This window comes from Anoxybacillus sp. CHMUD, from assembly GCF_013096965.1.
GTDB classification, from domain to species: Bacteria; Bacillota; Bacilli; order Bacillales; family Anoxybacillaceae; genus Anoxybacillus; species Anoxybacillus kestanbolensis_A.
Window position 1 is genome coordinate 1 of the sequence record NZ_SDLG01000017.1, and the last position, 52,716, is coordinate 52,716.

Below are 52,716 nucleotides of genomic sequence, written 5' to 3' on the forward strand. Positions count from 1 at the left end.
TTCGTGCTGTGGTTATCAAAACAAAGACGTGAAACATCTTGCTTTGCGTGAATGGGAATGTCCTGTGTGCCATACTCATCACGATCGGGATGTGAACGCAAGTATCAATATCAAAAACGAAGCCATTGGGCTTCTTAACCGCAGGAACTGTGGGGATCGCCTACTAAATAACCGAAAAAACTTTCGGTGTTCGTAGGAATCCGTTATGGCTTTAGCCTAGCGGTAGTTCAAGGCAAAAATCAGTACAAAACGGTCATAGACATTATATCGTAAGTCTTCTATAATGAAACTGCGACTTTATTAATTTTTCGACAACATTCGATATAGCTAAGGAGGAGTTACATTGTTTCGGTCATTAACGATGAAATTAACGGGCTTAATGGCTTTATTATTAATTGTTGCACTTGTCGCTTCACAAACGGTCAACTACGTGCAAATGGCGTCTGTCATGAAAAAAGATGTAAAAATGCAGGCAGAGACGCTTGTGACAGGGCTCGTTGACGACATTGAACATAGCTTTGACAGTCAGGAAGATGCGCTAAAGCAATTTAGTGAAACGAAAGGTTTTAAGACGTTTACAAAAACGGAAGATGAACAACTTTGGCAAGACATCGACGGACAGCTCGCTACGTTTTTAAACATTCATAAAAAAGTGCAATTAGCTTATATCGGTACAGCAAACGGTAACATGTATACGACGCCGGCTGTCGATTTGCCGCCAGACTTTGACCCGACGACGCGTCCGTGGTATAAAGCGGCTGTCGCTTCACCAGATAAAGTCATTTGGACGGAATCTTATGTTGATACGGTAACGAACGACTACGTCGTCACGATCGCTAAAGCGATTGTTGAAAACGGTCAAGTGATCGGGGTCATCGGCCTAGACGTATCGTTAAATACGCTTGCTGAAACGGTGGAGCAATCTCGCGTCGGCTATAACGGCTATCCGGTGTTATTTGACCAAAACAAATTTGCGATCGTTCATCCACAATACCAAGGAAAAGATATGTCTGACCATCCGGTTGTAAAAACGATGTTTGCAAAAGAACAAGGAGCTTATGAATACGAGCAAGATGGCGAAAAACGATTGTTGTATTTTGCGACGATTCCAAAGTTGAATTGGAAAGTCGGTGCAGTATATAAAGAAAAAGACTTATTAGCGACGTTAACGACGATCGGAAAAGCATCGTGGACAGTTGTCGTCATTGCAACGATTCTTGCCTCGCTTCTTATTTATGCGGTGTCGCGTTCAATCGTCAAACCGATTATTCAACTGAATGAGCGTATACAACAAGTGGCGACAGGCGATTTAACGGTGCGCATTGAGCCGAAAGGAAACGACGAAATCGCCCAGCTCACAAGCCATTTTAACGAGATGGTGTCGCATATGCGCTCGCTCATTGGCGAAGTGGATCGTTCCGTTACGGAACTTGGCGCTGCGGCCGATCATTTAAGCGCGGTGTCTGAAGAAACGATGGCGACGAGTGAACAAGTGACGACGGCGGTGACCGATATCGCAAAAGGCGTATCAGAGCAAGCGAGCAATTTAGATGCGATGAACGATCGCATGAACGATTTATCCGAAAAAATGGGTACGGTCACGCAATCGGCAGAGCGGGTGAAGCAGCTTTCCGACGAAACGAAAGAAGCAAGCTATATGGGTATTGAAAAGTTAAATGTGCTTCAAGCGAAATCAGCGGAATCGCAAAACGAGTTGCGCTCTGTTGAAACGGTCATTACTGATTTAGGGGCAAAAATGAACCAAATCGGTGCGATTATTCAAACGATTACCGACATTTCTGCGCAAACGAACTTGTTGGCGTTAAATGCTTCGATTGAAGCCGCGCGCGCAGGCGAGCACGGAAAAGGATTTGCGGTCGTGGCGGAAGAAGTGCGGAAACTCGCGGAGCAGTCGGCACAAGCGACAGAACAAATTCGTCAAACGATCACGTCGATTCAACAACAAGCTGCTCTTGCGACCGAAGCGGTTGACCATACGAAACAAATGAACGACCAGCAACAAGTGGCGGTAAACGAAACAGCGGAATCGTTTATGCATATCGCAACGATGATGGAACAATTAACGTCAGCAATTGAGCATATTTTTACACAAATTCACGACGTCAACGGCAATAAAGAACAAATTGTTGCAGCGTTACAAAACTTAGCAGCAATTTCAGAACAATCGGCTGCAGCGGCAGAAGAAGTGTCCGCATCATCGGAAGAACAGTTAAAAGCGTTAAACACTGTCACAGAAGCAGCAGAGCGGTTAAACGACATGAGCCGCACGTTGCAGCAATTGATTCATCGCTTTCGTGTATAAAGCTAGGTATAATGCCTAGCTTTTTTTACATTTCAGTAACAATTTTTTCCTTGATTTTTGTTTATATAATCATTACGATAAATTCAGGATGAAAGACCTATACTACTTTGTGTTTGAATTACTTTTCCAAGCCCTTGCGAATCAGTTCGTAAACTGCACCTGCAAAAGTTGGACTGTAATTTTCTTTTTGATACTTTTCTATTTCTGCTACCAAATCAGCAGGAAACTTAATTAATTTTGCAATGCGTTCCATTTGTTCACTACCTCCAATATACTTGGAAGGAGGTGAAGTCAATGCTAGTCAACAAAGCATACAAATTTCGCATCTATACAAATAAAGAACAAGAAGTATTGATTACAAAAACATTCGGTTGCTCGCGTTTTGTATGCAACTATTTTTTAGCGGAATGTGAGGATGCTTACAAGCGAACAGGCAAAGGACTCACGTATAAAACTTGTTCTTCTCAATTGACGCAATTAAAAAAATTCACTTGTTTAAAAGAAGTGGATAGCATTGTACTTCAATCTCCACTCAAACATCTGGATGATGCGTACGATCGCTTTTTTAAAAAGCAAAACGAACAGGAAGGAATCGCGTCGTCGTTAGCGAATAGTATAGCGTGAGAGGAGGCGGATGAAATGAAAACAGCGATTGTTGTTGCATCAAGCAAAGGGCTCGGTAAAGCGATTGCGACAAAACTTGTTTCGCAAGGTGTAAACGTCATGCTTGCTAGCCGTGACGAACGAAAGCTACACGATGTTACCGAACAGTTAAATGCGCTCGGAAAAGGAAAAGCAGCATATACGGTAACAGACGTGACGGACAACGCAATGATCGAACGATTAGTCGAAAAAACAGTAGAAACATTTGGCGACATTCATCTATTAGTGAATAACGCTGGCGGTCCGCCGACGGGGACGTTTGCGACGCTAACAGACGATGATTGGCAACAGGCGTTTGAGTTAAATTTATTGAGCTACGTGCGAATGATTCGCGCAGCATTACCACATTTGAAAAAAACGAAAGGAAAAATCGTCAACATTGCCTCATCGTCCATTAAAGAGCCGATTCCAGGCTTGCTTCTTTCCAATACGTTTCGCCTCGGCATCGTCGGCTTAACGAAAACGCTCGCCCAAGAGCTTGCCCCATACGGTATTCTAATTAATACTGTTGCACCGGGGCGCATTGCGACGGAGCGTGTCGCCTATTTAGACGAACAAAATGCGAAAAAGCTCGGCATTCGCAAAGAAGAACTAGAAGCGCGCATGAAAGCGACTATTCCGCTCGGACGTTACGGCACGCCAGAAGAATTTGCGAACGTCGTCGCCTTTTTATTGTCCGATGAGAATACGTATATGACCGGTCAATCGCTTTTAGTCGATGGCGGCATGGTCAAAGCGATTTAGAATGGGGAGAGGAACGTGCAAACAATCGGTTTTATTGGGCTTGGTGTCATGGGCAAAAGCATGGCGCGAAACTTGCTTCGGGCAGGTTATCCGCTCGTCGTATATACGCGCACAAAAGAAAAAGCGGAAGATATATTAGCGGAAGGTGCCGTGTGGAAAGAAACGGTAAAAGACGTTGCCGAAGCGGCGGACGTCGTTATGACGATGGTTGGCGAACCGCAAGATGTGGAACACGTATACTTTGGCGATGACGGCATTTTAAAACATGCGAAACGTGGTGCGTATGTTATTGATTTTACAACATCTAAACCGTCGCTTGCGGTGCGCATTTATGAGGCGGCAAAAGAAAAGGGAATATTCGCTCTTGATGCGCCTGTCTCAGGTGGGGACATTGGGGCGCGCGATGGAACGTTGTCCATTATGGTTGGCGGCGATAAAGAAGCGTTTTCCGCATGCATGGCGCTTTTTTCGCATATCGGAAAAAATATCGTTTGGCAAGGAAAAGCAGGAGCAGGGCAACATACGAAAATGTGTAACCAAATTGCGATTGCGACAAATATGATTGGCGTATGTGAAGCGCTTGTGTATGCCGAAAAAGCAGGATTAGACCCCGAACGCGTCTTGCAAAGCATTTCGCAAGGTGCCGCATCGAGCTGGTCGCTGTCTCATCTTGCGCCGCGCATGCTTGCTGGCGACTTTGCTCCGGGCTTTTACGTAAAACATTTTATTAAAGATATGGGCATCGCGCTTGCTGAAGCAGAAACGCTCGGGTTGTCGCTTCCGGGCCTAAAGCTTGCGAAACGATTGTATGAATCGCTTGCGGCGCGCGGCGAGGAGCTTAGCGGCACACAAGCGTTATACAAATGGTATAAAGAATGGTAAAAAGGTGCTGTTAGCGAGCACCTTTTTTTATGTACGATTCCATGCGATCCAACCCTTTTTCTAGCTCTTCCATCGAACAGGCGTATGAGATGCGAACGTATCCTTCGCCGTATGTCGAAAACGCACTTCCGGGCACGACCGCGACTTTCGCTTCTTTTGCTAGCTGTAATGCAAAGTCAAAAGATGATTGATGAAACTGTGCAATGGAAGGAAAAATGTAAAACGCTCCGTTCGGTTTTTGGACGTCAAAGTCCATGGCACGAAGGCGATCATATACATATGTCATTCGTTCCGCGTATTGCTTTTTCATATCGTTCGCATCGTTTATTCCGACCGTTAACGCTTCTAACGCTGCTTTTTGTGCAATGGATGTGGCGCATGAAACGTTATATTGATGCACTTTTACTATATGTTCAATGATCCATTGTCGCGCAAATAAAAACCCGATGCGAAAACCGGTCATCGCATGCGATTTGCTTACGCCGTTAATGACGATCGTTTGATCAGGAAGCCATGTCGCAATCGACTCGTGTTTCCCTGTAAACACAAGTTCGCTATAAATTTCATCGGAAATGACCCAAATTGGTTTGTCTTTTACAAGTGCAGCGATTTGTTTCAGTTCATCGCTCGTTAACGTCATTCCTGTCGGATTGGACGGATACGGCAATACGATGCACCGCGTCCGCTCGGTGATGAGCGGTTCGATGTGCTCGGCTAACAGTTTAAAGCCAGTTTTTCTCGTATCGACATGTACAGGTGTTGCCCCACATAAACGAATAATCGGTTCATATCCTGGATACACAGGGGCAGGGAGAATGACTTCTGCGCCTTCCGTTAAAATGGTACGAAACGCAATATCGAGCGCTTGGCTTGCGCCGACGGTAACGATCACTTCATCGGTCGTATAGCGCAGTCCATATTTCGTTTCAACGAAGCGACAAGCGGCTTCACGTAACGGCAAATATCCCGCATTATGCGTATAAGAAGTAAACTGTTCATCAAGCGCTTGTTTTGTCGCTTCTTTAATATGATCGGGCGTCGGAAAATCAGGCTGTCCAATCGTTAATGAAATCATATCTTTTTCTTGGGCAACGAGATTAAAAAATTGCCGAATGCCAGATAGTTGAATATGTTGCACACGTTCATTCATCGGAAGCATCATCGTCTTTCACCTTTCTTCGTTTTTTTCTATTAAACAATAAAAGGTGAACGTTTCGCAATGTGTTTTGCTGAAAACGTTCACCTTATGTGCTGTCCTGTCGTTTCACAGTCGATCATGCCAAATCCTCCAAGTGACGATAGCGTTGAAGAAGCTCATTGTATTGGGCTGAGAGGGTAAGAAACAGTGCCTTATTCCGTTCCTCAAGCGCTTTGTCGATGTCGCGCATCAACCGATCTCTTTCAAATTGAAACAACGCCTGTTCGATTACGAATTGCGCAGCTTCCTTATAACCGTTAGCGAGATCGTGCGGCTGCGGTACGAGTGCCATGTCATTGTATTTTTCAAACATGTTTCATTCCCCCTTAGTGAGAAGAATACTCTCCTCCCTTTTCTACATTATAAAGGTTTTTTTGTAAATTGTAAATAAAATTCCGAAAAATAAAAACAGAAAAATAAAAGCTGACGAGCGCCAGCTTTCTAAACATAAGGATATATATAAAATTTCAGATTCATGTCTAGCTCCAAGCGCCATCGGCTCGAGTCGCTCCGTCCCACACTGCGGCGGCGACACATTGAGATACTTCAGTGATGTTACCCACGCAGAACCAAGCGACTGCTTGGTTCGAGCTCTCCTCGGTGGGACTTCTGCGCTCTTCGCCGATAGGCAGGCGCTTTTCGCTTTTCTTATATTAATAACCGTAATCCCAGTCGATTTCTTCATCATGCCAAAGAACAGCTTCAATTTGCTCATCTACTACTTCTTCTAATCGTTCTTTCTCCACATCTTCAACGATCGTCACCGTATGGTCTTCTTCAAAAAGAATGGCTAACCCTTTCATCATCTTTGGCGAGGAGACCCCGACTTCTAAGCGAGAGCGAAAGTCGGGGAGGAATCGCCCTTCCTCCTTTCTTTTGTATATGATAGAATAAGAATGTGGAGAAAACCGTTGAATCAAGGCACTCCAATCCCCGTTACTCGATGTAGGGAGTTGGTTGCAGGAAACGTTGCAACCGTAAAACATCGAGCGTACATCCGTCTGTTGTGCGTGGAAGTCAAGTACTGCCTACAGACATGCCGAGCCACTCGGTAGCGATATAGGCATGACCTATGTCGTTGGGTAGTCGTCAACCTGCCCCTGATGTAACCCCAAGTCAAGGAAGGAGGACGAAGTCCGTTCGCACTTCTGGGGAGTTGCAAGCCCCCGCTTCAAGCGTTAGCTAAGTGGGGGTAGTTGACGTCGACACCTTCTCTTTTCATGTTTTTCTTCACAATCATTGTAACGCGTCCCGCTTGTCCACGTCTATCATGTTCATAAAGCTGTCAACCTTTTTGTTTTTTCTGAAAATAAAAACGAGCACATCGCCTTTCTTTCTTGTGCTACAATACATATGGAACATAAGAGATGGAGGCATCGTATGCTTACTTCGGTCATTAAACCGCTCGTCGTCAATATTGCCATTTTATCAGAAGGGAAAAGCGATGTGCATGGCGATGAACATTATTTAAAACAAGCGCTATTAAACGTTATGAAAAACGGAATAGAAGCGATTGAATACGGCGGGCTTGTGACGATTCATAAAACAGTCGACGAAAAGGAAAAAGAAGTTATTATTACGATCCGTGATACTGGAAAAGGAATGACGGAAGAGCAGTTGAAAAAAATCGGGTTGCCGTATTATACGACAAAATCGAAAGGGACAGGGCTCGGCAGCATGATTACAGCCCGACTCATTCGCGAAATGGGAGGAACGATTACATACGAAAGCCGATTGAACGTCGGAACGACTGTCACGATCACGTTGCCATTGTATGAAGGGGATTAGTCCCCTTCTTTTTGCATATAGTCGATAAACATCGTAATCGTACCGATCGTAAACGTTGACAACGGCTCATGTAAGTGCGAAAACATCCATAATTTTAATGCTCCGAAATATAATTGAATCGTTATTAAAGCAAGAGCCGCGGAAGGTCGCCTCGTTCGAATGTCCCCACATCGTTTTCCTTTTTCAAATAGCTGTGTCAACATATCGCTCAATGAAGTGAGCGGAAGCGATTGCTTTTGTTTCATCGTATAAATACGTACGATCGATTTTGTTACTTCTTTTCCGAGTTGTTCGTGCATCGCGGTCAGTTCCCGAAACAGCAGCACGATTTGTTCACGCCAATGCCCATGTTCATTTTTCTTCATTTTTTCATACACGCGTTCTACATGTGAAAAAAATACGCTTTGCAATACGTCTTCTTTCGTGCGGAAATAATTAAAAAACGTTCCTTTTGCGACGCCCGCTTCGGTCGTAATTTGCAAAACGGTCGTTTGTTCATAACCTTGTTTTTGAAACAATTGTAGGGCAGTTTGTTGCAATAATAATCCCGTCTGTTTTTTTTGTCTCTCTCGTTTCATCATAAAAATCCCCCGTGATGATCGTCTACTTTTATTATAGTGAATTTTACCTAGGAATAAAGTAATATTTGAAATGATTTTAAAATTTTGTTTAGACATGTATCATTCGCATATATATGGAAAGAAACGAAAAAAGGGGGAATGGATGCATGTGGGGCGTTGATTCAGCAGCAAAAGTGACGGAAGCATTGTTTACGTGCGTGCGCCAACAATATGGTTTTCCACAATTTTGGGGAAGATATGTAACGACTGTGCCGAACATATCGGACGGGTTAACGAAAGAAGAAATTGCTTTTATTCGAGGATACGGTATAAAAATTGCCCCGATTTACAACGCGTTTCGTGAGGCGACACAATACGAAAAAGGAAGAACGGCGGCAAGAAATGCGATTTTTCATGCACGAAGACTCGGTATTCCGAAACATAAAGTCATTTTCGCCAATATTGAAGATGAATTTGACGTTGACGCGGCATGGATTCGCGCATGGGTCGATACGTTTTATCCGAGCGGCTATCGTCCGGGGATTTACGCCAATCCAACGATTGGTGTGTTTAGTGAGGCGTATTGTGAAGCGATAAAAAACGATGAGCGCGTCGCCCAACAGACGATCATATGGAGCTCTTATCCTCGTCCGGGAACGACATCTGCGGCAAAAGCACCAACATTTCGCCCGAACGTCCCGAACTGTCGCGCAAACGTTTGGATGTGGCAATACGGGCGCGATGCTGACCGTTGCGCCATCGACACAAACGTCGCCAATCGAAAAATAAGTGAATACCTATACTAAAATGTTTGTCGTTGCGTACGCGAAATATGATAAAATAACGGCAAATGATGTCGTAATGGAGGATGCTTTATGGAAAATAAAAACGGAATTTTATTAGAGAGCGGAACGAATGAACTAGAAATTGTCGAATTTTTAGTCGGTGACAATCGTTTTGCGATTAACGTCATTAAAGTGAAAGAAATTATTCAGCCGATCGCACCGACGAAAGTGCCTCATGCGCACCCGTACATTGAAGGCATTATCGAATTGCGCGGCGAGGTGCTTCCGCTCATCGATTTAGCGAAAGCGCTCGGCTTTGGGCCATCGAGCAATCCAGCACAAGATAAATACATTGTCGCAGAGTTCAATCAACAAAAAGTTGTGTTTCACGTCCATAATGTCACACAAATTCACCGCATATCATGGAAGCAAATCGAAAAACCGTCGCAAATGTATCAAGGATTAGAAAGCCAAATTATCGGCGTTGTGAAATTAAACGGAAACATGATTTTATTGCTTGATTTTGAAAAAATCGTCGTAGACATTAATCCGCAATCAGGCATTCACGTCGACCGCGTGAAAAAACTAGGTCAACGCGACCGCTCGAATAAAAAGTTAATCGTCGCTGAAGATTCTCCGCTTTTGCGCAAACTGCTTCACGATACGCTTGCTGAAGCGGGCTATGTGTACGTTGAGTTTTTTGAAAATGGGGAAGATGCGCTTCACTATTTACAATCGATCGTTGAAAAAGGAAAGCCAGTTGAAAGCGAAGTGCAGCTCGTTATTACCGATATTGAAATGCCGCAAATGGACGGTCATCATCTAACGAAACGCATTCGCGAACATGACAAACTAAAACATTTACCTGTCGTCATTTTCTCTTCGCTTATTACAGATGACCTTCGTCATAAAGGAGAGCGTGTCGGTGCGACAGCGCAAGTGAGTAAACCAGAAATTGCTGAACTCGTTCAAGTGATCGATCAATACATTTTATAAACAGTAGGGGATTGTTATGGGTCGTTACGACAAATATCGCCAACATTTTTTGAAAAATATTCGCAAACGGTTAGAAGAATGGGAAACGGTTGAAGAAATCGCCCATCAAGACGTCTATCTTCTTCTCCATACCATTGCCGGTACAGCGGCGATGATCGGCATGAACGATATCGGCAACTATGCTCGGAAGCTGATGGAACAATGGGGTGAAGATGAACAAAAAAAATGGGGGGCAAAAGAAGTGAAAGAGCGGCTCGCTCCGCTTTTTCAACTTTGTTACGAACATCAAATTGGAGACGTGGCATCAAATGAGCAAGGGGCGAAAAAAGGGGACGAACCGACCGTTTTACTCATTGATGATGACCCGTCGTTTTTAATGTACGTCAAAGAACAACTCGAACAAAGCGGATGGTATGTCGCCGCCATCGCTGATCCGATCAAAGCGGTCGCTTCTTTTTATGACGTCCGCCCGGATTGCGTCGTCATCGACATTCATATGCAAACGAAAACCGGCTTTGAAGTATTAACGTTTTTAAAAGAAAAACTAAAACAACAATTCGTGCCGATGATTATGGTGAGCATTGACGACCGAAAAGAGACGCGCATGAAAAGTTACGAAATGGGCGCGGACGATTTTATTCCAAAGCCGTTTGCCATCGATGAATTTATCGTGCGCATTCGCCGTCAGCTCGAACGGAAAAAGCTCATTGATGAACTGCTTTTATTAGATGAATTGACGCACGTCTATAATCGAAAATATTTAAAACAAGCGTATGAACAGTTAAAAAGCGACTGGCATCGTACGCATGAACCGTTTTGTTTAGCGGTACTCGATCTTGATCATTTTAAACGAGTAAACGACCAATACGGCCATTTAATTGGCGACGTTGTGCTCAAGCAATTCGCGCAGCTTTTACAAACGAACGTACGAGCGCGCGACATCGTGATTCGTTTTGGTGGAGAAGAATTTGTCGTGTTGCTTCCTGCGACAGAAGCAGGGGAAGCATTGCTTGTGTTCGAACGATTGCGCGAACAATTTGAACGCATTCCGTTTCAAAGCGGTGAAACGACGTTTTTTTGCACGTTTTCGACCGGCATTGCTGAAGTGAACGACCCGTCTAAACCGATCGGATATTGGATCGAATTGGCAGACTCTGCGTTGTACGAGGCGAAAAGTATAGGAAGAAACTGCGTCGTTTTAGCGAAACAACAAGAAACGTCGTATCGTCGCACGGTAAAAGTGGCAATTGTCGATGATGATGCGATCGTGCGTGCTATTGTAACAGATGTCGTACAAAAAATGTTCGCTAAAGAACGAGTGGCGCTCGAGTTGCGTACGTTTAAAGATGGAGAGCAATTTATGTCATGCGATTGGCATGAAGGAAAAGAGCCGTGCCTCGTCATTTTAGATGGCGTCATGCCGAAATTAGACGGGCTAGAAGTGCTCCAACAATTGCGCAACAAAAAAGATGCATCGCGCTACAAAATTATTATGTTAACCGCGCGAAAAAGCGAAAGCGACATTGCGCGCGCGCTCGAATTAGGAGCGGATGACTATATGACGAAACCGTTTAAATTGCTTGAGCTTGAAGCAAGAATACGTCATATGTTAAAAAGGATGAATTAACGATGTCGAATCCACTTATGTTATTTAGTTTGATCGTCGTGACATTATGGATCATTTTGCTAGCGATCTTCCTTTATTTAATTGTGCAAAAAAGAAAAGACGCGCATTGGAAAAAAGAAGTAGAGACGTACAAACGATTGTACGAACCAATGTTACTTCGTTATGTAGCGTACGGAGATGAACAAGTGCCCGCTCCATCTTCGTCTGCGCAATATGTCGCGATGATCGAATTGCTCGACCATTTTATCCGCGTGCTCGCCGACGAAGATGTGAGAGCGCGCGTGACATCGTTAGCTGAAACGTATTTTGCTGACTATTTGCGTAAGCAATTGTATCATCGCCGGCTCGGCAGACGAATGAACGCCCTCTTTTACATTGAAGATTTTGGGCTTCGCTCTCTTTTGCCCGAATTAGAAAACATGTACGAACAAAAACGTGTGACGACGATGGAAAAGCGCCAACTATTGAACATGTTTGCGCTTTTTCAACATCCGCACGTATATGAATATATGAAACAGACGGATGAATCGTTTACGCAATTTGATTATCGCCTCATTTTATCACGCATGGACGACGATACGTTTGCGAAAATGGTCGATCATTTTTTCGATTGGCATGAAAAAATACAATATGCGATCGTTGACATGATTGGCATTATGCAAAAGTTTCCTCACGCCCCATTTTTATGTACATTGCTCCGACATGAACAAAGTGAATATCGCGTTCGTGCATTAAAAGCGTTAGCACAAATGGCATATCCACTCGACGTTGAACAATTGCACGTTCATTTCCAATCTTCCGTTTGGCAAGAGCGTTTAATGGCATTACGACTGTGCGCACGTACGCGCCGGCAAGAAATGGTCGATCATATTGTCTTGTTAATGAAAGATGCTGTATTTTCCGTTCGGTCGCAAGCAGCGGAAGCTTTGTTGCGCATGCCGAACGGACTGGACATACTCGAACACATTGCGCAAACATCAGACGACCGCTACGCGCGCGATATGGCGCTTGAATGGTTAGAAAGAGGTCGGGAACATGATTGAAATGGCAGCGATGTTCGTCTTTTATTTTATGGTGGCGGTCATTTTGTTTTATACGTTTTTACTCGTTGTTTCGTTCGTTCAATTGCGACGCATGTACGAATTGGACGAATGGGAACCGTATGAAGAAATGCTCGATGTCAGTTATACGAAACCGGTTTCTATTTTAGTGCCTGCCTACAATGAAGAAGCAGGCATTTTCGCAACAGTACGGTCGCTTTTGAGCATCGAGTATCCGCAATATGAAATTGTCATCATTAACGACGGATCAACAGACGATACGCTTGAACGATTGAAACGAGATTTTGACCTTGTTGAAATAAAGCGTGTCATTCGCCAACAGCTACCAACGGCACGTGTCCGAGCAGTATATCGCTCGCGAAAGTTTTCCCATTTATTCGTCATCGATAAAGAAAATGGTGGGAAGGCGGATGCGTTAAACGCGGGCATTAATTTTTCATCTTATCCGTACGTTTGCTCGATTGATGGCGATTCCGTCATTGAGCGGCGCGCCTTTTTAAAAGTGATGAAGCCGATTATCGACTCAGATGAAGAAGTGATCGCATCAGGCGGAAGTGTGCGCATCGCCAACGGCTGCGACATTGAAAAAGGAGAAGTCGTGCGCATCGGGCTATCCCGTCAGCCGCTCGTCGTCATGCAAGTCATTGAATATTTGCGCGCGTTTTTAATGGGGCGCATCGGACTAAGCCGCCACAATTTACTGCTTATCGTTTCAGGCGCATTTGGCGTGTTTTCGAAACAATGGGTCATTCGCGCCGGCGGATATGCACATACAGTCGGGGAAGATATGGAGCTTGTCGTCCGTCTTCATCGACTAGTGAAAGAAACGAACGCGAATAAAAAAATTGTGTACGTTCCTGATCCGGTTTGTTGGACGGAAGCACCAGAGTCGATGACAGATTTACGCAAACAGCGCCGCCGCTGGCATCGCGGGCTACTTGAAAGCCTTTGGCTTCATCGCCGCATGTGGTTTAACCCGCGCTACGGCTCGATCGGGCTCATTTCGATGCCTTATTTTTTACTCATTGAATTTCTCGGACCTGTCGTCGAGCTGATCGGATATATACTCATCGTCATTTCGCTCATCTTAGGCGACGTATATATCGAGTTTGCTATTTTGCTATTTCTCGTCTTCGTTTTGTACGGCTCGATTTTTTCAATGGCTGCTGTATTGTTAGAAGAATGGACAATTCGAAAAATTTCAAACGTATCCGACGTCGTGCGCCTCTTTTTTTACTCTTTTACAGAGACGTTATGGTATCGTCCGTTGACGGTATTATGGCGCTGTGAAGGCATTGTCGATGCGCTTTTAAAAAGAAAAGGTTGGGGAGAAATGAAAAGAAAAGGTGTGTCGAAATGATGAAACGACAACGATGGCTCATTGTATACGTACTGTTTATGTTTCTCGCTATTTCTTCACCGTATTGGCTATGGAAGCTGAATCCAGAAACAACGTTAAACGTGCTTATTATTAATAAAACCGTCCCCGATGAGACGTATCGCGAACATGCAGGGCTCGTTTGGCTATTAAATCAACAAAAATATGTGAAACAAAACGGATCGCGCTACGATGTGAAAACAGATTACGTCGGTTTTGTGCCGACAACGAAACAGGAACGTCCATGGCCGACATCGCTACAATCGTACGACGTCATTTACGTGGCGGATACGTACGGTGTATACGAACATGATTTCACGTCCGAAAAAAAGAAAGGGAAACGCTCGGAAAAAGTGTACGGCGGTTTGACAGAGCAAGAAGTTAATCGCTTGCACGATGCAATGTTTGAAGGGAACAAAACGCTTATTGCCGAATTTAATTCGTTCGCAAGTCCAACGGAACGATCTGTTCGCGAAACGTTTTACTCCTTATTAAACGTTGAATGGACGGGCTGGATCGGCCGTTATTTCCCGAAGCTTGAAGATGACGAAGTGCCTGTTTGGGTAAAAGAAAACTACGAAAAGCAATACGATAAACGATATGAGTTTACTGGATCCGGCTACGTGCTCGTCGATGAATACGACCGGCTCATCATTTTACATGGAAAAGAAATTGGCAAACGAGGTGTGCTTTTTACTCCGACAAAAAAGGGGGAAAAAGAGCTTGGCGTGAGCGGTTCGATTCCGTATTCGTATTGGTTTGATATTGTCAAACCGTTACACGACGAAGAAGTGTTAGCGACATATACGCTTTCGTTATCGAAAAGTGGAAAAGAAAAATTACAAGCGATTGGCTTGCCGACGATGTTCCCGGCGATCGTTCATCATCGCAACAACCGGTACGATGCGTACTATTTTTGCGGCGATTACGCTGATTACGGAGATGTCCCGAGCATTTACCGAACGGCCGGTATCGACATATGGCGGAAATGGACGACGCGCCATGATCCGAACGGCACCGCATCGTTTTATTGGAAAGCGTACGTCCCGATGATGAAAACGATTTTTACACACGTATATGACAAAGAAATGCGAACGATTGAGCGGACGGTCGCCAAAGCAGACGATGGCATTCAACTCGCTGGTCGGGTCGGAGAGCAATATGTGCAAGTGTATAAAAACGGAAAATGGGAAAATGTGTTGTTAAAAGGAGTGAATATGGGGATCGCAAAACCGGGGCATTTCCCAGGAGAAACAGCGATTACGAAAGAACAATATTTCCGATGGTTTAAACAAATTGGCGCGATGCATGCGAATGCCTTACGGGTGTATACGATTCATCCGCCAGCGTTTTACGAAGCGTTTTATGAATATAACGAAATTGCAGATCAGCCTTTATATTTATTTCACGGGGTGTGGATCAATGAAGAAACGTTTTTACGTACAAACGATGCATTTGCAAAAGAAAATACAGATGAGTTTGTCGCAGAAATAAAGCGAACGATTGACATTGTGCATGGACGGGCAACGATTCCACCTCGTCCAGGTCATGCAAGCGGTGTGTATAAACACGACATTTCACGATATGTACTCGGCTGGATTTTCGGTGTCGAGTGGGAGCCGACCGTCGTTCATGCGACGAATATGAAGCATGCCGGTTTACGTGATTACGAGGGGGAATATGTGTACACGAAAGGAGCGTCACCGTTTGAAATTTGGTTGGCGCGCATGATGGATGAAGCGATTGCTTATGAAACGAAAACGTACGGCTGGCAACGGCCAGTCAGCTTTACAAACTGGGTGACGACCGATTTGTTAACTCATCCGAGCGAACCGTTAGAAAAAGAAGATTTCGTATCGGTCAATCCGAACGTCATATATGCGACAAAAGCGATGCATAGCGGCTTATTTGCTTCGTATCACATTTATCCGTATTATCCAGACTTTTTAAACTATGAGCCGAAATACGTCAATTATATCGATCATCGCGGTGAGAAAAACAATTATGCCGGCTATTTGCACGATATGAAACGAGCGCATCGCATGCCGATCGTCGTCGCCGAATTTGGCGTGCCATCGTCGCGCGGCATGACGCATCGCAACGTATATGGGATGGACCAAGGGTTTCATTCCGAACAAGAGCAAGGTGTAATCAACAAAAAACTATTTGAAGATATCGTCCATGAACAAATGGGAGGCGGATTTATTTTTACGTGGCAAGACGAATGGTTTAAACGAACGTGGAACACGATGGACTACGACAATCCAGATCGGCGTCCGTTTTGGTCCAATGCCCAAACGAACGAGCAACAATTCGGCTTGCTTAGCTTTGATCCGACCGAAAATGAAACGACGATGATAAAAGTAGATGGAAGAAAGGAAGATTGGGAGTTTCTCCGCATCCGTCCTGCGTTCAAACAGCACGGCCGTGCGCTCTATATGACGAGCGATGAGCGGTACGTTTACATCCGTTACGACACAACTGTTAAGCGAGACAAAGACGTATATATATTATTTGATACGATACTTAATCAAGGACAATCGACTATTCTCGATGTGCCGAACGTACGAACGGAAGGGATTGATTTCATCCTTCATTTACGTGGGGAAAAGGAAGGGAGATTATGGATTGATAGTTATTACGATTCGTTTTATTATCATTATGGACATATGTTGCAAATGATTGATCGCCTCCCATATGCGAACAAAAAAAATAACGGCATGTATCATCCGATTCGCCTTACGCTCAATAAAAAGTTACAAATTAAAGGAAAAACGTATCCGTTCGATTTTTATGAAACAGGTATCATGACGTTCGGTACAGCTAATCCGAACGACGAAGCATACAATTCATTGACTGACGTCAGTGTCAGCAAACAAAAAGACGGATATGAAATTCGCATCCCTTGGGCGCTTCTTAACGTCAAAGACCCGAGCATGCATGAAGTGATGGGAGATATGTGGAAAGAAGGACTGGCGAGCAGTCGAACGATTGCCGGCATGCGCGTCGGCGTATATGAAAACGAATTTTCGTATCCAACAAAAGAAGGACATACGTTACATGCGAAACAGTTTTATACGTACACGTGGGATGCGTGGGAGGAGCCGACGTATCATGAGCGGCTCAAGCGATCGTACACCATTGTGAAAGAGACATATAAACGAATAGAAGGAGAGAAACGATAATGGCGAAAATTTTATTAGTAGAAGATGAAGAAGTGCTGCGCATGCTTGTCGTCGACACGCTCGAAGATGAAGGGCATGATATTGATGAAGCGTGCGACGGAGAAGAAGCACTCAACATGATTAAACAAAACGATTACGACTTAATTTTGCTTGATTATATGATGCCAATATATACCGGTTTAGAAGTTATTCAACATGTGCGCAATATGCCTGATAAAAAACATGTAAAGATTATGATGTTGTCGGCAAAAAGTCAACAAGCGGACAAAGAGCGCGTGCTGGCGGCCGGCGCTGATTACTTTATGGCAAAGCCGTACAGTCCGCTTGAATTAGTCGAGCGAATTGAGGCGATTTTACATGGAGAAGATGCGTAACTATTTTCGTCAAAGTTTAGCGAGACAGTTTGTTTTACTTGTTGCGTCATTTTTAGTCGTCTTTATCGTCGGGGCGATTGCCCTTTTGGCGTATCAATCATCGTTAGTGGCGTCGTTTGAACAAAAAAAGAACGAAATCGAAACGAAAATGAAATACGCGCAAGAAATCGAGCGAGCGTTCAACCAAGCGTTTTCCGATGTGCGCGGCTATTTAGCCTTCAACCGAAAAGAGTTTAAGTTAAGCTTTTTTCGTGAACAAGAAAACGTCCGAACTGCGCTTGATCTGTTAGAAAGCGCAGCAACGACGAAAGAAGATACGCAATTTGTTGTGAAAGTGCGCCAATTTGCACAACATTATTTCGAACGTCTCGTTCCGGAAGCGGTTGACGCATTTGAAAGCGGCAATATACAAAAAGTATTAAGTTTATCAGAAAACGGGGGCACCGCGTCGATTGAACGATTTCAATTTCAAATGAAAACGTATAAAAACAACTTAAATGATCAATTAGATGGTACTTTTCGACAGTTAGTGAAGCAAGAAAAAACCGCCCAAACGGCGTTTATCGTATTCGTCTTTTTCATGTTATTTTTGCTCATTATGATCGCACGCATTATGACGAAAAAAATCGGAAGACCGCTTAATGAACTCGCCAAAGTGGCTGAAAAAATTGCGAACGATGAGCAGATCGTTTGTGACATGCAAGGAGCGATCAAACGAGAAGATGAAATCGGCAAATTAGCTAATGCTTTCAAAAAAATGTTAGCGAGCATTCAGGAGAAAGAAGAAAGTTTAATGGCGCGTAACGAAGAGTTGCTTGCTCAACAAGATGAACTAGAAGTGCAACAAGCAGAACTCGAACAAGCGCTCGAGGCGATGCAGGCGCGCGAACGGGAATTAAAGCGGTATAACAACTTTATTCAAAGCTTATCGAATTCGCTCGATCGGCAAGACGTATTACAAAGCATCGTTTTTCATATGGCGCGCATTATGGAAGCTGACCGCGGCATGATCGTGTTAATGAACGATGAAAAGTCGTATGCGTCGTTCGGTTTTTCACCATATGGGATTGAACAATTTTTAACGTACGTATACAACGGATTGTATCAACGATTGTTTGAACAAAAAAAGCCGTTCGTGTTAAAACGTGAAGTTGCGGCATCGGAAAAAGGGTATCATGAAGAGACGATGTACGTGCACGACATTTTTTTACCTGTTCTTTCGAATGAAAGCGACGTGCAAGCTATTTTAGTGTTCAGCCGCTTTGGCGGTCCGTTCTCGGACGAAGAAGTGCAAGAATATGTCGGGTTAACGAAACAAATATCGATTTCGCTTCAAAAAATTGCGCTATATGAACAGTCCGAACAAGCGCGCGAGACGGTGCAACATATTTTAAATACGGTACAAGAAGGCATTCATTTCGTCGACAGCAAAGGTCATAGCGTCATCGTCAATAAACAAATGGCCGACTTGCTTCAAAAAGAAACGATCGCTGAACTGGAAGGAGCAAGCTACGAACAATGGGCGCGAAGCTTAGTTGAACAGTCTGATGCAGGAGAAAAGTTATGTGACTATTTACGAGCCATTATTTTTGACGGTGATGAAGAACGTGAGCCGTTTGTGTACCATTTGCCACAAAAGCGGAAAGTGATGCAAGTATATGCAAAGCCGTTATATCGTCATGGGGAGCGACAAGGGACGGTATTTGTCCATCGTGACATTACGAAACAGTTTGAAGTTGACCGAATGAAGTCCGAATTTGTCAGCACCGTCAGCCACGAATTGCGCACGCCGCTATCGAGCGTGCTTGGCTTTACGGAACTGATGTTAACGAAGGAACTGAAGCCAGAGCGACAAAAGAAATATTTAACGACCATTTATCAAGAAGCAAAACGGTTAACGGCGCTCATTAACGACTTTTTAGATGTGCAGCGCATGGAGTCAGGAAAGCAAACGTACGATAAAAAATACGAAGATATCGTCCCCATTATTGAACATGTCATTGACACACAAAAAGTGAATACGACCGTTCATACGTTTCACATTCAAAAAGAGACGGACAAAACGATTGTGCTCGGCGACCGCGATAAATTGGCGCAAGTGTTTACGAATTTAATTAGCAACGCCATCAAATATTCCCCAGATGGCGGCAACGTGACTGTGCGCATATATGAACAAAACAAACGCCTATGCATCGACGTAAAAGATGAAGGATTAGGCATTCCAGAAGAAGCGTTGCCAAACATATTTACAAAATTTTATCGCGTCGATAACTCCGACCGCCGCCGCATCGGTGGAACAGGACTTGGGCTTGCGATCGTGAAAGAAATTGTGAAAATGCACGAAGGGGAAGTGAGCGTCACATCAGAGCTGAAAAAAGGAAGCACGTTTACCGTCTCTCTTCCGCTCGTCGCTTTGGCGCCTGGTGAGGAAGATGAGCGCGACAACGATGACAAACAAGCGCATGCGCACGTCGTGATTGTTGAAGATGATGAAAATTTAGCGGCGCTATTAGAAGCGGAATTAAAAGATAGCGGATTTCGCGTCAAACATGTGAAAGAGGGAAAAAAAGCGATCGAGCTCATTCAAAAAGAAAAGCCGGATGCGGTCGTTTTAGATATTATGTTAGAAGAACACGACGCATCCGGTTGGGACGTGTTAAAAGCGTTAAAACAAAACGAACAGCTTTCCGATATTCCAATTATTATTTCTTCTGCGTTAGAAGAACGAGAAAAAGGGATGGCGCTCGGGGCGAATAGTTATTTTGTAAAGCCATATCAACCGAGCCAACTATCGAAAACGATTTTACAATTGTTATTAAATAAAGAGCGGCAAGGAGAAATTTTTATTCCGATCCCTCAAGAGGAAGCAAAATAAAGCTTCCTCTTTTTTTTTTGCATAAAAACTGCGATGTATTGCAAACTAGGAAAAAACGAAGCGGAAGAAAAAGGGGGGCAAGATGATGTGGTTTTCGAAAAAAAATCGAGTTGATGAGGTTGCCAAACAGCTTGCCCACTCGCCAGACTTGATGTGTCGGCGCATCCAATGCAAAGGAAAAACGGTTGACGTCTTATTTTTAAGCAATTTAATTAATCATGACCACTTGCAACAAAACGTGTTGGCATTTATTCATGACCAAGAAGACGTATCGTTAAAACAGCTCGCTCGCTGTTTGCCAATCGGTGCGGTGCACGTATGTGAAACAGAAAAAGAGATGGCGTCTTACATACGCGACGGTTGGGCATGTATATATATCGAAGGAGAAACGCACGGACTTGCCGTTAACATCGCAGAAAAAGTCGAACGTTCGCTTGAAAAAGCGGAAACGGAATCGCTTGTCCTCGGTCCGAAAATGTCGTTTACCGAGTCCATCGATACGAACATTCGTATTTTGCGCCAAAATATTACCGATCAAAAATTAGTGACTGAAAAAATGACGGTCGGGGTGCGCAACCCGCTCGATGTGCGCGTCGTATACATTGAGGACATTGCCGATCAAACAAACGTTCAAACGGTGAAACAACGGCTGTCTGAGCTTCACATTGACGAAGTGACCGACAGTTCCGTATTAGCTCAACTATTGGACGATCATGCGTATACGATTTTTCCGCAATATTTATTAACGGAGCTTCCTGACCGACTAGCGTACAGTTTAATGAAGGGGCGCATCGGCATTTTCGTTGACCGAAGTCCGACCGTCATTATTTGTCCGACGACGTTTTTTAGCTTTTTTGAAACGACAGAAGATATTTATTTACGTTGGACGATGAGCATTGTATTGCGCGCGATTCGCATGCTCGGCATTTTTGCTTCCATTTTTTTATCGCCGCTTTATGTTGCTGTCATTACGTATCATTACGAAGTCATTCCTTCCGCTTTGCTTTTGACGATTGGCGAATCGCGTTCGCGCGTCCCATTTCCTCCCGTCATTGAAGCGTTGCTTCTTGAGTTTATGATTGAACTGTTGCGCGAAGCAGGAGCGCGCTTGCCGACAAAAGTCGGTCAAACGATGGGTATCGTCGGCGGTATCGTCCTTGGACAAGCGGCAGTCGATGCAGGATTTACGAGCAACGTGCTCATTATTATTGTTGCGTTAAGTGCGCTCGGCTCATTTACGGCGCCGAGTTATGAGATGGGCGCAACGATTCGCATTTTACGCTTTCCGATTATTTTATTAGCGGCGCTTTGGGGACTTGTCGGCATATTTATCGGCGTCAGCATTTTGCTTATTCATCTATTAAAGCTCACGTCACTTGGGCGCCCGTACTTGTCACCTGTTTATCCGTTTCGTTTCTCCGATATGAAATATGCGCTCATTCGTTTGCCACAAAAGTTTTATAGCGAGCGTCCGAAGACGAATCGTCCGCAAAACGCCCGTCGCTTTTCATGGCGTGAAGCGATGAAACGAAAGGATTTGGATGAATGATGAAAACGCCAAACGAACGGCTGTCGATTAACGCTTACCTCGTGTTTTTTCTCATCCATACTGCACAAATCGGGATTGGCATCGTCGGCGTACAGCGCGTCATTTTTGTCGAGGCGCGCCAAGATGCATGGATAGCGGTGCTGATTAGCGGATTATGGATTCATCTCGCCGTTTTCGTCATATATAAAACGTTAACATCAACGGAACATGACAACATCTTCTCGCTTCATACGTTCGTTTATGGGCGCGTATTCGGTTGGATCGCCAATGCGCTCGTTATCGCCTACTTTTTAATGGCGTATACGTCTATTTTGCTTGGTTACGTTGAAATGGCAATCACGTGGATGTACCCTGATTTTCCGCTTTGGGGGGCGGCGCTCATTTTAATTGTTTTAACGGTATATGCCCTATATGGTGGGGGATTTCGGCTCGTTGCGGGCGTTAGTTTTTTAACGTTTTTTATGGCTATTTGGATTGTTATCGTCGCTTTTCAACCGTTAAAATATGCCGAATGGATTCACTTATTGCCCATTCTCGAAGCGACGCCGAAACAAATGGCGAACGGTGTATTAAAAACAGCATATACGATGCTCGGATTTGAAGTGTTATATATTATCTATCCGTTCGTCAAAGAAAAAGACCGTGTCCACCGTTACGCCCAGCTTGGCGTTTTACTGACGACGTTTCTCGTCGCTGTCGTGACGGTCATCGCCATCGCCTTTTTCAGCCCAAAGCAACTCGATGTGACCATTTGGGCGTCGTTGTCAATGTTTACGATCGTGAAATTTCCGTTCATTGAGCGATTTGAATATGTCGTCATTCCGCTTTGGCTGCTCGTCATTTTACCTAATTTGCTCATGTTTATGTGGGCGATGACGCGCGGCGGAAAAGCGCTTTTTCATATAAAGCAAAAATATATGTTATTCGTGTTCGGCTTTCTTTCGTTTATCGTTGCGATATTATTTCAACAGCGTGCCACCATTAACGAATTTATTGATCAAGCCGGATGGTACGGATTTTGGCTTAGTTTTGTTTATCCGTTCATACTGTACGTATTTGTGCGCATAAAAAAATGGGCAAAGGGGAGCGCGAAATGAAACGGCTCATCGTTTGTATGTTATTATTAAGCGGATGTGTACAGCCACGCGTATTAGAAAGACAAGGAATCACTACGGCCACTGGGTTTGACAAAAAAGGGAAGTTGTACGAAGGGGCATCCGTGATGCTTTCGTTTCAAACGACCAGATCGTCTTTGTCAGAAGTGATTGAGGCAACGAATAAAACGAGTAAAGGACTTCGCCAAGATTTAGAAGCGCAAACGAGCCACGATTTAGGGTCAGGGCAAATTCGCGTCGTCGTATACGGAAAAGAGCTCGCTGAAAAAGAGGGTGTTTTTACGTTAACCGATACGTTGCAACGCGATGCGAATATCGGTTCGCTCGTTTATTTAGCGGTTGGCGAGCCGAATGCAAAGGAAATCTTGAAAAGTAAAAAGCATGAAGATACACCAGACATCGGGACGTATTTATATCGGTTAATTGAAAAAAACTTGCGCACCGAATCGCTGTTAGCTGCAACGTTACATGAGTTTATTCATAGTTATTACGATGTCGGAAAAGACCCGATTTTACCTTATTTATCGTTGCGTGACGATAAACCGATTATTGAAAAAGTAGCGCTATTTCGCGGCGACAAATTTGTCGGGACGGTACGGCTTGATGAAAGTTTTTATATTAAAATATTAGCATCACAATATAAATCGGGGTTGAAAAATATTACAGTATCGCGTGACGATGTCGCCCCGTTATTGATAAACAAAAAAGGAAACAAAGTCAATATCGTTATTAATGAAATAAAAACAAAGCGAAAAATCAAACTTATTAGCCAAGAGCCAGTTCCGCATTTTCGCATCACCGTCAAGTTGCAAGCGGAAATTTTAGAGATGTCCGAAAAAATGAAGCCGATTATGGAAATGAATGTCCACATTCTTGAGCGGGCGATTGAAAAACAAATGAAAAAAGAAATAGAGCAACTATTAAATAAACTAAAAGCATACAAAACCGATCCGATCGGCTTCGGGCAAATGTACGACCACTCGGTGCGCGCATTGCAGTTGACGGATAAACAATGGTACAAGTTATATGACAACGCAAAAATGGATGTCGATATGCATGTGTCCATTTTACGTACAGGAACAATTGACTAATTTCCGTTTCTTGATGAAAAGTTATTTTCAATCATCATGCCATATGGTTTAATAAAAGAAGGAGGGAAGAAAACAAAAAGCGAGGATTACAACATGAATGAACAGCAGTTTCTGTACCAACACCCTCCATTGATGAAATGGGAGGCCGTTGGGCAACAGTTTGATCAATACGCTCTTTTCTTTATTACCGATCGGGACGGAACGATTGTTTACATGGACGATTCATTGTTACGACAACTATCGGGTCGTTACCATGACGTTCATCAGTTCGTTGAGCGTACCGACGGCATCGTCTCTTCATTGCGCGATGCGAACGTATGGCGCGGAAAAACAGTTGTTGACGATCGTCCTGCGTATGTGCACGTTCATTTGTTTCAATCGCATATCGTTTGGACCGGTTTCTTTTTGTTAGCGACGGACGGCTATAACGATTCGTTGACAGGAGCATTGTCGTACGAATCGTTTCAACATATGCTTTGGGAGCGAATGAACGAGCGTGAGCCTTTCGCATTATTGTCGCTTAATTTAGATCGTTTTAAATTTATTAATGATTTAATTGGCTATGAGTGCGGAAATGAATTGTTAAAACAAGTGGCAGAGCGGCTGCAACGGCACCAACATCTCGTCATTTCGCGGCAAGATCGCGACCAATTTTTTCTCGCTTTTTATACGGCGAAACGGCATGACATACGCCGTGCAATAGACGACGTTATTCAGTCCTTTTCTACACCATTTTACTTAACTGAACATGAATTAACGGTGACACCAAGCATTGGTGTAAGTGTATTTCCAGATGATGCAACCGACTGGACGACGCTCGTTTCGCTCGCCGATTTAGCGTTAGAAACGGCGAAGGAAAACGGTGGAAATACATATTGTTTTTATACGAACGAGTTAAAAAAGACGAACGAAGAAAAATTGTACATTCAACATAGCATTCGCAAAGCGTTAAAACAAAACGAATTTACGCTTCAGTATCAACCGATCGTCGACATTCAAACAGGCGATATTGTGGCGGTTGAAGCGCTGCTTCGCTGGTTTCATCCGAAGCGCGGCTGGATTTCGCCAGCAACATTTATCCCAATTGCGGAAGAAACGAATTTAATTCAACCGATCGGCGATTGGGTGTTACGAAACGTATGTGAACAAAGTAAAAAATGGAAAGAAAAAGGGCTACCACACGTGCAAATTGGTGTCAACGTTTCTATTAAACAATTTTTGCAAGCCGACTTAGTGAAACATATTGAACATGTGCTCCGCACGTACGATTTAGACCCGTTTTGTTTAAAATTAGAAATTACCGAAAGTATGGCGATGCATCATATCGATTACGTCCTTGCGCAGTTGCAGTCGTTAAAAAATTTAGGCTTGCAGCTCGCTGTCGACGATTTCGGGACAGGCTATTCTTCGTTAAACTATTTGAAAAAATTGCCGGTTGACATCATTAAAATCGACCGTTCGTTCGTGCAAGATATGGTGAAACATTCATATGACTTATCGATCGTGCGCGCGGTTATTCAAGTGGCACACAGCTTACAAATGAAAGTCGTTGCTGAAGGAGTGGAGACAGAAGAACAGCTTGCGATTTTAAAACGAGAAGGATGCGACCGCGCCCAAGGCTACTACTTCAGCAAACCGCTTGCTACCGAACAATTCGAACAATTAGTCCAACAGAAAAAAGGGCGATCTCATTAAGAGGCCGCCCTTTTGTGTCATATAATAAAATATGTCCATTGTTTACGTGAGCTTGTCCTTAGCGAAACGTTTTCCCGAACCGATGCGGACGCGACCAATCGTACCGTTTCGGTTTCGGCTCTACGTCTTCCGGTGAAATGCCTGTATACGCTTGTAATAATCGTTTGGCTTGAGACAACGGCATTTTAACAACAGGGTTGCGATAAGAATCGTCCAACGTACCGAGATGAGGCAAATGCTTGAAGTCTTCTTTTGTTGGAGGTATGTGGAAGTAATACGCACCGATCGCCACAAGCACATCCGACTTTTGCTGGCTGTACTTCGGATTTCGGGAAAAGTGAAGCCCAACTTTTTTCGCTTTTCCTTCTTCGAGCATTTTTTCAATCGTTTTTTTCTTCAGCAAATACAAGTAAGAAGGATTTAACGCCGTTTTCGCATGACGGTTGACCGTAAACAGTGCGACCGATAAGTTTTCCACGGTGCATTCGACTGTTTCCATATTTACTCAACTCCTTTTTATTTTGGTACACTTATATTATACACGATCGTTTATGTTTTTGGAAAATTTTCAATTTATTTTTTCCATTTCACGATAAGGGGGGATTCCTGTTGAAATACGGTATTATTGATATTGGCTCAAACACGATGCGCCTCGTCATTTATGAACAAAGTAAAAGCGGTCGCTTACGAGAAAGGGAAAACGTAAAAATTGCTGCCCGATTGCGCAATTATTTAACAGAAGATGGTGTGTTTACGGAGGAAGGGCTACGTGTGCTTTTAGATGGGCTTTTGACGTTTCAAGACGTAACACGCTTTCATCGTCTGCACGATGTGAAATGCGTGGCGACCGCTACAATTCGTCAAGCGCGCAATCGCGACGACATCGTTCGCATCGTTGCTGAACGGACCGACTTTCGTATTCGTATTTTATCCGAATACGAAGAAGCATACTACGGTTTTTTAGCGGTCATTCAATCGACATCGTTTCACGAAGGGATTACGATTGATATTGGCGGTGGAAGTACGGAAGTGACGTATTTTTACAATCGTGAACTTGTCGATTATCATAGCTTTCCGTTCGGGGCGTTATCGCTAAAGCGCGAATTTGTCGCTGGGGATGTTCCGACGGATGAAGAATTACAAACGTTGCGGGGATACGTTGAAAAGCAATTTCAATCGCTTCCATGGCTAAAACAACGAAAACTTCCGATCATTGCGATTGGCGGAAGCGCCCGCAACGTCGTACAAGTGCATCAAATGCTCCAAAACTACCCGATTGCCGGCATTCATCAATATGAAATGAATCGCGAACATATCGTTCAAGTGAAAAAATATTTGCGTGGTCTTACATTTGAACAACTACAAAAAGTCGAAGCGTTGTCAAAAGATCGGGCCGATTTAATTATTCCGGCGGTTGAAGTGTTTCAAACGTTATACGAAACAGTCGATGCGACGACGTTTATTTTAAGCCGAAAAGGGTTACGTGACGGCATTTTTTACGAACAGTTTGGGCCGATTATTTTTCCCAGCGTATTAGATGAAAGTTTTTTTGAATTAGCCCAAGACTACGAAGTAAATACAAACCATGTGCAGCACGTATTAAAACTAGTCACTCAACTGTTTGAACAAATGCGTGCGCTCGCTCTTTTCCCATTGACAGGAGAAGACCTCGTTTTATTAAAGCGCGCTACTCACGTGTTTTATTTAGGACAATATGTCGATGAAGAAGCGAGCAGTCAACATACGTTTTACATTTTAGCCAATCGAACGATCGACGGCTTAAGCCATCGTGACCGCGTACAGCTCGCGCTTGTCGCTTCGTTTAAAAATAAAACGTTGTTTAAACAATACGTCCAGCCGTTTCACACATGGTTTACACGCGCAGAACAAAAAAAGCTTCGTTTTCTTGGCGCCCTATTAAAATTTGCTTACAGCTTAAATGATACAAAACGAAATATTGTCAACCGTCTGCAACTTGAACTTCAACAAGAAACGATCGTTATACACATTTTTTGTAATCAATCATTTAAAGCGGAAGAGTATCAAGCCGAAAAACATAAAAAACATGTCGAAAAAATGTTAAAACGACCGATTCAATTACAATTTCATCTGGAGGGATGAGGATGGATTTTAGTCATCCGCGTTATTACAATAACCGCGAATTAAGTTGGCTTGCGTTTAACGAGCGCGTCTTGCAAGAGGCGATGGATAAGCGCAATCCACTATTAGAACGATTAAAATTTTTAGCGATTTTTAGCTCGAACTTAGATGAGTTTTTTATGGTGCGCGTGGCGGGCTTAAAAGATCAAGTGAAAGCTGGTTTTAATAAGCCAGAAAATAAAGCGGGATTAACGCCGAAAGAACAGTTAAAAAAAATTGCGAAAAAAACGCATGAGCTTGTGAAATGGCAGTATGACATGTACAATCGAACGTTATTGTCGATGCTACGTGCTGAAGGGGTACATTTGCTTGCCCCAAATGAATGGAACGACGAACAAACAACGTATTTGCAGTCGTATTTTATGAAAAACATCTTCCCGGTGTTAACGCCGATGGCGGTCGATGCGTATCGCCCGTTTCCGATGTTGTTAAATAAAAGCTTAAATTTAGCAATCGTTCTTGAAGATGATGAAGAAGAGGAAGACGATCGAAAAAAATTAGCGATCGTTCAAGTGCCGTCCGTGTTAAGTCGTTTCATTCCTTTGCCGGCAAACAACGACACGCACATGTATGCGCTATTAGAAGACGTCATCACGACGTTTATTCATACGCTATTTAAAGGCTACAACGTTTCGTCTGTTACGCAATTTCGCATTACGCGCAACGCCGATTTAACGATTCACGAGGAAGGGGCGCGCGATTTATTAAAAGAAATTGAAAAAGAGTTAAAAAAGCGAAAATGGGGCGCAGCGGTGCGGCTCGAAATGAGCAAAAAAGGATTTGATGAGTGGGTGCTCGATTATTTGCTAGACGAACTAGAAATTCATGAAAAAGATGTATACAAAATCGACGGTCCGATTGATTTAACATTTTTGTTTTCGTTTTATCATGAAGTAGCACGATACAAAGAACATCTCGTGTTTCAAACGCTCATTCCGCAACCGCCAAAAGATTTAGATGATGAGGAAGACATATTTGAAAAAGCGAAAGAAAGAGATTTATTGTTCCATCATCCGTACGAGTCGTTTGAACCCGTCATCGACTTTATTTCCGATGCGGCCGATGACCCTCATGTGTTGGCGATTAAACAGACGTTGTATCGCGTCAGCGGTGATTCTCCCATTATTGAAGCGCTCAAGCGCGCAGCTGAAAACGGGAAACAAGTGACCGTTCTCGTTGAATTAAAGGCACGGTTTGATGAAGAAAATAACGTGCAATGGGCGAAGGAGCTTGAAAAGGCAGGGTGTCACGTCATTTACGGCATGACGCATTTAAAAACGCATAGTAAAATTACGCTAATCGTTCGGCAAAAACACGGAAACATTGAGCGATTTGTTCATTTAGGTACAGGCAATTATAACGATGCGACTGCCAAAGTGTACACCGATTTCGGTTTCATTACTGCAAACGAACAATTTGGTGAAGATGCGACAAACTTTTTTAATTATTTAAGCGGCTATATGGAAAAGCCTGAGTTTCATCATTTAGTCGTCGCTCCGTTTGATTTACGACAACAATTTTTACAACTGATCGATGAAGAAATTCGTTACCATAAACAATACGGCGACGGACGCATCATCGCGAAAATGAATTCGCTAACGGACAAACAGCTCATCATGAAACTGTACGAAGCGTCGCAAGCAGGGGTACAAATCGATTTAATTGTGCGGGGTATTTGTTGTTTGCGCCCACAAATGAAAGGAGTAAGTGAAAATATTCGCGTTCGCAGCATCGTCGGCCGCTTTTTAGAACATAGCCGCGTTTATTATTTTCATCATCATGGAAAAGAACGCGTCTTTTTATCGTCTGCCGATTGGATGACGCGCAATATGGATCGCCGCATCGAAATTTTATTCCCGATTTTCCGTCAACAATTAAAAGAGCGGCTTATTGAGGTGTTACACATTTTGCTTTCTGATAACGTCAAAGCGCGCGAACAAAATGAAGATGGCGAGTACGAATATGTGAAACGAAAAGAAGACGAAGAAGAAGTCGATAGCCAAATGATGTTGTTTCAAATGGCGTATGATGTCGCAGACGATGAAGAGTAGGGGATGATTGAATGAAAGAAAGTGGAGCAGTCGCCATTGGGGGAGCATTCGGAGCGTTATGCCGATACGGCGTTGCGCTTCTTTTCCCGTTTCTTACATTTCCGTGGGGAACGTTGTTTGTCAATTACATCGGTTCGTTTTTGCTTGGCGCATTGACGTCTTACGTCGGAAAAGGAAAAATGGCTGAATGGTTGCGGCTTGCGATCGGTACAGGATTTTGCGGCGGATTGACGACGATGTCGACGTTTAGTAAGGAAACGGTCGTGTTATGGCACGAACATATCGGATTAGCGAACATATATGTGTTTGTTTCTTTCGTTGGTGGGTTGCTTTGTTGTTATGTGGGCGTATATGTCGGAGAACGGATCGGTGCAAGAAGCGTAGGTGAGGCGTCATGATGTATGTCGCACTTGGTGGCGCGTTAGGGGCGTGGTGTCGGTACAAGCTTGGCATATGGCTGATGCGTTGGACGAAACAGTCACCTGTGCCTCTTTCCATTTTATTTATTAACTGGATCGGTTCGTTTGGGCTCGGTATCACGCTTGCCCACGACGTCCAGTCGGTTGGAGTGACGGTCGGATTTTTCGGCGCGTTTACGACGTTTTCAACATTTAGCGTCGAAGCCATTCAACTCTTATCGCATAAAAAATATAAAGAAGCGCTTCTTTATGTCGGCGCTTCAATCGTTGGGAGCATATGTTTATTTCAAGCCGGGTTGATGTTATGACCCGGCTTTTAACGTAAACAACGTAAGTTCTGGCGGCGTTAAAAAGCGAAACGGCATGCGCGTCGTACCAAGTCCGCGATTGACATACAATGTGAGCTGCCCGATGTCATAAAATCCTTCAACATACTGTTTCGCAAGCGGAGGGGTTACGAGCGGGCCGATCCAAGGCAGTTGAATTTGCCCCCCATGGCTATGACCTGACAATTGAAGATGAAACGGATAGACGCTCGCTTGCGTCACAAGATCAGGTTCATGAATTAAAGCGATCGTATACGTTTCTTTCGGCAACTGTTGCACCGTTTTGGCGAAATTAGGCTTACCGAGCATAAAATCATCTAACCCCGCGATCGCAATTCGTTCATGTCCTCGTTCAATCGTTACCCATTCGTTGACAAGTAGTCGAAATCCGCTTGCTGTCATCATTCGTTTATATATGTCTGTTCCGTATCCGCCATGATCGTGGTTTCCGTAAATGCAAAATTTCCCTAGTGGAGCGTGAAGTTGGGTGAGCAGCGATGTAATCGCATCGACATGTTCATATTGATTCGGTTCATCTAGTAAATCTCCTGTAAAACAAATGACATGCGGATCGAGGTCATTCATTCGTTTCACGACCCGTTGAAAATGGTCAACAGAATAATGATACCCTAAATGTACATCGCTAAACTGAAGCAGTCGGCATCCGTCAAAGCTTTTCGGGATGAGCGGATGGACGACATCGTATCGCCGTACCGTCAACTGTTGCGGTTCTACATACTTTGCGTACATGTATCCGGCAGTGGAAAGCAAAGCTCCTTTGACGAATAAAGAAAAAATCGTTTTAAAAAAATCTCGTCGTTTCATTCGCTTCAACCTTACATATGAAATGTTCTTCACCCATTATAAAAGAAAAAAGTTCATAAAAACAGCAAAAACAATGTTAAAAATTTTCTGAATATATAGTACAATAAAAATGAATGAATAACCATTCATAAAAGGGGATGAGGAAATGAACGGAAAAGTCATTATTGTGACAGGCGGTTCAAGTGGCATGGGGAAATATATGGCGAAGCGTTTTGCGGATGAAGGGGCGCATGTCGTCATTACAGGAAGACGAAAAGAAGCGCTTGAAGAAGCGGCAGCTGACATCGGTGGCAGCGTTTTACCAATCGTTATGGACGTACGCAAACCAGAATTAGTTGCGGCGATGGTGAAAGAAACAGATGAGCGCTTTGGAAAAATTGATGCATTAATTAACAACGCTGCCGGCAACTTTATTTGTCCAGCCGAAAAGCTATCCGTTAACGGTTGGAATAGCGTCATTGACATCGTCCTAAACGGCACGTTTTATTGTAGCCGAGAAGTGGGGAACTATTGGATCGAAAAAGGACAAAAAGGGTCGATCATTAACATTGTCGCTACATATGCGTGGGGGGCAGGAGCGGGCGTCATTCATTCCGCATGTGCGAAAGCAGGCGTGTTGACGATGACGCGCACATTAGCAGTCGAATGGGGGAAAAAATACGGCTTTCGCGTGAATGCCATCGCGCCAGGTCCAATTGAGCGAACAGGCGGGGCAGAAAAGCTTATTTTATCAGAGGAGATGGAAAAACGTGTGAAAGATAGCGTGCCGCTCGGACGCTTCGGGACGCCAGAAGAAATTGCAGGTGTCGCCTCGTTTTTACTTTCTGATGCGGCTGCCTACATTAATGGGGAATGCATTACCGTTGATGGCGGGCAATGGCTCAATCAACATCCGTTTTAAAGCGACGTTTATTGGCGTCGCTTTTCTTTTGTTTCCTAACAAACACTTTTATTTTTCTTATGATATAATGGTTGAAAAAACGGGGGAGGAGGCGTCGTTTTGGATGCGCTAGACATTTTAACACATATCGATCAAGTCGTCCCGCATTATCAGCCGATTTTTAGTGCTGATGAGCAGTGCATCGTTGGATATGAAGTGCTCGGTCGCTTTCAACAAGATGGTGAAGTCATCAGCCTCGGTCCATTTTTTCACGACGAAACAATTCCAGAAGAGTTTCGTATGGAAGTCGATGTTGCCATAACGACGAAGGCGCTCGAACAGTTTGTCAACGAACAGCCAGCATCGCTTATTTTTATCAATCGTGACGCAAACGTGTTAATGCTTGATCGAGGCGAATCATTTTTACAATTACTTCTTCCATATAAAGAAAAAGGATTGCGATTAAACCAAGTCGTCCTCGAAATAACCGAACATCATTTCAAAGGCGACATTCAACAGCTCGGGCACGTATTGACGTATTTGCGTACATACGGCATTCAAATTGCGGTTGATAACATCGGAAAAGAAAGCAGCAATTTAGATCGCATTCGTCTGTTGGCGCCCGATTTATTAAAAATTGATTTACATTCGTTGCGCACGTCAACCGTATCGTACGATGATGTGCTGTATTCGATCTCGCTTTTAGCGCGCAAAATTGGCGCAACGCTTTTGTATGAAGAGATTGAAAACGCCTTTCAACTGCAATACGCGTGGCGAAATGGGGGAAGATATTATCAAGGCTATTATTTGCACGAACCTTCGCCATCATTTCTTCCGAAAGACTTATTAAAAGAAACGTTGCGCACTCAGTTTCATACGTTCATTCAGCACGAAAAAAAGAAACTGCAAACGTTGTATGACATTTCCGAACAGTTTCAAGCGCGCATTTCCGAGCTCGTTTCTAAATATAAAAAAGCGTCATCGTTTAACGAACTCATTTCTGCCTTAGCCAAACAGTTAAGCGATTGCAGTTTTCGCATTTACATATGCGATGAAGACGGATTTCAACAGTCCGCAAACATATTTAAGCAAGGCGAAACGTGGGAGTTACAGCCCCAATACGAAATGAAAAACTGGAGTTGGCGTCCGTACTTTTTAGAAAACATTATTCGCATGCGCTCACGCAAGCGCGGCATTTTATCAGATTTGTACAGCGATATTGAAACAGGTGAAATGATTCGCACATATTCGTATCCGATTGATGAACACCATTATTTATTTATCGACTTAACGTACGAGTATTTATTTGAACATAACGCCCATTTGTAATAAAACGTCGCTTGCGGTGGAAAAGTAAGCTTGAGGTGAGTGATGATGGACACATTTTCTTGGATGCTTTTACTGATCGTAAGCGGGGTATTAGTTGGGGGATTTGTGTATACGTATCAAGTTGGCAAGCGCCAAAAAACGCAAGGCGAATACGACACGAGTGTTGGCGAGAAAGTGGCAGCTCATCCGTATGTACGCAATCCGGTATTTATTGCTTACATCGTGTTTGTCGCTCTTTTGCTCGGTTATATTGCATACGTCGCGCTTCAAACGTAAGCCCGCTATGGTGGGCTTTCGTTTTTGTTTACTTTTTCCTCGAATCTTGGTACAGTAGTGAATAGTCGTTGAAATACGTATCGGAAAGGAATGAACGTCATGTCGCAATTATTAGGCATTATCCAACGTTTAATTAGCTTGCAAGAACAAAAAACAGGAACGAATGAGGCACCACAACGTAACTTCGAAGTGAACGGTGAAAAAAAATGTAGCGTCACATATTACGAAAAAACGAACACGTTCGTATTAGAAGTGTACGAAAAAGGCGAGAAGCCGAAATCGTATCAGTTTGACAACATTGATATGATCGCCATCGAAATTTTTGATTTGTTGAATTAAGTCTTCACCTACTGTGAAGGCTTTTTTTGCGCTTTCCCATATCGAAACGAACATGGTACAATGACAAATGGGGATTACATTGTGAAAGGCGGAATGACGATGCAACAACCATCGCTCGTTGAACTGATGATTCCGTCCGATAAAGTGGCGCACGTGCAAGTAGGGAATCATTTAGAACACGCATTATTAGTATTGACGCGCACAGGATATTCAGCCATCCCAGTGTTAAACATGACGTATCAACTGCAAGGGCTCATCAGCATGACGATGATTATGGATGCGATTTTAGGTGTAGAGCGCATTGAATTTGAGCGGCTTGAAACGATGAAAGTCGAACAGGCGATGCAACGCAACATCCCGCGTTTACATGTGAACGATTCATTTTTAAAAGCGTTGAAGCTGCTTATTGACCATCCGTTCGTTTGCGTCGAAAACGATGACGGCTACTTTGTAGGGATCGTGACGCGTCGAGAAATATTAAAGCGGTTCAATCGCTCGATGTACGAAAAGCGAAAATAAGCTTGTCACCGTTTGTTTCATTTGTTAAAGTAAAAAAATAAAACGACAAGGAGGAACTTCAAATGATGATGGATGCAAATGAAATTATTTCGTTTATTCAAAACAGCAAAAAGAAAACACCTGTGAAAGTATACATAAAAGGAGACATTGCCGACATCGATTTCGGTCCGAGCGCGAAAACATTTATTACAGGTCAGACAGGCGTCGTATTTGGCGAATGGGCAGACATTGAAGCGGCACTTGAAGCAAACAAACATAAGATTGAAGACTACGTCGTTGAAAACGACCGTCGCAATTCAGCCATTCCGCTTCTTGATTTAAAACATATTAAAGCGCGCATTGAGCCGGGAGCGATCATTCGCGATCAAGTGCAAATTGGCGACAATGCCGTCATTATGATGGGTGCGGTCATTAACATCGGTGCCGTTGTTGGTGAAGGTACGATGATTGATATGAATGCGGTGCTCGGCGGACGGGCGACAGTAGGGAAAAACTGTCACGTTGGGGCAGGCGCTGTGCTTGCCGGCGTCATCGAACCACCATCAGCAAAACCGGTTATCGTAGAAGACGATGTGATGATCGGAGCAAACGCGGTCATTTTAGAAGGAGTGACGGTCGGAAAAGGTGCGGTCGTTGCCGCTGGTGCGATTGTGACAGAAGATGTGCCGCCATATACGGTCGTTGCTGGCGTACCGGCGCGCGTCATTAAACAAATCGACGAAAAAACAAAAGCAAAAGTAGAAATTAAACAAGAACTTCGTCAACTATAAAGCGTGGATCGATTCCACGCTTTTTTCAAAAGGAGGATCGAAATGTTTATAAACATTCGCCGCGATTTGCATCAAATTCCCGAACTCGGCTTTCAAGAGTTTAAAACACAACAATACATATTAGACTATCTTGCCACCCTTCCGTCTGAGCGACTGCAAATCAAAACGTGGCGCACAGGTATTCTCGTGCGCGTTCATGGCACTGCACCAACGAAGACGATCGGTTATCGCGCCGATATGGACGGGCTGCCGATTGACGAGCAGACGGACGTCCCGTTTCGCTCGATGCACGAAGGGCGGATGCACGCGTGTGGGCACGATATGCATATGGCGATTGCCCTCGGTGTGCTCACTCATGTTGTTCATCATCCCATTCGTGATGACATGCTGTTTATTTTTCAACCAGCCGAAGAAGGACCGGGCGGGGCGCTTCCGATGTTGGAGAGCGACGAAATGAAACAATGGATGCCCGATATGATCCTTGCTTTGCATATTGCTCCAGAATATCCGGTCGGAACGATCGCAACAAAAGAAGGGTTATTGTTTGCGAACACGTCCGAACTGTTTATTGACTTAATCGGCAAAGGAGGGCATGCTGCGTTTCCGCATGAAACGAAAGATATGGTCGTTGCGGCAAGCTCCCTTATCATGCAACTGCAAACGATTGTCTCACGCAACGTCAATCCGCTCGATAGCGCTGTTATTACAGTTGGCAAACTAACGAGCGGGACGGTACAAAACGTTATCGCTGAGCGCGCACGGCTTGAAGGAACGATTCGTACACTTTCACCAGAAGCGATGGAAAAAGTGAAAGGGCGCATTGAAGCGATTGTGCGCGGCATCGAAGTCGCTTACGACTGCCAAGCGCACATTGATTACGGTTCGATGTATTATCAAGTGTACAACGACGAGACGTTAACGAACGAATTTATGCAATTTGTTGAGAAAGAAACAAATGTACACCTCGTTCGTTGTCAAGAAGCGATGACGGGCGAAGATTTCGGCTACATGCTTGCGCGCATTCCTGGTTTTATGTTTTGGCTCGGGGTGCAATCTCCGTTCGGCTTACATCATGCGAAATTAAACCCAAACGAAGAGGCGATCGATGTTGCCATTCAACTGCTTACTCGTTACGTCACTTGGAAAGGAAATCATAAAGTAAAGGAAGAATAATGATGAAACTACGAGAACTTATGCCATCATTAGACGGAGCAACAGTCGTACTAAACGGAAATGTCACTCGTGAACAGCTTATTGGAAAACCGACGCTCATTCATTTTTGGGCGGTCAGTTGCCATCTTTGTAAAGAAGGAATTAAACAAGTAAACGCATTTCGCGATCGCTATGAAGGAGAATTACACGTCATTTCTATTCATATGCCGCGACGCGATGGCGACGAAAACGTAGAAGTCGTCCAACAGCTAGCTGAACAATACGGCATTACCCATCCGCTTTTCATTGACAACGACCATCGGTTAAAAGAAGCGTTTGATAATCGCTGTGTGCCGACGTACTATATATTTGATGCAGATGGTCATTTTCGCCATTACCAAGCAGGAAGCGGTGGAATGAATATGTTAGAAAAACGAATTATTCGCGTCATTGATGAATATCGAACAAGAGGGGATTTGTGATGAAGAAGAAAGAGTTTGCCGTCATCGGTCTCGGACGCTTTGGCGGTAGCGTTTGCCGCACGTTAAGCGAACAAGGCATGGAAGTGCTTGCGATCGATACGAATGAAGATAAAGTGAACGAATACGCATCAATTGCATCGCAAGCGGTCGTTGCGGATTCAACGGATGAAAATGTTTTAAAAAGTTTAGGCATTCGTAATTTTGACCACGTCATCGTTGCCATCGGAGACAACATTCAAGCGAGCATTTTAACGACATTAATTTTAAAAGAGCTTGGCGTTGAAAAAATTACAGTGAAAGCAACGAACGATTATCATGAAAAAGTGTTGAAAAAAATCGGTGCTGACCACATCGTCCATCCCGAACGAGATATGGGCGAACGGATTGCAAACAATATGATTTCAAACAACGTGCTCGACTATTTAGAACTATCCGATCGCCACAGCATCGTTGAAATTGTCGCAAACGAACGACTGCACGGTCATTCGCTCCTTGAATTAGACATTCGCGCCAAATACGGTATTAACATCGTGGCGATTAAACGAAACAACGACATTATCGTATCACCGCTTGCATCAGAAGTCATTTACGAAGGGGACATTTTAATCGTCATCGGTGCCGATCAAGACATCGACCGCTTCGAGAGGGAAGTCGTGGGAGAATAAAGAAGAAGGTGTCCAAGCGGGCACCTTCTTAAAAAAGATAGAGCATATTGCTAACTTCTTTCATAGCTATTTATTTGTGAAATTTTTGAAGTTTTTTGTTTCTCTTCTAGATATTTTAATTGGATTTCAAACACTTTTTCTCTTGGTACGTAATGAATGACTCCTTGTTTCAAAAGTGCATCCACTTTTTTCACTTTTTTCATTATTTCTCTCTGAATCTTTGTATTTTTAATTTCAAAAGGAACATCATTTAAAGTATATGGTTGTCCAATGAATTGTTTATGAATAATATACATATTTTGTATCAATAAATAACTATCATAACGATTGATTTTTATGGGGTGTATAAAATCTGGTCTTTTTATCGACAATGCTTTAATCTTTCCATCTTTATCATTATCTTTTGTGATGGGGATACAAAACAGCCCATTAGGGAATTCTTCTTTTTCAATGACTAAAATTAACGCAGGTCTTCTCTCTTTTATAGGTACCTTATATTGTGTCCAGTCGGTGATTGAAAAAAATTCTTCCTTGATAAAATAAATTTTAAAATGTTCAGACATATCGTAATACCCCAATCTAAAAAAAAGAAGCGGATACCCCACTTCTTTTTTGACAAGTTTTCGAGTCCGCCACTTATGAGTCGCCTGCGGATGAGCGACAAGTTTTCGAATCCGCCACTTATGAGTCGCTTGCGGATGAGCGACAAGTTTTCAAGTCACTTGTCCAGCCTTTCGTCGTGCAATTTTTAATGGTGGCGAAAGACTAATCATGGGTAACTAACACACCCCACATTTGTATTTTTATTATATTCAACAAAATATATTCTGTCAATGAACACATTCGACAGGATCCTGATTATACCAAAGCACGAACTTGTTTTTTCTCTCGCAAACATTTTACTTCTCCTCATCTCTAGGCTGCCGCTCGTCACGTTCTTTGAGGCGGGGGACTTCTTTCGAAAATTACGTTAAAAAAGAAGGTGTCCAAGCGGGCACCTTCTTTTTTTACACTTCCATAATAATCGGTAAAATCATCGGTTTTCGCTTCGTTTTTTCGTATAAAAACGGCGCAAGGGTGTCGGTAATTTCTGTTTTAATGTCTGACCATTGATTTGTTCCTTGTTCGAGTAACTGTTGTAAATGTTTCGCAATAAGCTGTTGTGCATCGTTAATTAAATTGCCCGATTCACGCATGTAGACGAATCCGCGTGAAATGATGTCTGGACCTGCGGCAATTTTCATTTCTTTCATGTTGATGCTCACAACGACGATGACTAATCCTTCTTCCGACAAAATGCGACGGTCGCGCAAGACGATGTTGCCGATATCGCCAATGCCGCTTCCGTCGATATAGACGGAGCCAGATGGGATTTTGCCGACGATGCTTGCGCCTTCTTCACTAATGCCGAGCACTTCTCCGTTGTCCATAATAAAGCAGTTTTCTTCTGGTACACCGCAATCGACAGCTAGTTTTACATGCATTTTTTGCATGCGATATTCACCGTGAATCGGCATGAAATATTTCGGTTTCATGAGGCGAATCATTAATTTTTGTTCCTCTTGTCCGCCGTGACCAGACGTATGAATGTCGCTAAGCGGTCCATGAATGACTTCCGCTCCTGCACGCGCAAGCATGTTAATGATGCGATTGACACTTACAGTATTGCCCGGAATTGGCGAAGATGAAAAGACGACTGTATCCCCCGGCATAATTTGAATTTGACGGTGCGACCCATTGGCGATGCGCGATAACGCCGCCATCGGCTCACCTTGGCTTCCGGTGCAAAGAATGGTCACGCGATGGGCAGGAAGGCGATTAATTTGCGTAGCGTCAACGAACGTATCTTTCGGACATTTAATGTAGCCGAGCTGTTGTCCAATTTCGATGGCCGCTTCCATGCTTCGTCCAAATACGGCGATTTTCCGGTTGTTTAACACAGCCGCTTCGGTGACTTGCTGTAAGCGGTGAATGTTGGAAGCAAACGTCGCAAAAATAATGCGACCTTGTACTTTTCGGAAAATATCGTGAATGCTTTCGCCGACGCGTCGCTCAGACATCGTAAAATGCGGAATTTCGCTATTTGTACTGTCGGACAACAAACAAAGGACGCCTTCTTTTCCGATTTCAGCCATCTTCGTTAAGTTGGCTGGCTCACCAACAGGCGTAAAGTCGAATTTAAAATCGCCCGTATGCACAATTTGCCCGACCGGTGTTTTGACGACAATGCCGTAGCTATCTGGAATGCTGTGCGTTGTCCGGAAAAATGTTACCGCAGTTTTTCCGAACGAAATGACGTCATCTTCTTTTATTTCAATTAGTTTCGTTTGGCGAAGCAATCCGTGTTCTTCTAATTTGTTGCGAATGAGCCCAAGCGCTAATTTTCCACCGTAAATTGGCACGTTCACTTGACGAAGTAAATACGGAATGCCGCCAATATGGTCTTCATGTCCGTGCGTAATAAACAATCCTTTAATGTTTTCTGCGTTTTTCACTAAATAGCTATAATCAGGAATGACGTAATCAATGCCGAGCAATTCATCTTCCGGAAACTTAATGCCGGCGTCGATGATGATGATTTCATCTTCATACTGCACGCCATATGTATTTTTTCCGATTTCGCCTAGACCGCCGAGGGCGAAAACGCCAACTTGTTTGTTTTTCAACATGTTCATTGTTCAATCTCCAATACGTGAAAATCAGGGTTTTGTTGCTCGTACGCTAAATGCGCCCCTTCAAGCGGTTGAATGTATTCAATATTGATATGACGGTCTTGTAATTTTCGGCGCACATCTCGCTCGCTTTTTGCTTCGATGTAGAGCGTCTTCGTTTTTTCTCTTACCGGCACTTCATCGATCGTTTCTTGATAAAACACTTTAAAAATCAACGTTCATCTCTCCTTATGTGTAATGTTGCTTTTTTTATTATACCACACTTCATCGTTCCCCTTTAGGAAGTGAAGCGATGTGTAGCTCCGGCCGCTTTCCGCTTTTCCTATTATATATAAAAAGTGTAGAATAGGAAACAAAATTGAAAAGAAGCCCTTCGATTGAAGGGCTCGTACAACTAGGCAATGGATTTTTTACGCAAAAGTTCTTTCCATTGTTCGAGCAGCTTGCGTTTCAACTTTTTCAACATGACGCATCACTCCTCACTTTTATTGTATCCGATTTTGTCCGAAAGTAAATGTTTTATCTACTATTTATTATAAGAAGATGCTCGACAAATTTTGCATGGGAAAATATACATTGAAACAACCAATTTATTGACAATATGGCGCAATTCCGTTACGGTAAGTTTGTGAACTTTTACACGAGGAGCGCGAGAAACATGGAGAGAAAGATCGTCTTTTTTGATATTGACGGAACGTTGTTAGATCATGATAAACAGTTGCCGGAATCGACATATGAAGCGATACATGAATTAAAAAAACAAGGGGTATATGTAGCGATCGCCACAGGAAGAGCGCCGTTTATGTTTGAATCGTTGCGAAAAGAGCTTGACATTCAATCGTTTGTCAGCTTTAACGGACAGTATGTTGTTTTTGAAGGGGAGGTCATTTACAATCAACCGCTTGATCGCAAGCAACTTCGTGCATTAAAACAAATGGCACGCGACAATGACCATCCGCTTATTTTTATGGACGCCGACACGATGCGTGCAAGTGTAGCCGATCATCCGTACATTCACGAAAGCATGGGAAGTTTAAAATTTACTCATCCACCGCACGATGAAACGTATGATGAACGAAACGACATTTATCAAGCGCTTTTGTTTTGTAAACCAGAAGAAGAACAGCCGTATATTCAATCGTTTCCGACGTTTCACTTCGTGCGCTGGCATGCGGTGTCAACGGACGTATTGCCATATGGAGGTTCAAAAGCAGAAGGAATTAAAAAAATGATGAACGAACTCGGCATTCCGCGCGAAAACGTTTATGCGTTCGGCGATGGGTTAAACGATACAGAAATGCTTCGCTTTGTCGGCACAGGTGTCGCGATGGGAAATGGGCATGAAGAAGCGAAACGAGCGGCCGATTTTGTGACAAAAGCTGTCGATGAAGACGGCATTTTATTCGGCTTACGTCAGCTCGGATTGTTGAAATAAAAGGTGTCCGCAATGGACACCCTTTTTTTAACGTTCAATTGGGATAGCGCCAGCTGGCACGTCGTACGGATTTTGTTTATTAATATGGTCATAAAACATAATGCCGTTTAAATGGTCAATTTCATGTTGAAATACGATCGCAGGCAATCCTTTTAAGCGCAGTTTCACCGTTTCGCCTTCAAGCGTCGTTCCGGTGACGGTAATGCGCATATAGCGCGGCACGTAACCCGGAATTGCTTCGTCTACAGACAAACAACCTTCTCCGCTCGTTAAATAGCACATCTCAACCGAATGGCTCACAATTTTCGGATTAAATAACGCATAGCTATGCAACGTTCCTTTTTCATCCGTCACATGCACCGCAATCATTCGTTTCGAGACGTTAATTTGTGGGGCAGCTAAGCCAATGCCTGGACGAAGCCCGTATGTTTTCGCTAGCTCAGGATCTTGGCTCATTTTTACATATTCCAATAAACTCGCTAAAATGCGGCGATCTTCTTCAGAAGGGGGAAGGGGAACTTCTTCCGCTACTTTTCGTAACGTCGGATGCCCATCTTTAATAATATCTTTCATCGTAATCACGTCGTTTCACTCCTTCATACATAAAGTAGACTACGTTTTATTATGGGCGATCATGCACAAAAGTGCAATCGCCTGACGAAACATACATAAACACGTTGTAAAACAGAAATAATACAGATTGAAAAAAATAAGTATAACAGATTCATAACACAGTTAAAATTTTCTAAATTTCATTTTTACATAGAACGTGTCAAGCAAACTGATTGACGAGCGTTGTCGAAAGGTGTAAACTGAAAGATGTAAAAAAACAGTTGTATTAATCGTAATTGCTTTTTTCATTAATACAGCTTTTCATACACAAACGTAGTAAAAACAAATCGTTTTTGGGCAAATTAAAAGGTGCATCATTTTACGTGTTGAAAAAGAAAGGATGAGGTGAACAACATGGGTAAAAAGCCCCTATTTGATGTGAAAAAGCAACTTGAAAAAGTCGCTGAGCAGTTTCCGACATTTCAAATTTTAAACGAAGAAGGCGAAGTCGTAAACGAAGCGGCGATGCCTGATTTAACGGATGAGCAATTGAAAGAATTAATGCGTCGCATGGTATATACGCGCGTACTTGACCAACGTTGCATTTCGTTAAACCGTCAAGGACGTCTCGGCTTCTATGCGCCAACAGCAGGACAAGAAGCGAGCCAATTAGCGAGCCATTTTGCGTTAGAAAAAGAAGATTTCATTTTACCGGGCTATCGTGACGTTCCGCAAATGATTTGGCACGGTTTACCGCTTTACCAAGCGTTTTTATTCTCGCGCGGTCATTTCCATGGCAACCAAATTCCTGAAGACGTGAACGCGTTGCCGCCGCAAATTATTATCGGTGCGCAAATTATTCAAGCAGCCGGCGTTGCGCTCGGCATGAAAAAGCGCGGTAAAAAAGCGGTTGCGGTTACATATACAGGTGACGGCGGTGCATCACAAGGGGACTTCTACGAAGGAATGAACTTCGCAGGGGCATTTAACGCGCCAGCGATCTTTATCGTTCAAAACAACCGTTTCGCGATTTCAACGCCAGTCGAAAAACAATCTGCGGCAAAAACAATCGCACAAAAAGCAGTAGCAGCTGGTATTCCGGGCATTCAAGTTGACGGAATGGACCCGCTTGCCGTGTATGTCGCAGTTCGTGACGCTCGCGAGCGTGCAATTAACGGTGGAGGACCAACATTGATTGAAACGCTTTGCTTCCGCTACGGTCCACATACGATGGCAGGAGACGACCCAACACGCTATCGTTCGAAAGAGCTTGAAAACGAATGGGAGAAAAAAGATCCGCTCGTTCGCTTCCGCAAGTTTTTAGAAAACAAAGGATTATGGAGCGAAGAAGAAGAAAATCGCGTGATCGAACAAGCGAAAGAAGACATTAAAGAAGCGATTAAGAAAGCGGACGAAACACCAAAACAAAAAGTAACAGACTTAATGTCGATCATGTACGAAGACATGCCAGCGTTCTTAAAAGAACAATACGAAATCTACAAAGAAAAGGAGTCGAAATAAGCCATGGCGCAAATGACAATGATTCAAGCAATCACGGATGCGTTGCGCGTAGAAATGCGCAAAGACCCGAACGTTCTTGTGTTCGGTGAAGACGTCGGTGTAAACGGCGGGGTATTCCGCGCGACAGAAGGATTGCAAGCGGAGTTTGGCGAAGATCGCGTATTCGACACACCGCTTGCAGAATCAGGAATCGGCGGTTTAGCGATCGGTTTAGCGTTGCAAGGATTCCGCCCTGTGCCTGAAATTCAATTTTTCGGATTCGTCTATGAAGTGATGGATTCCATTTCTGGTCAAATGGCGCGCATGCGCTATCGTTCTGGCGGCCGCTTCCATGCGCCAATTACGGTTCGCTCGCCATTCGGTGGCGGCGTACATACGCCAGAATTGCATGCTGATAGCTTAGAAGGGCTTGTCGCACAACAACCAGGATTAAAAGTTGTCATCCCATCGACACCATACGATGCGAAAGGCTTACTCATTTCAGCGATTCGCGACAACGACCCTGTCATTTTCTTAGAGCATATGAAATTGTACCGCTCGTTCCGTCAAGAAGTACCAGAAGGCGAATATACAATTCCGATCGGAAAAGCAGACATTAAACGTGAAGGAACAGACGTATCTGTCATCACATACGGTGCGATGGTACACGAGTCGTTAAAAGCGGCAGCAGAACTTGAAAAAGAAGGCATCTCTGTTGAAGTTATTGACTTGCGCACAGTTCAACCGCTAGACATTGAAACGATTATCGCATCTGTCGAAAAAACAGGTCGTGCGGTTGTTGTACAAGAAGCGCAAAAGCAAGCAGGCATTGCCGCGAACGTTGTAGCAGAAATTAACGAACGTGCAATTCTTAGCCTTGAAGCGCCAGTGTTGCGCGTTGCGGCACCAGATACAGTATATCCGTTCTCGCAAGCAGAGCCAGTCTGGTTGCCAAACTTTAAAGATGTGATTGAAACGGTGAAAAAAGTAATGACGTTTTAATGGAGGGGGCGTTCCCCTCCCCATTTAAGAAATAGGAGGTTGAGATCCATGGCATTTGAATTTAAATTACCGGATATCGGTGAAGGGATTCACGAAGGTGAAATTGTCAAATGGTTTGTAAAGCCGGGCGATGAAGTAAACGAAGACGACGTACTTTGCGAAGTGCAAAACGATAAAGCAGTTGTCGAAATTCCATCTCCAGTTAAAGGGAAAGTATTAGAAATTTTAGTGAGCGAAGGAACAGTTGCGACGGTCGGTCAAACGTTAATTAAATTTGATGCGCCAGGATACGAAAACTTAAAGTTTAAAGGCGATCATGGCGATGAGCCAAAAGTAGAAGAAAAGAAAGAAGAAGTAAAACAAGAGCAACCAGCTCAAGCGCAACCGAAAAAACGCGTCATCGCGATGCCATCAGTGCGCAAATATGCGCGTGAAAAAGGTGTCGACATTCGTCTTGTGCAAGGAACAGGCAAAAACGGCCGCGTATTAAAACAAGATATCGATGCGTACTTGGCAGGCGGTGCAGCGCCACAACCAGAAACGAAAGCACCACAAGCGGAAACAGTTGCGCCAGCACAAGAACAAAAAGCAGCACCAACACCACAACCAGTTGTTCTTGAAGGCGAGTTCCCAGAAACACGCGAGAAAATGAGCGGTATTCGTCGCGCGATCGCCAAAGCGATGGTGAACTCGAAACATACAGCTCCTCACGTCACATTAATGGACGAAGTCGATGTGACAAAACTCGTTGCGCATCGTAAGAAATTTAAAGATGTAGCAGCGCAAAAAGGCATTAAGTTAACGTTCTTACCGTATGTCGTTAAAGCGTTAACGTCTGCGCTTCGCGAATATCCAGCGCTCAACACATCCATCGATGATGCGACAGAAGAAATCGTTCATAAACATTACTACAACATCGGAATTGCAGCGGACACAGATAAAGGCTTGCTCGTTCCGGTTGTGAAACATGCCGACCGCAAATCAATTTTTGCGATCGCCAAAGAAATTAACGAGCTTGCAACAAAAGCGCGCGAAGGCAAATTAATGCCAAACGAAATGAAAGGTGCAACATGCACAATTACAAACATCGGTTCAGCAGGCGGTCAATGGTTTACACCAGTTATTAACCATCCAGAAGTAGCGATTTTAGGTATCGGCCGCATTTCAGAAAAACCGATCGTGCGCGATGGTGAAATTGTCATCGCTCCAGTATTAGCGTTGTCGTTAAGCTTCGACCACCGCATGATCGACGGTGCAACTGCACAAAATGCGTTAAATCACATTAAACGTTTATTAAACGATCCTGAATTATTATTAATGGAGGCGTAATGCGATGGTAGTAGGCGATTTCGCAATTGAAACAGAAACTCTCGTCGTCGGTGCAGGTCCCGGCGGTTACGTCGCAGCGATTCGTGCGGCGCAACTCGGCCAAAAAGTAACGATCGTTGAAAAAGGAAACCTTGGTGGAGTGTGCTTAAACGTTGGATGTATTCCATCGAAAGCGCTCATCTCTGCCGGTCATCGTTACGAAATTGCAACACATTCACAAGATATGGGTATTTTTGCAGAAAACGTAAAAGTCGACTTTTCAAAAGTGCAAGAATGGAAAGCTGGCGTCGTGAAAAAATTAACGGGTGGCGTCGAAGGATTATTAAAAGGAAATAAAGTCGACATTGTGCGCGGCGAAGCGTATTTCGTGGACGAAAATACCGTTCGCGTCATGACAGAAAATAGCGCGCAAACGTACAAATTTAAAAACGCCATTATCGCAACAGGTTCTCGTCCAATCGAGTTGCCAACGTTTAAATTTTCAAAGCGTGTGCTTGACTCGACAGGCGCATTAAACTTACCTGACATTCCAAAATCGATGGTCGTCATCGGCGGCGGTTACATCGGTACAGAATTAGGAACAGCATACGCAAACTTCGGAACGAAAATTACGATCTTAGAAGGCGCAGATGAAATTTTATCTGGCTTCGAAAAACAAATGAGCGCTGTCGTTCGTCGGCGCTTAAAGAAAAAAGGAGTAGACGTCTTTACAAACGCGCTTGCAAAAGGTGTCGAAGAGCGTGAAGACGGCGTAACGGTAACATTTGAAGTAAACGGCGAAACGAAAACAATTGATGCCGAATACGTGCTTGTCACAGTTGGTCGCCGTCCGAACACAGAAGAAATGGGACTTGAACAAATTGGCATCAAAATGACAGAACGTGGATTAATTGAAATCGACAAGCAATGCCGCACGAGCGTACCAAACATTTACGCGATCGGTGACGTTGTTGCAGGTCCACCGCTTGCGCATAAAGCGTCATACGAAGGAAAAATTGCTGCAGAAGCGATCGCTGGCCATCCGTCTGAAATTGACTACTTAGCGATTCCAGCTGTCGTCTTCTCTGACCCTGAATGCGCGTCTGTCGGTTACTTTGAAAAACAAGCGATCGAAGAAGGCATTGACGTCATTACCGCAAAATTCCCGTTCGGTGCAAACGGCCGTGCCCTTGCATTAAACGAAACAGATGGCTTCTTAAAGCTCGTCTTAACGAAAGACGATGGCGTCATTATCGGTGCACAAATCGTCGGTCCAAACGCATCCGACATGATCGCAGAGCTCGGTTTAGCGATCGAAGCTGGCATGACAGCTGAAGATATTGCGATGACGATTCATGCGCATCCAACGCTTGGAGAAATTACAATGGAAGCGGCAGAAGTGGCGCTCGGTAGCCCAATTCATATTATTAACAAATAAAAAGAGGATGGCTTCGCCGTCCTCTTTTTTCATGATTTTTTTGAGACGATCATATGATGTTCATAAGGGGTGTATGAACATGTATATCGTCTTTTTACTTCAATTACTTATTTGGAGCTTATTTTCACTCGTTGAATGGAGATCGGCCCACGATCATTTTATTTTTAAAGCATTGTTGTTTGTCATGTTTATGTATGTTGCTTTTTTGCTTGCGCTTCGGTTTCGTTTAACGAAAAAGCGCGCATGTTGGACAACCTTATTAACGATTGCCGTCTATTTCGTTTGTCGTCAGCTTTTTTGGGATTATCGTTTGTAATAATACATCACTCGCCCGTTAAATAAATGCAGTTTCCCTGCCATTCGTTTAGCGAAAAATTTACATAGTTCATTCGCTTTTCCTTTATCGCCATGCGTCGCTTGTTTTGGCAAGACAAACTCGACCGCACGCTCATGCACGCGACATTCAATCATATGATAGCGGTCATTTTTTCCAACTAACAAAATGCGGTCTTCTTTCATGACGATGTCATACGGGAAAGCGGATTCCGCGTAGTCCCAAGCGAGCTGTTCGCCCGTTTTGCGCGCGATGTCGCGAAATTGTTCGAGCAGTTGTTTGCATTGTTCTAACGTCACCGTCTCCCACGTTGATGCAGGGACAAGTTCAATTGTAGCTGTATGAGCCATTTTGTTCACGAAACTCACGCAAGGAAGCCCCTGCCTTTAGGCACGGGGAGGAATTGCGCCTTGTGCAAGTTCCGCTTCCTCCTTTCTGTAAGTATATCCATCAAATCGCTGAATGACTTGAATATATTTATAGCTGATTCCTTGTGCGATACGTTTACCGTCTTTTCCTTTGATGTCGAAATTTCCAGTCTTCCTGCATGCCACTTCACCAAACCACACGCCTTTGTATTTTCCTCTTGGAACAATAGCCTTAACCATGTCTCCTGTTTGGAAGCCAAAGAAGAACTTTTGCCTTGCAAGATAACCTCTTGGGAAGCCATATCTATCTAGGTTTGTGCGTGAACGACTACCACGCCCTTTTGCCTTGATGAATAACACTTCTTTTGTTTTGAAATACAAGTGGCTTGGCGTGCTTTCTCCAACGCAACAGGCATCAAAATAGTGTGCTTTCGGCAAACCTAAACGAATACGATTCATTTTTGTGCGTGCGCCTGTTCCGCACTCAACATCTAATCTTGCCTGCTTTAATACTTCGTATACTTTCCATCTTGTTGCGTTAATGATACTTGTGTCTTTTAATGATTCTTTGACTTGTTTTTGAATGTGTGGACAGCCAAACTCTTCTGCTGTTTGGTTTCCTTTTCTTTGGTTGCAATCTCGACATGCAAGGCAAAGGTTATCTATTCGATCTGCTCCGCCTCTCGATTTTGGAATAATATGCTCCACTTCAAGTGGAACGTTTTCTTTTCCGCAATAACAACACTTCCGTCCAAACTTTTCAAGCAAGTATTCTCTTACTTCGTATCCTTGAAGCGTGCCTTGCTGATACTCAATGCCACTGATTTCAGGATTTCGCATTAGTTGCGTGTCGAATTTGGCATTTTCGTATGATATATGCCCAATGGGGCATAACTTTTTTAGACGGCTAACCCATGTTTGGATATTTTGCACACGACTCTCTAGTGATGGCGGCAACCATCCCTCCTTTCGCTTGCGGTTCAGAAAGCGTGGTTTTCTGTATCTTGTTTTTCGATTTCGTCTTGCTCGACGAAAAGCACGCCTTTTATCTATTCTTTCTTTGATGTCTGTGCGATGGTCAAGTTGCCCTAACCATATCACTTCTTGTCCTCGCAAAATCGCTAATCCTGTATGTCTGCTTCCATAGTCGATTTTTAGCCGATATGTTGTTTTAATTTCTGATTCGTCCACTGATTTTTTCAAGATAATGGTAAATGGGAATCGTTTGTAAATCGCCGCCTTCCCTTGTTTCAACAGCTTTCTCGCAACTGCTTCGTGACAAGGAGCAAGCGGACACTTATTTGTGTCTAACACAAAAACCATAGGGTCCTCCCCTTTCCTCTGCTTACGCAGGTCATATTCTCCTCGACCATGTTATAGATGCTTGACATGTGCAAGACACTAGCGCTACCCGCCACGCTTGTTTAATCTTGCACGACAGGGGGTAGGGCTGGAGAAGCACCCCACCGTGTCATGACATCTATAACGTAGGCTCTGTTTCAAGCCTTGGTCTGGTCAACATGGGGCTTATAAGCCCACGACTTTAGTCGTTGGGTTGTTGACCTCAAACATGTTGAAATCACTTTCATTGTATCACGTACATATGTAAAAAAACAAATAATTGCGAAAATATGAATGGTACGATATAATAAAGTTTAATATACAAGAAGGAGGGAATAAGATGTTTGAAAAATTGTATGATGAGCATGAAAAAGTAAAAGTGAGGTTTGTCGGCTTTACGACAAAAGACGTCCGTTACGATTTCGGCATCGTTTATACGAATATGTTTTTTGGCAAACCACTTGTCATCTGTATGCAAACAGGCCGCTCCGCTCTCCTCGACCCGAAAGACATCGAAGACCACGACTATTTACAACGTACGTTCCGTATTGACGCGAAAGAACAAGCTGAAGATTTAGCGGAATTTCTCTCAGACATTTTACCAACGACACCTTATGCTGAACAATATGAGTAAGAGGCGTGAATTACGTCTCTTTTTTTGTTTAAATATGTCATACTAATTCCTATTGACAAAACAAATATGACATATTATTATGAAATCAGTAAAACGTTTTCAAACATTTCAAAGGAAAAGGGGTTATCGGGGATGGGTACAATTGTATGCCAAACATGCAATGCGACAATCGATCATTTTGAAGATGAAAAAGTAACGGTATTGTACGGTCAATGTTGCACATGCGATTGTGAAGACGAGGAATAACATATAGAACGGAACGAGCTTTTGGGGGATGAGGAGACATATATAGAGGGAAGGGATCGGCATAGCCGGTCTCTTTTTATTGATGAAAAAAGCGGAACTCCACACGAGCTCCGCTTTTTTCATTTCTGATGTTCTTTAATGACGCGCAACGTTCGCAACGTATCGTCTTCTGGACCTTGAACAGGTAAGCCGACTTCGATATTTTTGCGAATGTAATTTAAATTTTCTTCCGTAATAATTTCGCCCGGAATAAAAATCGGGATGCCAGGTGGATATACCATCACAAACTCCGCGATAATGCGCCCTGCCGATTCATCAAACGGCACGACTTCCGTTTCTGCATAAAACGCATCGCGCGGGGTGAGCGCAAGCACAGGAATATCTGGTAAAATCACTTCCGCTTTTTTCCCGACTTCCGCTTGATGGCGAAATTCATTCGATAAATGACGAAGCGCATCAACTAATACGTTCGTTTCCTGCTCCGTATCGCCCGGTGTAATAATACATAAAATGTTATATAAATCCGACAATTCGACTTCAATATTGTAGCGTTCACGAAGCCATTTTTCCACGTCGTAGCCAGTGAGTCCAAGCTCTTTGACTGAAATAATGAGCTTCGTCGGATCGTAATCAAACGTTGCTTCTGTCCCGAGAATTTCTTTTCCGACGCAATATAAATAGTCGATATCGTTAATTTGCTTCCGCGTTTCATTTGCCAGGCGAATCGCTTGTTCCGCAAGCTCATGTCCTTCTGTCGCAAGCCGTTTGCGCGCCACATCAAGCGAAGCGAGCAATAAGTAAGATGTTGATGTCGTCGTTAACATGCTTAAAATCGCTTGCACTCGCTTTGCCGACACAAGCCCTTCTTTCACGTTTAAAATGGAGCTTTGCGTCATCGACCCACCTAGTTTATGCACGCTCGTCGCTGCCATATCTGCCCCTGCTTGCATTGCTGATAGCGGCAAATCTTCATGAAAGTGAATGTGCACACCGTGCGCCTCGTCAACAAGAACAGGAACGCCGTATGCGTGCGCAATGTCAACGATGCGCTTTAAGTCGCCAGCAATGCCGAAGTACGTCGGGTTAATGACGAGCACCCCTTTGGCGTCGGGATGTTGCTTTAATGCCGCTTCTACCGCTTCTGGCGTAATGCCGTGTGAAATGCCAAGCTCTTTATCAATCTCAGGATGGACGAAAATCGGTGTCGCTCCTGAGAAAACGATCGCTGACATGACAGACTTATGGACGTTTCGTGGGACGATAATTTTATCCCCAGGTCCTACGACGGACATGACCATCGTCATAATCGCTCCGCTCGTTCCTTGAACGGAGAAAAACGTATAGTCCGCTCCAAACGCTTCTGCCGCAAGTTCTTGCGCGCGTTTAATCATTCCTTTTGGCTGATGTAAATCATCAAGCGGACCGATATTAATTAAATCGATCGCTAACGCATTTTCTCCAATAAAGGAGCGAAACTGCTCGTCCATGCCTGCTCCTTTTTTATGGCCAGGAATATGAAATTGAATCGGATTTTTCTTTATATGCTCTAACAGTCCGGTAAATAACGGTGTTTCATACTGTGACAATTTCGCTGTACACCTCTTTAACTTGGATTTACATAAAACAAAGTGAATTATAGCACTTCTTTATACGTTTGCAAAGATGGTTTTTTTGCTTGTTTGAGTCAAGACTTTGTGGGAGATTTTTTTCTCGACCGATTTTTTTGGTTATATATGGTTTTATAAAATCGTTATATGTAAGCGCTTTTACTTACTCTCATCCTGTAGGTATGTGCGTTTTCTCT

52 protein-coding genes and 1 pseudogene are annotated in these 52,716 nt (G+C 43.7%); 39 read left to right on the top strand and 14 right to left on the bottom strand.

From position 1 onward, the window contains the following. Both ETB99_RS10945 and ETB99_RS10950 read left to right on the top strand, forming a co-directional pair. On the top strand, positions 1-196 hold a 196-nt coding region (locus tag ETB99_RS10945), incomplete at its 5' end, for a zinc ribbon domain-containing protein (RefSeq protein WP_171700600.1). 147 nt (positions 197-343) lie between these two features. Next, complete coding sequence (locus tag ETB99_RS10950) at positions 344-2,323, top strand: methyl-accepting chemotaxis protein (RefSeq protein WP_171700601.1); 1,980 nt, start codon at positions 344-346, stop codon at positions 2,321-2,323. A 118-nt stretch (positions 2,324-2,441) separates the two neighbouring features. Here the strand turns inward: ETB99_RS10950 and ETB99_RS15200 are convergent, their stop codons facing one another. Further along, complete coding sequence (locus ETB99_RS15200; RefSeq protein WP_256368181.1) at positions 2,442-2,576, bottom strand: hypothetical protein; 135 nt, start codon at positions 2,574-2,576, stop codon at positions 2,442-2,444. 41 nt (positions 2,577-2,617) lie between these two features. Between ETB99_RS15200 and ETB99_RS10955 the strand changes: the two are divergent. The 3 genes and pseudogenes from ETB99_RS10955 to ETB99_RS10965 all read left to right on the top strand — a co-directional run. Beyond that, positions 2,618-2,908 (top strand): annotated as a pseudogene (locus ETB99_RS10955) (helix-turn-helix domain-containing protein); the annotation flags it as partial. 54 nt (positions 2,909-2,962) lie between these two features. Then, the gene (locus ETB99_RS10960; protein WP_171700602.1) at positions 2,963-3,730 is read left to right on the top strand and encodes an SDR family oxidoreductase; all 768 of its coding nucleotides are present in this window, start codon (positions 2,963-2,965) and stop codon (positions 3,728-3,730) included. Positions 3,731-3,745: 15 nt separating this feature from the next. Next, entirely contained in the window at positions 3,746-4,612 is an 867-nt protein-coding gene (locus tag ETB99_RS10965; protein ID WP_171700603.1) for an NAD(P)-dependent oxidoreductase, read from the top strand. Between the two features lie 10 nt (positions 4,613-4,622). Here the strand turns inward: ETB99_RS10965 and ETB99_RS10970 are convergent, their stop codons facing one another. The 3 genes from ETB99_RS10970 to ETB99_RS10980 all read right to left on the bottom strand — a co-directional run bounded on the left by ETB99_RS10970 (position 4,623) and on the right by ETB99_RS10980 (position 6,616). Continuing rightward, on the bottom strand, positions 4,623-5,774 hold the full coding sequence (locus tag ETB99_RS10970; RefSeq protein ID WP_077429806.1) for an aminotransferase A: 1,152 nt from the start codon (positions 5,772-5,774) through the stop codon (positions 4,623-4,625). Positions 5,775-5,886: 112 nt separating this feature from the next. Next, positions 5,887-6,123, bottom strand: a complete 237-nt coding sequence (locus ETB99_RS10975) for an IDEAL domain-containing protein (RefSeq protein WP_171700604.1) — start codon at positions 6,121-6,123, stop codon at positions 5,887-5,889. A 340-nt stretch (positions 6,124-6,463) separates the two neighbouring features. Then, positions 6,464-6,616, bottom strand: coding sequence for a hypothetical protein (locus ETB99_RS10980; protein ID WP_171700599.1), 153 nt, complete (start codon positions 6,614-6,616; stop codon positions 6,464-6,466). 574 nt (positions 6,617-7,190) lie between these two features. On the opposite strand from ETB99_RS10980, the gene ETB99_RS10985 reads away from it, so the two are divergent. After that, entirely contained in the window at positions 7,191-7,598 is a 408-nt protein-coding gene (locus ETB99_RS10985; protein ID WP_253263622.1) for an ATP-binding protein, read from the top strand. Here the strand turns inward: ETB99_RS10985 and ETB99_RS10990 are convergent. Beyond that, positions 7,595-8,179 (bottom strand): TetR/AcrR family transcriptional regulator, encoded by a 585-nt coding sequence (locus ETB99_RS10990; protein ID WP_171700605.1) that lies wholly within the window; start codon positions 8,177-8,179, stop codon positions 7,595-7,597. The genes ETB99_RS10985 and ETB99_RS10990 overlap by 4 nt on opposite strands. A gap of 146 nt (positions 8,180-8,325) precedes the next feature. Here ETB99_RS10990 and ETB99_RS10995 point away from each other — a divergent pair, with 146 nt between their 5' ends. The 12 genes from ETB99_RS10995 to ETB99_RS11050 all read left to right on the top strand — a co-directional run bounded on the left by ETB99_RS10995 (position 8,326) and on the right by ETB99_RS11050 (position 25,889). Beyond that, positions 8,326-8,964, top strand: coding sequence for a glycoside hydrolase domain-containing protein (locus ETB99_RS10995; protein WP_171700606.1), 639 nt, complete (start codon positions 8,326-8,328; stop codon positions 8,962-8,964). A 69-nt stretch (positions 8,965-9,033) separates the two neighbouring features. Continuing rightward, complete coding sequence (locus ETB99_RS11000) at positions 9,034-9,939, top strand: chemotaxis protein (protein ID WP_171700607.1); 906 nt, start codon at positions 9,034-9,036, stop codon at positions 9,937-9,939. A gap of 16 nt (positions 9,940-9,955) precedes the next feature. Then, positions 9,956-11,566: a GGDEF domain-containing response regulator gene (locus ETB99_RS11005; protein ID WP_171700608.1), complete on the top strand. Its 1,611-nt coding sequence runs from the start codon at positions 9,956-9,958 to the stop codon at positions 11,564-11,566. Between the two features lie 2 nt (positions 11,567-11,568). Continuing rightward, positions 11,569-12,609 (top strand): HEAT repeat domain-containing protein, encoded by a 1,041-nt coding sequence (locus tag ETB99_RS11010; RefSeq protein WP_171700609.1) that lies wholly within the window; start codon positions 11,569-11,571, stop codon positions 12,607-12,609. Continuing rightward, positions 12,602-13,987 (top strand): glycosyltransferase family 2 protein, encoded by a 1,386-nt coding sequence (locus ETB99_RS11015; protein WP_171700610.1) that lies wholly within the window; start codon positions 12,602-12,604, stop codon positions 13,985-13,987. The genes ETB99_RS11010 and ETB99_RS11015 overlap by 8 nt, the downstream gene beginning before the upstream one ends. Further along, positions 13,984-17,190, top strand: a complete 3,207-nt coding sequence (locus ETB99_RS11020; protein WP_171700611.1) for a hypothetical protein — start codon at positions 13,984-13,986, stop codon at positions 17,188-17,190. The genes ETB99_RS11015 and ETB99_RS11020 overlap by 4 nt, the downstream gene beginning before the upstream one ends. Next, a complete protein-coding gene (locus ETB99_RS11025) occupies positions 17,190-17,564 on the top strand; it encodes a response regulator transcription factor (RefSeq protein WP_171700612.1) in 375 nt (124 codons plus the stop codon). The genes ETB99_RS11020 and ETB99_RS11025 overlap by 1 nt, the downstream gene beginning before the upstream one ends. Further along, positions 17,548-20,439 (top strand): ATP-binding protein, encoded by a 2,892-nt coding sequence (locus ETB99_RS11030; protein WP_171700613.1) that lies wholly within the window; start codon positions 17,548-17,550, stop codon positions 20,437-20,439. Before ETB99_RS11025 ends, ETB99_RS11030 begins: the two co-directional genes overlap by 17 nt. An 82-nt stretch (positions 20,440-20,521) precedes the next feature. After that, entirely contained in the window at positions 20,522-21,988 is a 1,467-nt protein-coding gene (locus tag ETB99_RS11035; protein ID WP_171700614.1) for a spore germination protein, read from the top strand. Then, positions 21,985-23,085, top strand: coding sequence for a GerAB/ArcD/ProY family transporter (locus ETB99_RS11040; protein ID WP_171700615.1), 1,101 nt, complete (start codon positions 21,985-21,987; stop codon positions 23,083-23,085). The genes ETB99_RS11035 and ETB99_RS11040 overlap by 4 nt, the downstream gene beginning before the upstream one ends. Further along, positions 23,082-24,194, top strand: a complete 1,113-nt coding sequence (locus tag ETB99_RS11045) for a Ger(x)C family spore germination protein (RefSeq protein WP_171700616.1) — start codon at positions 23,082-23,084, stop codon at positions 24,192-24,194. Before ETB99_RS11040 ends, ETB99_RS11045 begins: the two co-directional genes overlap by 4 nt. 93 nt (positions 24,195-24,287) lie before the next feature. Then, positions 24,288-25,889 carry a putative bifunctional diguanylate cyclase/phosphodiesterase gene (locus ETB99_RS11050; RefSeq protein WP_171700617.1) on the top strand — a complete coding sequence of 534 codons (1,602 nt, stop codon included), beginning with the start codon at positions 24,288-24,290 and terminating at the stop codon, positions 25,887-25,889. Between the two features lie 58 nt (positions 25,890-25,947). On the opposite strand, the gene ETB99_RS11055 is transcribed toward ETB99_RS11050, so the two are convergent. After that, entirely contained in the window at positions 25,948-26,388 is a 441-nt protein-coding gene (locus ETB99_RS11055) for a YkyB family protein (protein WP_006321275.1), read from the bottom strand. Positions 26,389-26,498: 110 nt separating this feature from the next. On the opposite strand from ETB99_RS11055, the gene ETB99_RS11060 reads away from it, so the two are divergent. From ETB99_RS11060 to crcB, 4 genes are read left to right on the top strand one after another with little or no spacing between them, the layout of a single operon-like run. Next, the gene (locus ETB99_RS11060; RefSeq protein ID WP_171700618.1) at positions 26,499-28,010 is read left to right on the top strand and encodes a Ppx/GppA family phosphatase; all 1,512 of its coding nucleotides are present in this window, start codon (positions 26,499-26,501) and stop codon (positions 28,008-28,010) included. Positions 28,011-28,012: 2 nt separating this feature from the next. Then, on the top strand, positions 28,013-30,100 hold the full coding sequence (locus ETB99_RS11065) for an RNA degradosome polyphosphate kinase (protein ID WP_171700619.1): 2,088 nt from the start codon (positions 28,013-28,015) through the stop codon (positions 30,098-30,100). Positions 30,101-30,111: 11 nt separating this feature from the next. After that, positions 30,112-30,498, top strand: a complete 387-nt coding sequence (locus ETB99_RS11070; RefSeq protein WP_077429792.1) for a fluoride efflux transporter FluC — start codon at positions 30,112-30,114, stop codon at positions 30,496-30,498. Continuing rightward, entirely contained in the window at positions 30,495-30,827 is a 333-nt protein-coding gene (crcB, locus tag ETB99_RS11075) for a fluoride efflux transporter CrcB (protein WP_129000039.1), read from the top strand. Before ETB99_RS11070 ends, crcB begins: the two co-directional genes overlap by 4 nt. Here the strand turns inward: crcB and ETB99_RS11080 are convergent. Continuing rightward, a complete protein-coding gene (locus tag ETB99_RS11080) occupies positions 30,822-31,670 on the bottom strand; it encodes a metallophosphoesterase (RefSeq protein ID WP_004891329.1) in 849 nt (282 codons plus the stop codon). The genes crcB and ETB99_RS11080 overlap by 6 nt on opposite strands. Positions 31,671-31,815: 145 nt before the next feature. On the opposite strand from ETB99_RS11080, the gene fadH reads away from it, so the two are divergent. From fadH to ETB99_RS11125, 9 genes are all read left to right on the top strand, one after another. Continuing rightward, positions 31,816-32,571: a 2,4-dienoyl-CoA reductase gene (fadH, locus tag ETB99_RS11085; RefSeq protein ID WP_171700620.1), complete on the top strand. Its 756-nt coding sequence runs from the start codon at positions 31,816-31,818 to the stop codon at positions 32,569-32,571. A gap of 99 nt (positions 32,572-32,670) precedes the next feature. Beyond that, positions 32,671-33,879 (top strand): EAL domain-containing protein, encoded by a 1,209-nt coding sequence (locus tag ETB99_RS11090; protein WP_171700621.1) that lies wholly within the window; start codon positions 32,671-32,673, stop codon positions 33,877-33,879. Positions 33,880-33,921: 42 nt separating this feature from the next. After that, positions 33,922-34,155, top strand: coding sequence for a hypothetical protein (locus tag ETB99_RS11095; protein WP_171700622.1), 234 nt, complete (start codon positions 33,922-33,924; stop codon positions 34,153-34,155). Positions 34,156-34,254: 99 nt separating this feature from the next. Then, complete coding sequence (locus ETB99_RS11100) at positions 34,255-34,494, top strand: YkuJ family protein (RefSeq protein ID WP_003396622.1); 240 nt, start codon at positions 34,255-34,257, stop codon at positions 34,492-34,494. A 60-nt stretch (positions 34,495-34,554) separates the two neighbouring features. After that, positions 34,555-35,013, top strand: coding sequence for a cyclic-di-AMP-binding protein CbpB (gene cbpB, locus ETB99_RS11105; protein ID WP_171700623.1), 459 nt, complete (start codon positions 34,555-34,557; stop codon positions 35,011-35,013). A gap of 62 nt (positions 35,014-35,075) precedes the next feature. Then, on the top strand, positions 35,076-35,783 hold the full coding sequence (gene dapD / locus ETB99_RS11110) for a 2,3,4,5-tetrahydropyridine-2,6-dicarboxylate N-acetyltransferase (protein WP_006321308.1): 708 nt from the start codon (positions 35,076-35,078) through the stop codon (positions 35,781-35,783). A 42-nt stretch (positions 35,784-35,825) separates the two neighbouring features. Beyond that, positions 35,826-36,956, top strand: coding sequence for an N-acetyldiaminopimelate deacetylase (locus ETB99_RS11115; RefSeq protein WP_171700624.1), 1,131 nt, complete (start codon positions 35,826-35,828; stop codon positions 36,954-36,956). 2 nt (positions 36,957-36,958) lie between these two features. Further along, the gene (locus ETB99_RS11120; RefSeq protein ID WP_171700625.1) at positions 36,959-37,417 is read left to right on the top strand and encodes a TlpA family protein disulfide reductase; all 459 of its coding nucleotides are present in this window, start codon (positions 36,959-36,961) and stop codon (positions 37,415-37,417) included. Further along, positions 37,417-38,082: a potassium channel family protein gene (locus ETB99_RS11125; protein ID WP_171700626.1), complete on the top strand. Its 666-nt coding sequence runs from the start codon at positions 37,417-37,419 to the stop codon at positions 38,080-38,082. Before ETB99_RS11120 ends, ETB99_RS11125 begins: the two co-directional genes overlap by 1 nt. A gap of 50 nt (positions 38,083-38,132) precedes the next feature. Here the strand turns inward: ETB99_RS11125 and ETB99_RS11130 are convergent, their stop codons facing one another. The 3 genes from ETB99_RS11130 to ETB99_RS11140 form a co-directional block, all read right to left on the bottom strand. Then, entirely contained in the window at positions 38,133-38,645 is a 513-nt protein-coding gene (locus ETB99_RS11130; RefSeq protein ID WP_171700627.1) for a hypothetical protein, read from the bottom strand. Between the two features lie 444 nt (positions 38,646-39,089). Beyond that, on the bottom strand, positions 39,090-40,757 hold the full coding sequence (gene rnjA / locus ETB99_RS11135) for a ribonuclease J1 (RefSeq protein ID WP_012575451.1): 1,668 nt from the start codon (positions 40,755-40,757) through the stop codon (positions 39,090-39,092). After that, the gene (locus ETB99_RS11140) at positions 40,754-40,969 is read right to left on the bottom strand and encodes a DNA-dependent RNA polymerase subunit epsilon (RefSeq protein WP_171700628.1); all 216 of its coding nucleotides are present in this window, start codon (positions 40,967-40,969) and stop codon (positions 40,754-40,756) included. The genes rnjA and ETB99_RS11140 overlap by 4 nt, the downstream gene beginning before the upstream one ends. 443 nt (positions 40,970-41,412) lie before the next feature. Here ETB99_RS11140 and ETB99_RS11145 point away from each other — a divergent pair, with 443 nt between their 5' ends. After that, positions 41,413-42,189: a Cof-type HAD-IIB family hydrolase gene (locus ETB99_RS11145; RefSeq protein ID WP_171700629.1), complete on the top strand. Its 777-nt coding sequence runs from the start codon at positions 41,413-41,415 to the stop codon at positions 42,187-42,189. A 27-nt stretch (positions 42,190-42,216) separates the two neighbouring features. Here ETB99_RS11145 and def read toward each other — a convergent pair whose 3' ends face one another. Continuing rightward, complete coding sequence (def, locus tag ETB99_RS11150; RefSeq protein ID WP_077429540.1) at positions 42,217-42,771, bottom strand: peptide deformylase; 555 nt, start codon at positions 42,769-42,771, stop codon at positions 42,217-42,219. Between the two features lie 384 nt (positions 42,772-43,155). Here def and pdhA point away from each other — a divergent pair, with 384 nt between their 5' ends. The 5 genes from pdhA (at position 43,156) to ETB99_RS11175 (ending at position 48,305) form a co-directional block, all read left to right on the top strand. Then, positions 43,156-44,262: a pyruvate dehydrogenase (acetyl-transferring) E1 component subunit alpha gene (gene pdhA, locus ETB99_RS11155; protein WP_129000048.1), complete on the top strand. Its 1,107-nt coding sequence runs from the start codon at positions 43,156-43,158 to the stop codon at positions 44,260-44,262. Positions 44,263-44,265: 3 nt separating this feature from the next. Further along, the gene (locus ETB99_RS11160; protein ID WP_004891307.1) at positions 44,266-45,243 is read left to right on the top strand and encodes an alpha-ketoacid dehydrogenase subunit beta; all 978 of its coding nucleotides are present in this window, start codon (positions 44,266-44,268) and stop codon (positions 45,241-45,243) included. 48 nt (positions 45,244-45,291) lie between these two features. After that, positions 45,292-46,572 (top strand): dihydrolipoamide acetyltransferase family protein, encoded by a 1,281-nt coding sequence (locus ETB99_RS11165; RefSeq protein ID WP_171700630.1) that lies wholly within the window; start codon positions 45,292-45,294, stop codon positions 46,570-46,572. Positions 46,573-46,576: 4 nt separating this feature from the next. After that, entirely contained in the window at positions 46,577-47,989 is a 1,413-nt protein-coding gene (gene lpdA, locus ETB99_RS11170) for a dihydrolipoyl dehydrogenase (protein ID WP_077429537.1), read from the top strand. Positions 47,990-48,068: 79 nt separating this feature from the next. Further along, positions 48,069-48,305: a hypothetical protein gene (locus tag ETB99_RS11175; RefSeq protein WP_041638619.1), complete on the top strand. Its 237-nt coding sequence runs from the start codon at positions 48,069-48,071 to the stop codon at positions 48,303-48,305. Here the strand turns inward: ETB99_RS11175 and ETB99_RS11180 are convergent. Next, positions 48,293-48,673 carry a DUF1885 family protein gene (locus ETB99_RS11180; protein ID WP_077429536.1) on the bottom strand — a complete coding sequence of 127 codons (381 nt, stop codon included), beginning with the start codon at positions 48,671-48,673 and terminating at the stop codon, positions 48,293-48,295. The genes ETB99_RS11175 and ETB99_RS11180 overlap by 13 nt on opposite strands. A 36-nt stretch (positions 48,674-48,709) precedes the next feature. Continuing rightward, a complete protein-coding gene (iscB, locus tag ETB99_RS11185) occupies positions 48,710-50,014 on the bottom strand; it encodes an RNA-guided endonuclease IscB (RefSeq protein WP_171700631.1) in 1,305 nt (434 codons plus the stop codon). Between the two features lie 358 nt (positions 50,015-50,372). Between iscB and ETB99_RS11190 the strand changes: the two genes are divergently transcribed. Both ETB99_RS11190 and ETB99_RS11195 read left to right on the top strand, forming a co-directional pair. Beyond that, positions 50,373-50,666: a DUF3055 domain-containing protein gene (locus tag ETB99_RS11190; RefSeq protein ID WP_171700632.1), complete on the top strand. Its 294-nt coding sequence runs from the start codon at positions 50,373-50,375 to the stop codon at positions 50,664-50,666. A 132-nt stretch (positions 50,667-50,798) separates the two neighbouring features. Continuing rightward, entirely contained in the window at positions 50,799-50,912 is a 114-nt protein-coding gene (locus ETB99_RS11195) for a GapA-binding peptide SR1P (protein ID WP_003395198.1), read from the top strand. A gap of 119 nt (positions 50,913-51,031) precedes the next feature. Here ETB99_RS11195 and ETB99_RS11200 read toward each other — a convergent pair whose 3' ends face one another. Further along, a complete protein-coding gene (locus ETB99_RS11200; protein WP_077429535.1) occupies positions 51,032-52,498 on the bottom strand; it encodes an aminotransferase class I/II-fold pyridoxal phosphate-dependent enzyme in 1,467 nt (488 codons plus the stop codon). Between the last annotated feature and the right edge of the window lie 218 nt (positions 52,499-52,716).

What these genes read in the sequence shown, in the direction of transcription:
- ETB99_RS15200 (WP_256368181.1), bottom strand. Translation starts at nt 2,576, where the DNA reads ATGGAACGCATTGCAAAATTAATTAAGTTTCCTGCTGATTTGGTAGCA.
- ETB99_RS10960 (WP_171700602.1), top strand. Translation starts at nt 2,963, where the DNA reads ATGAAAACAGCGATTGTTGTTGCATCAAGCAAAGGGCTCGGTAAAGCG.
- ETB99_RS10970 (WP_077429806.1), bottom strand. Translation starts at nt 5,774, where the DNA reads ATGATGCTTCCGATGAATGAACGTGTGCAACATATTCAACTATCTGGC.
- ETB99_RS10975 (WP_171700604.1), bottom strand. Translation starts at nt 6,123, where the DNA reads ATGTTTGAAAAATACAATGACATGGCACTCGTACCGCAGCCGCACGAT.
- ETB99_RS10980 (WP_171700599.1), bottom strand. Translation starts at nt 6,616, where the DNA reads ATGATGAAAGGGTTAGCCATTCTTTTTGAAGAAGACCATACGGTGACG.
- ETB99_RS10985 (WP_253263622.1), top strand. Translation starts at nt 7,191, where the DNA reads ATGCTTACTTCGGTCATTAAACCGCTCGTCGTCAATATTGCCATTTTA.
- ETB99_RS10990 (WP_171700605.1), bottom strand. Translation starts at nt 8,179, where the DNA reads ATGATGAAACGAGAGAGACAAAAAAAACAGACGGGATTATTATTGCAA.
- ETB99_RS10995 (WP_171700606.1), top strand. Translation starts at nt 8,326, where the DNA reads ATGTGGGGCGTTGATTCAGCAGCAAAAGTGACGGAAGCATTGTTTACG.
- ETB99_RS11000 (WP_171700607.1), top strand. Translation starts at nt 9,034, where the DNA reads ATGGAAAATAAAAACGGAATTTTATTAGAGAGCGGAACGAATGAACTA.
- ETB99_RS11005 (WP_171700608.1), top strand. Translation starts at nt 9,956, where the DNA reads ATGGGTCGTTACGACAAATATCGCCAACATTTTTTGAAAAATATTCGC.
- ETB99_RS11010 (WP_171700609.1), top strand. Translation starts at nt 11,569, where the DNA reads ATGTCGAATCCACTTATGTTATTTAGTTTGATCGTCGTGACATTATGG.
- ETB99_RS11015 (WP_171700610.1), top strand. Translation starts at nt 12,602, where the DNA reads ATGATTGAAATGGCAGCGATGTTCGTCTTTTATTTTATGGTGGCGGTC.
- ETB99_RS11020 (WP_171700611.1), top strand. Translation starts at nt 13,984, where the DNA reads ATGATGAAACGACAACGATGGCTCATTGTATACGTACTGTTTATGTTT.
- ETB99_RS11025 (WP_171700612.1), top strand. Translation starts at nt 17,190, where the DNA reads ATGGCGAAAATTTTATTAGTAGAAGATGAAGAAGTGCTGCGCATGCTT.
- ETB99_RS11030 (WP_171700613.1), top strand. Translation starts at nt 17,548, where the DNA reads ATGGAGAAGATGCGTAACTATTTTCGTCAAAGTTTAGCGAGACAGTTT.
- ETB99_RS11035 (WP_171700614.1), top strand. Translation starts at nt 20,522, where the DNA reads ATGATGTGGTTTTCGAAAAAAAATCGAGTTGATGAGGTTGCCAAACAG.
- ETB99_RS11040 (WP_171700615.1), top strand. Translation starts at nt 21,985, where the DNA reads ATGATGAAAACGCCAAACGAACGGCTGTCGATTAACGCTTACCTCGTG.
- ETB99_RS11045 (WP_171700616.1), top strand. Translation starts at nt 23,082, where the DNA reads ATGAAACGGCTCATCGTTTGTATGTTATTATTAAGCGGATGTGTACAG.
- ETB99_RS11050 (WP_171700617.1), top strand. Translation starts at nt 24,288, where the DNA reads ATGAATGAACAGCAGTTTCTGTACCAACACCCTCCATTGATGAAATGG.
- ETB99_RS11055 (WP_006321275.1), bottom strand. Translation starts at nt 26,388, where the DNA reads ATGGAAACAGTCGAATGCACCGTGGAAAACTTATCGGTCGCACTGTTT.
- ETB99_RS11065 (WP_171700619.1), top strand. Translation starts at nt 28,013, where the DNA reads ATGGATTTTAGTCATCCGCGTTATTACAATAACCGCGAATTAAGTTGG.
- ETB99_RS11070 (WP_077429792.1), top strand. Translation starts at nt 30,112, where the DNA reads ATGAAAGAAAGTGGAGCAGTCGCCATTGGGGGAGCATTCGGAGCGTTA.
- crcB (WP_129000039.1), top strand. Translation starts at nt 30,495, where the DNA reads ATGATGTATGTCGCACTTGGTGGCGCGTTAGGGGCGTGGTGTCGGTAC.
- ETB99_RS11080 (WP_004891329.1), bottom strand. Translation starts at nt 31,670, where the DNA reads ATGAAACGACGAGATTTTTTTAAAACGATTTTTTCTTTATTCGTCAAA.
- fadH (WP_171700620.1), top strand. Translation starts at nt 31,816, where the DNA reads ATGAACGGAAAAGTCATTATTGTGACAGGCGGTTCAAGTGGCATGGGG.
- ETB99_RS11095 (WP_171700622.1), top strand. Translation starts at nt 33,922, where the DNA reads ATGATGGACACATTTTCTTGGATGCTTTTACTGATCGTAAGCGGGGTA.
- ETB99_RS11100 (WP_003396622.1), top strand. Translation starts at nt 34,255, where the DNA reads ATGTCGCAATTATTAGGCATTATCCAACGTTTAATTAGCTTGCAAGAA.
- cbpB (WP_171700623.1), top strand. Translation starts at nt 34,555, where the DNA reads ATGACAAATGGGGATTACATTGTGAAAGGCGGAATGACGATGCAACAA.
- dapD (WP_006321308.1), top strand. Translation starts at nt 35,076, where the DNA reads ATGATGATGGATGCAAATGAAATTATTTCGTTTATTCAAAACAGCAAA.
- ETB99_RS11115 (WP_171700624.1), top strand. Translation starts at nt 35,826, where the DNA reads ATGTTTATAAACATTCGCCGCGATTTGCATCAAATTCCCGAACTCGGC.
- ETB99_RS11120 (WP_171700625.1), top strand. Translation starts at nt 36,959, where the DNA reads ATGAAACTACGAGAACTTATGCCATCATTAGACGGAGCAACAGTCGTA.
- ETB99_RS11125 (WP_171700626.1), top strand. Translation starts at nt 37,417, where the DNA reads ATGAAGAAGAAAGAGTTTGCCGTCATCGGTCTCGGACGCTTTGGCGGT.
- ETB99_RS11130 (WP_171700627.1), bottom strand. Translation starts at nt 38,645, where the DNA reads ATGTCTGAACATTTTAAAATTTATTTTATCAAGGAAGAATTTTTTTCA.
- rnjA (WP_012575451.1), bottom strand. Translation starts at nt 40,757, where the DNA reads ATGAACATGTTGAAAAACAAACAAGTTGGCGTTTTCGCCCTCGGCGGT.
- ETB99_RS11145 (WP_171700629.1), top strand. Translation starts at nt 41,413, where the DNA reads ATGGAGAGAAAGATCGTCTTTTTTGATATTGACGGAACGTTGTTAGAT.
- pdhA (WP_129000048.1), top strand. Translation starts at nt 43,156, where the DNA reads ATGGGTAAAAAGCCCCTATTTGATGTGAAAAAGCAACTTGAAAAAGTC.
- ETB99_RS11160 (WP_004891307.1), top strand. Translation starts at nt 44,266, where the DNA reads ATGGCGCAAATGACAATGATTCAAGCAATCACGGATGCGTTGCGCGTA.
- ETB99_RS11165 (WP_171700630.1), top strand. Translation starts at nt 45,292, where the DNA reads ATGGCATTTGAATTTAAATTACCGGATATCGGTGAAGGGATTCACGAA.
- lpdA (WP_077429537.1), top strand. Translation starts at nt 46,577, where the DNA reads ATGGTAGTAGGCGATTTCGCAATTGAAACAGAAACTCTCGTCGTCGGT.
- ETB99_RS11175 (WP_041638619.1), top strand. Translation starts at nt 48,069, where the DNA reads ATGTATATCGTCTTTTTACTTCAATTACTTATTTGGAGCTTATTTTCA.
- ETB99_RS11180 (WP_077429536.1), bottom strand. Translation starts at nt 48,673, where the DNA reads ATGGCTCATACAGCTACAATTGAACTTGTCCCTGCATCAACGTGGGAG.
- iscB (WP_171700631.1), bottom strand. Translation starts at nt 50,014, where the DNA reads ATGGTTTTTGTGTTAGACACAAATAAGTGTCCGCTTGCTCCTTGTCAC.
- ETB99_RS11190 (WP_171700632.1), top strand. Translation starts at nt 50,373, where the DNA reads ATGTTTGAAAAATTGTATGATGAGCATGAAAAAGTAAAAGTGAGGTTT.
- ETB99_RS11195 (WP_003395198.1), top strand. Translation starts at nt 50,799, where the DNA reads ATGGGTACAATTGTATGCCAAACATGCAATGCGACAATCGATCATTTT.